The organism is Citrobacter sp. KTE30, from assembly GCF_000398825.1.
Lineage (GTDB): Bacteria > Pseudomonadota > Gammaproteobacteria > Enterobacterales > Enterobacteriaceae > Citrobacter > Citrobacter freundii.
The window spans coordinates 765,374-823,044 of sequence record NZ_KB976055.1 but is presented as its reverse complement, the minus strand read 5'-3'; the positions used below and the strand labels follow the sequence as shown (position 1 = coordinate 823,044).

The 57,671-nt window shown below is 50.0% G+C and carries 47 protein-coding genes (1 of these 47 cut by a window edge); 26 read left to right on the top strand and 21 right to left on the bottom strand.

The genetic code is table 11. The features are described from left to right. A protein-coding gene (locus tag WC1_RS18930; protein ID WP_003021289.1) for a FecCD family ABC transporter permease crosses the window boundary here: on the bottom strand, positions 1 to 616 show its 5' portion. Its footprint begins 398 nt before the window's first position; the window shows 616 of its 1,014 coding nt (coding positions 1-616); the start codon lies at positions 614 to 616; its stop codon lies off the left edge, out of view. Beyond that, positions 613 to 1,440: an ABC transporter ATP-binding protein gene (locus WC1_RS18935; protein ID WP_003021286.1), complete on the bottom strand. Its 828-nt coding sequence runs from the start codon at positions 1,438 to 1,440 to the stop codon at positions 613 to 615. Before WC1_RS18935 ends, WC1_RS18930 begins: the two co-directional genes overlap by 4 nt. A gap of 446 nt (positions 1,441 to 1,886) precedes the next feature. Here WC1_RS18935 and WC1_RS18940 point away from each other — a divergent pair, with 446 nt between their 5' ends. Together WC1_RS18940 and WC1_RS18945 are read left to right on the top strand one after the other, a co-directional pair. Beyond that, positions 1,887 to 4,049: a TonB-dependent siderophore receptor gene (locus tag WC1_RS18940; protein WP_032947911.1), complete on the top strand. Its 2,163-nt coding sequence runs from the start codon at positions 1,887 to 1,889 to the stop codon at positions 4,047 to 4,049. A gap of 177 nt (positions 4,050 to 4,226) precedes the next feature. Further along, complete coding sequence (locus WC1_RS18945; protein WP_003021281.1) at positions 4,227 to 4,736, top strand: hypothetical protein; 510 nt, start codon at positions 4,227 to 4,229, stop codon at positions 4,734 to 4,736. 99 nt (positions 4,737 to 4,835) lie between these two features. On the opposite strand, the gene foxA is transcribed toward WC1_RS18945, so the two are convergent. The 3 genes from foxA to WC1_RS18960 all read right to left on the bottom strand — a co-directional run bounded on the left by foxA (position 4,836) and on the right by WC1_RS18960 (position 9,079). Further along, positions 4,836 to 6,944: a ferrioxamine B receptor FoxA gene (gene foxA, locus WC1_RS18950; protein ID WP_155849114.1), complete on the bottom strand. Its 2,109-nt coding sequence runs from the start codon at positions 6,942 to 6,944 to the stop codon at positions 4,836 to 4,838. A 121-nt stretch (positions 6,945 to 7,065) separates the two neighbouring features. Beyond that, complete coding sequence (locus tag WC1_RS18955) at positions 7,066 to 8,049, bottom strand: helix-turn-helix transcriptional regulator (protein WP_003838681.1); 984 nt, start codon at positions 8,047 to 8,049, stop codon at positions 7,066 to 7,068. A gap of 124 nt (positions 8,050 to 8,173) precedes the next feature. Next, a complete protein-coding gene (locus WC1_RS18960; protein WP_016149659.1) occupies positions 8,174 to 9,079 on the bottom strand; it encodes a LysR substrate-binding domain-containing protein in 906 nt (301 codons plus the stop codon). 109 nt (positions 9,080 to 9,188) lie between these two features. Here WC1_RS18960 and WC1_RS18965 point away from each other — a divergent pair, with 109 nt between their 5' ends. Further along, a complete protein-coding gene (locus tag WC1_RS18965) occupies positions 9,189 to 9,818 on the top strand; it encodes a LysE family translocator (RefSeq protein ID WP_016149658.1) in 630 nt (209 codons plus the stop codon). 101 nt (positions 9,819 to 9,919) lie between these two features. Here WC1_RS18965 and WC1_RS18970 read toward each other — a convergent pair whose 3' ends face one another. From WC1_RS18970 to pepT, 4 genes are all read right to left on the bottom strand, one after another. After that, a complete protein-coding gene (locus WC1_RS18970; protein WP_003838687.1) occupies positions 9,920 to 10,156 on the bottom strand; it encodes a hypothetical protein in 237 nt (78 codons plus the stop codon). A gap of 96 nt (positions 10,157 to 10,252) precedes the next feature. Next, positions 10,253 to 10,882, bottom strand: a complete 630-nt coding sequence (locus WC1_RS18975) for a DUF2913 family protein (protein WP_016149657.1) — start codon at positions 10,880 to 10,882, stop codon at positions 10,253 to 10,255. A gap of 322 nt (positions 10,883 to 11,204) precedes the next feature. After that, on the bottom strand, positions 11,205 to 12,566 hold the full coding sequence (dcuC, locus tag WC1_RS18980) for a C4-dicarboxylate transporter DcuC (protein WP_003830889.1): 1,362 nt from the start codon (positions 12,564 to 12,566) through the stop codon (positions 11,205 to 11,207). Continuing rightward, positions 12,563 to 13,819 carry a peptidase T gene (gene pepT / locus WC1_RS18985; RefSeq protein WP_016149656.1) on the bottom strand — a complete coding sequence of 419 codons (1,257 nt, stop codon included), beginning with the start codon at positions 13,817 to 13,819 and terminating at the stop codon, positions 12,563 to 12,565. The genes dcuC and pepT overlap by 4 nt, the downstream gene beginning before the upstream one ends. 1,318 nt (positions 13,820 to 15,137) lie before the next feature. On the opposite strand from pepT, the gene WC1_RS18990 reads away from it, so the two are divergent. Both WC1_RS18990 and WC1_RS18995 read left to right on the top strand, forming a co-directional pair. Further along, on the top strand, positions 15,138 to 15,395 hold the full coding sequence (locus WC1_RS18990) for a YjhX family toxin (RefSeq protein ID WP_003021255.1): 258 nt from the start codon (positions 15,138 to 15,140) through the stop codon (positions 15,393 to 15,395). Positions 15,396 to 15,405: 10 nt separating this feature from the next. Then, positions 15,406 to 16,152, top strand: coding sequence for an SAM-dependent methyltransferase (locus WC1_RS18995; protein WP_016149655.1), 747 nt, complete (start codon positions 15,406 to 15,408; stop codon positions 16,150 to 16,152). A gap of 56 nt (positions 16,153 to 16,208) precedes the next feature. Here the strand turns inward: WC1_RS18995 and WC1_RS19000 are convergent, their stop codons facing one another. Beyond that, entirely contained in the window at positions 16,209 to 16,772 is a 564-nt protein-coding gene (locus tag WC1_RS19000) for a DJ-1/PfpI family protein (protein ID WP_003838695.1), read from the bottom strand. 403 nt (positions 16,773 to 17,175) lie between these two features. Here WC1_RS19000 and WC1_RS19005 point away from each other — a divergent pair, with 403 nt between their 5' ends. The 4 genes from WC1_RS19005 (at position 17,176) to WC1_RS19020 (ending at position 26,910) form a co-directional block, all read left to right on the top strand. Beyond that, positions 17,176 to 17,754 (top strand): agmatine deiminase family protein, encoded by a 579-nt coding sequence (locus tag WC1_RS19005; protein ID WP_016149654.1) that lies wholly within the window; start codon positions 17,176 to 17,178, stop codon positions 17,752 to 17,754. Positions 17,755 to 18,257: 503 nt separating this feature from the next. Then, the gene (locus WC1_RS19010) at positions 18,258 to 20,480 is read left to right on the top strand and encodes an EAL domain-containing protein (RefSeq protein ID WP_016149653.1); all 2,223 of its coding nucleotides are present in this window, start codon (positions 18,258 to 18,260) and stop codon (positions 20,478 to 20,480) included. A gap of 538 nt (positions 20,481 to 21,018) precedes the next feature. After that, positions 21,019 to 22,575: a hypothetical protein gene (locus WC1_RS19015; protein ID WP_016149652.1), complete on the top strand. Its 1,557-nt coding sequence runs from the start codon at positions 21,019 to 21,021 to the stop codon at positions 22,573 to 22,575. Positions 22,576 to 22,581: 6 nt separating this feature from the next. Beyond that, positions 22,582 to 26,910, top strand: a complete 4,329-nt coding sequence (locus WC1_RS19020) for an AAA family ATPase (protein ID WP_016149651.1) — start codon at positions 22,582 to 22,584, stop codon at positions 26,908 to 26,910. 159 nt (positions 26,911 to 27,069) lie between these two features. Here WC1_RS19020 and WC1_RS19025 read toward each other — a convergent pair whose 3' ends face one another. Both WC1_RS19025 and WC1_RS19030 read right to left on the bottom strand, forming a co-directional pair. Next, positions 27,070 to 28,458, bottom strand: coding sequence for an APC family permease (locus WC1_RS19025; RefSeq protein WP_003838705.1), 1,389 nt, complete (start codon positions 28,456 to 28,458; stop codon positions 27,070 to 27,072). A gap of 343 nt (positions 28,459 to 28,801) precedes the next feature. Further along, positions 28,802 to 30,220 carry a glutamine synthetase family protein gene (locus WC1_RS19030; protein ID WP_003847712.1) on the bottom strand — a complete coding sequence of 473 codons (1,419 nt, stop codon included), beginning with the start codon at positions 30,218 to 30,220 and terminating at the stop codon, positions 28,802 to 28,804. 212 nt (positions 30,221 to 30,432) lie between these two features. On the opposite strand from WC1_RS19030, the gene puuD reads away from it, so the two are divergent. The 13 genes from puuD (at position 30,433) to cbdX (ending at position 43,294) form a co-directional block, all read left to right on the top strand. Beyond that, positions 30,433 to 31,197, top strand: coding sequence for a gamma-glutamyl-gamma-aminobutyrate hydrolase (gene puuD, locus WC1_RS19035; protein WP_016149650.1), 765 nt, complete (start codon positions 30,433 to 30,435; stop codon positions 31,195 to 31,197). Positions 31,198 to 31,222: 25 nt separating this feature from the next. Further along, entirely contained in the window at positions 31,223 to 31,780 is a 558-nt protein-coding gene (puuR, locus tag WC1_RS19040) for an HTH-type transcriptional regulator PuuR (RefSeq protein WP_003830877.1), read from the top strand. A gap of 138 nt (positions 31,781 to 31,918) precedes the next feature. Next, positions 31,919 to 33,406, top strand: coding sequence for an aldehyde dehydrogenase PuuC (gene puuC / locus WC1_RS19045; protein ID WP_003838712.1), 1,488 nt, complete (start codon positions 31,919 to 31,921; stop codon positions 33,404 to 33,406). Between the two features lie 2 nt (positions 33,407 to 33,408). After that, positions 33,409 to 34,689, top strand: coding sequence for an NAD(P)/FAD-dependent oxidoreductase (locus WC1_RS19050; protein WP_003838714.1), 1,281 nt, complete (start codon positions 33,409 to 33,411; stop codon positions 34,687 to 34,689). 208 nt (positions 34,690 to 34,897) lie between these two features. Then, positions 34,898 to 36,025, top strand: coding sequence for a hydrogenase 1 small subunit (gene hyaA, locus WC1_RS19055; protein ID WP_016149649.1), 1,128 nt, complete (start codon positions 34,898 to 34,900; stop codon positions 36,023 to 36,025). After that, positions 36,022 to 37,815, top strand: coding sequence for a Ni/Fe-hydrogenase large subunit (gene hyaB, locus WC1_RS19060; RefSeq protein ID WP_016149648.1), 1,794 nt, complete (start codon positions 36,022 to 36,024; stop codon positions 37,813 to 37,815). Before hyaA ends, hyaB begins: the two co-directional genes overlap by 4 nt. An 18-nt stretch (positions 37,816 to 37,833) precedes the next feature. Then, on the top strand, positions 37,834 to 38,568 hold the full coding sequence (hyaC, locus tag WC1_RS19065; RefSeq protein ID WP_003838720.1) for a Ni/Fe-hydrogenase b-type cytochrome subunit: 735 nt from the start codon (positions 37,834 to 37,836) through the stop codon (positions 38,566 to 38,568). Further along, a complete protein-coding gene (hyaD, locus tag WC1_RS19070; protein ID WP_003838722.1) occupies positions 38,565 to 39,146 on the top strand; it encodes a hydrogenase 1 maturation protease in 582 nt (193 codons plus the stop codon). The genes hyaC and hyaD overlap by 4 nt, the downstream gene beginning before the upstream one ends. A gap of 5 nt (positions 39,147 to 39,151) precedes the next feature. Beyond that, on the top strand, positions 39,152 to 39,556 hold the full coding sequence (hyaE, locus tag WC1_RS19075) for a hydrogenase-1 operon protein HyaE (RefSeq protein WP_016149647.1): 405 nt from the start codon (positions 39,152 to 39,154) through the stop codon (positions 39,554 to 39,556). Beyond that, positions 39,553 to 40,410 carry a hydrogenase expression/formation protein gene (locus tag WC1_RS19080; RefSeq protein ID WP_016149646.1) on the top strand — a complete coding sequence of 286 codons (858 nt, stop codon included), beginning with the start codon at positions 39,553 to 39,555 and terminating at the stop codon, positions 40,408 to 40,410. The genes hyaE and WC1_RS19080 overlap by 4 nt, the downstream gene beginning before the upstream one ends. 88 nt (positions 40,411 to 40,498) lie before the next feature. Beyond that, positions 40,499 to 42,043 carry a cytochrome bd-II oxidase subunit 1 gene (gene appC, locus WC1_RS19085; RefSeq protein ID WP_016149645.1) on the top strand — a complete coding sequence of 515 codons (1,545 nt, stop codon included), beginning with the start codon at positions 40,499 to 40,501 and terminating at the stop codon, positions 42,041 to 42,043. Positions 42,044 to 42,054: 11 nt separating this feature from the next. Next, positions 42,055 to 43,191 carry a cytochrome d ubiquinol oxidase subunit II gene (appB, locus tag WC1_RS19090; RefSeq protein WP_016149644.1) on the top strand — a complete coding sequence of 379 codons (1,137 nt, stop codon included), beginning with the start codon at positions 42,055 to 42,057 and terminating at the stop codon, positions 43,189 to 43,191. Between the two features lie 13 nt (positions 43,192 to 43,204). Beyond that, positions 43,205 to 43,294 carry a cytochrome bd-II oxidase subunit CbdX gene (gene cbdX / locus WC1_RS23290; RefSeq protein ID WP_003838732.1) on the top strand — a complete coding sequence of 30 codons (90 nt, stop codon included), beginning with the start codon at positions 43,205 to 43,207 and terminating at the stop codon, positions 43,292 to 43,294. A gap of 52 nt (positions 43,295 to 43,346) precedes the next feature. Here the strand turns inward: cbdX and WC1_RS19095 are convergent, their stop codons facing one another. Then, the gene (locus WC1_RS19095; RefSeq protein WP_016149643.1) at positions 43,347 to 44,060 is read right to left on the bottom strand and encodes a GNAT family N-acetyltransferase; all 714 of its coding nucleotides are present in this window, start codon (positions 44,058 to 44,060) and stop codon (positions 43,347 to 43,349) included. A gap of 192 nt (positions 44,061 to 44,252) precedes the next feature. Continuing rightward, complete coding sequence (locus tag WC1_RS19100; protein WP_016149642.1) at positions 44,253 to 45,722, bottom strand: MocR-like pyridoxine biosynthesis transcription factor PdxR; 1,470 nt, start codon at positions 45,720 to 45,722, stop codon at positions 44,253 to 44,255. 123 nt (positions 45,723 to 45,845) lie between these two features. On the opposite strand from WC1_RS19100, the gene WC1_RS19105 reads away from it, so the two are divergent. The 4 genes from WC1_RS19105 (at position 45,846) to WC1_RS19120 (ending at position 50,266) form a co-directional block, all read left to right on the top strand. After that, entirely contained in the window at positions 45,846 to 46,295 is a 450-nt protein-coding gene (locus WC1_RS19105) for a GNAT family N-acetyltransferase (RefSeq protein WP_003838738.1), read from the top strand. Between the two features lie 167 nt (positions 46,296 to 46,462). Further along, on the top strand, positions 46,463 to 47,467 hold the full coding sequence (locus tag WC1_RS19110; protein ID WP_016149641.1) for a LacI family DNA-binding transcriptional regulator: 1,005 nt from the start codon (positions 46,463 to 46,465) through the stop codon (positions 47,465 to 47,467). 153 nt (positions 47,468 to 47,620) lie between these two features. After that, on the top strand, positions 47,621 to 49,072 hold the full coding sequence (gene nhaC / locus WC1_RS19115; protein ID WP_016149640.1) for a Na+/H+ antiporter NhaC: 1,452 nt from the start codon (positions 47,621 to 47,623) through the stop codon (positions 49,070 to 49,072). A 12-nt stretch (positions 49,073 to 49,084) separates the two neighbouring features. After that, entirely contained in the window at positions 49,085 to 50,266 is a 1,182-nt protein-coding gene (locus WC1_RS19120) for a MalY/PatB family protein (RefSeq protein WP_016149639.1), read from the top strand. A gap of 165 nt (positions 50,267 to 50,431) precedes the next feature. Here WC1_RS19120 and WC1_RS19125 read toward each other — a convergent pair whose 3' ends face one another. From WC1_RS19125 to WC1_RS19155, 7 genes are all read right to left on the bottom strand, one after another. Next, entirely contained in the window at positions 50,432 to 51,910 is a 1,479-nt protein-coding gene (locus tag WC1_RS19125; protein WP_016149638.1) for a hypothetical protein, read from the bottom strand. Positions 51,911 to 52,505: 595 nt separating this feature from the next. Further along, positions 52,506 to 53,240 (bottom strand): hypothetical protein, encoded by a 735-nt coding sequence (locus WC1_RS19130; protein ID WP_016149637.1) that lies wholly within the window; start codon positions 53,238 to 53,240, stop codon positions 52,506 to 52,508. A gap of 287 nt (positions 53,241 to 53,527) precedes the next feature. Then, positions 53,528 to 55,861 carry a primase-helicase zinc-binding domain-containing protein gene (locus WC1_RS19135; RefSeq protein WP_016149636.1) on the bottom strand — a complete coding sequence of 778 codons (2,334 nt, stop codon included), beginning with the start codon at positions 55,859 to 55,861 and terminating at the stop codon, positions 53,528 to 53,530. A 14-nt stretch (positions 55,862 to 55,875) separates the two neighbouring features. Further along, positions 55,876 to 56,196 (bottom strand): DUF5375 domain-containing protein, encoded by a 321-nt coding sequence (locus tag WC1_RS19140; protein ID WP_001472077.1) that lies wholly within the window; start codon positions 56,194 to 56,196, stop codon positions 55,876 to 55,878. Further along, positions 56,193 to 56,420 carry a hypothetical protein gene (locus WC1_RS19145; RefSeq protein WP_001216599.1) on the bottom strand — a complete coding sequence of 76 codons (228 nt, stop codon included), beginning with the start codon at positions 56,418 to 56,420 and terminating at the stop codon, positions 56,193 to 56,195. Before WC1_RS19145 ends, WC1_RS19140 begins: the two co-directional genes overlap by 4 nt. Continuing rightward, positions 56,417 to 56,968 (bottom strand): host cell division inhibitor Icd-like protein, encoded by a 552-nt coding sequence (locus WC1_RS23285; protein ID WP_071599111.1) that lies wholly within the window; start codon positions 56,966 to 56,968, stop codon positions 56,417 to 56,419. Before WC1_RS23285 ends, WC1_RS19145 begins: the two co-directional genes overlap by 4 nt. Further along, the gene (locus WC1_RS19155; protein WP_000556587.1) at positions 56,965 to 57,231 is read right to left on the bottom strand and encodes a helix-turn-helix transcriptional regulator; all 267 of its coding nucleotides are present in this window, start codon (positions 57,229 to 57,231) and stop codon (positions 56,965 to 56,967) included. The genes WC1_RS23285 and WC1_RS19155 overlap by 4 nt, the downstream gene beginning before the upstream one ends. Between the last annotated feature and the right edge of the window lie 440 nt (positions 57,232 to 57,671).

Here is a 57,671-nt window from a genome sequence, read left to right as displayed (position 1 = left end):
GAACGGCACTTTTGACACTTTCCCAACGCAGACCCGCGAGATCACCCACCAGCCAGGTGCGCATTGCCAACAGGGTTTGTTCATCCAGAATCAGGATGGCCGCAGTAAGCGATGACACCATGGCCGACAGCGCCACGCCGCACAGCGTGACCTTCAGCGGCGTTAAGCCACCGCGCCCGGCAGATGCAAGCGCCATCACCAACGAAAAGAGTGCCGCAGCACCGCCTGCCGCCAGCAATGGCTGGCTTACCCCCGTCACGCCAAGCGCGGTGCACAACACAACGACAAACGCCGCACCGGCATTCAGCCCCAGAATATGCGGTTCTCCCAGCGGATTACGAATCAACGCCTGCAACAGAACCCCCGCAACACCTAACGCCGCGCCGACCAGCATCGCCGCCGTCATGCGCAGCAGACGTAAGGAGACAATAATCCGGTGGTCGAAATTTTTCGCGTCAAAGTGGAACAGCGCCTGCACGACGGTCTGCGGGCTGATAGTGCGTGCGCCCACACCCAGATGCACCACTGCCAGAACACACAACAGCAGCGTTAACACGGGGAACGCCAGCATAATCCGGCCACGGCGACGAGCCAGTGTGCTTGCCATGACCGTCATTGCTCTTGCCCGCCCGGCGCGCGGAACGGCATAAAGAACGGTTTGCCGGTGAGAGGATTCACCGACATCTGCACGTCGACGTCAAACACGTGCTTAATCAACTCGGGCGTGCAGTTTTCGCCATCATGCACGACGCCCTGCAACGTCCCCTGTTTGAGGAACACCAGCATGTCCCCGTAATTCACGGCAAAATTCAGGTCATGCAGGACCACAACCACAGTACGGCCATGATGGCGAGTCAGTGAATGCAACAGTTCGAGGATCTCCACCTGATAGCGCAGATCGAGAAACGTAGTCGGCTCATCCAACAAGATGACCGGCGTTTGCTGTGCCAGCGCCATCGCAATCCAGCAGCGCTGACGTTGCCCACCGGAAAGGCTCTCTACCGGCAAATGCGCAAAATCAGCAGTTCCGGTTAACTGGAGTGCCTGCTCCACGGCGCGTTCGTCATCGTCCGTCCATTGCGAAAGCATGTTCTGCCAGGGAAAACGCCCACGCGATACCAGTTCGAAAACGGTAAGTCCTTCGGGCACCAATGGGGATTGCGGCAGGATGCCGAGCTGGCGTGAAACCGCTTTGGTAGGCTGTTGATAAATGGCTTTGCCATCCAGCAATACGCTGCCGCCGTGCGGTTTCAACATACGGGCGATAGTGCTTAACAACGTTGATTTACCCGAGCCGTTCGCCCCCACCAGTACCGTCATTTTGCCTTGCGGAATAGTGAGACAGATATCGTGGACAATGGTGTTATGGCGATAACCCGCAGAAAGCTGTTGTAGTTCAATGCCCGTTCTGTGGGCGGTATTTTCCACATGCTGTGGCATGTTCACTCCTGCGCCGCCGCATGGCAAAGCCTGCATGCGTAACTCTTTAAATAAAAATAAAACTCATTCTCTTTGTGATCTTGCTGGCTTGCACTGTAGTAGTCAAGCAATTACACCCTGTAGTTACATCACCTGTCGCCAACAACTAAAGCACAAATAAAAAACGCTAAAAAATCAATAAAAACCATTCTTTTTCAATACATTGAAAATTAAATACCCTTAAAAAAACGACGGTTAAATTGCGTCAAATCGCTTGTAGTTTCTTTTTCATTTTTACGTTTACTACTACAAACACCCATGATTGAATGATTCTCAATTACACGTCTGACGCCAGTAACGCTGGCTTACAGATGGATAAATGCAGGGCTGGCAAGCCGGGCAATGAATTGAATCAACTTGTTTCCCTGCCCATTTTTGGCAGGGTCTTTTGCGGAATAAATAAAATAATGGCTGAGTTAACGACTTACTTTTCGGGGATGAAAGGGCGGGCATTGTGCTCTGCTCTCTTTCTGGGCATGACAACAACACCTGCGGTATTTGCAGCGGAGAAAGAGACGACTCCGCCTAAAGGGGAAGATACCATCACCGTTCGGGCAGATGCATCGTCTGCCGATCAGGCCGTAACATCGGGTTATCAACCGCTGAGTTCGTCCACCGCGACGCTGACATCCATGCCATTGTTGGATATCCCACAAGTGGTGAACACTGTCAGCGATAAAGTTCTGGAAGATCAGCATGTCACGACGCTGGACGAAGCGCTGTATAACGTTAGTAACGTCGTGCAAACCAACACATTAGGTGGCACACAGGATGCGTTTGTCCGCCGTGGCTTCGGCGCAAACCGTGACGGTTCGGTGATGACCAATGGTCTGAAAACCGTGTTGCCGCGCAGCTTTAACGCCGCCACCTCACGCGTGGAAGTGCTGAAAGGCCCGGCCTCAACCCTGTATGGGATTCTCGATCCCGGCGGCCTGATTAATGTCGTCACCAAACGTCCGGAAACACAGTTTGGCGGGTCGATTTCAGCAACCTCCAGCAGCTTTGGCGGCGGCACAGGGCAGTTTGACGTGACCGGGCCGATTGAAGGCACGCAGTTAGCCTATCGCCTGATTGGCGAATATCAGCATGAGGATTACTGGCGTAACTTCGGCACCAATCAGAGCAGCTTCATCTCCCCGTCCCTTACCTGGTTTGGCGACAAGGCCACCGTCAACGTGCTCTATTCACATCGCGACTATAAAGCCCCGTTCGATCGCGGCACCATTTTCGATCTCAACACCAAACACGCGGTGAATGTGGATCGCAAAACCCGTTTTGATGAGCCGTTTAATATCACCGATGGCGAATCGGATCTGGCGCAGCTGAATGCCGAATACCGTTTCAACAGCGAATGGACAGCGAAATTCGACTACAGCTTTAGTCAGGATAAATACAGCGATAATCAGGCTCGCGTGATGGCTTATGATTCTGCAAGCGGAAATCTTACCCGCCGTGTTGATGCCACTCAAGGCTCCACTCAGCGCATGCACGCCACACGTGCCGATTTACAGGGCAACGTCGATATCGCTGGCTTTTATAACGAGATTCTCACCGGCGTCTCTTATGAGAACTACGATCTGCTACGCACCGACATGATCCGCTGCAAGAACGTAAAAGGGTTCAATATTTATAATCCTGTCTACGGTACGTTGGATAAATGTACTAACGTTTCTGCCGCTGATAGCGATCAGACTATTCAACAAGAGAGCTATTCTGCGTATGTGCAGGACGCGCTGTACCTGACCGATAAATGGATCGCCGTCGCCGGGATGCGTTATCAGTACTACACCGAATACGCTGGCAAAGGCCGTCCGTTCAACGTCAACACCGACAGTACCGACCAACAGTGGGTGCCCAAATTCGGTATGGTGTACAAACTGACGCCGTCGGTATCGCTGTTCGGTAACGTGTCGCGATCCTTCATGCCGCAATATTCTATCGCCAGTTATATTGGCGAATTGCCACCTGAAACCTCAACGGCTTATGAAGTGGGGGCAAAATTCGATATCTTTGACGGTATCACCGCCAATATTGCCCTGTTTGATATTGATAAACGCAATGTGCTGTACAACGAAATGATCAATGGCGAAACTGTGGCGAAAACTGCGGGTCGCGTGCGTTCACAAGGTGTGGAAGTGGATGTCGCCGGTTCGTTAACCACCAACACCAATATCATCGCCAGTTACGGTTATACCGCCGCGAAAGTGACGGAAGATCCTGATTACAAAGGTAAGTCGCTGCCTAATGTACCGAAGCATACCGGCTCATTATTCCTCACCTACGATATTCAGAATGCCTTTATGGGCAATATCCTGACGATTGGCGGTGGGGGTCATGGGGTGAGCCGCCGTTCCGCAACCAATGGCGCAGACTATTATCTGCCGGGCTATTTTGTCGCCGATGCCTTTGCCGCTTATAAAATGAAGCTGCAGTATCCGGTCACATTGCAGCTCAATGTGAAAAACCTGTTTGATAAGACCTATTACACTTCATCCATTGCCACCAATAATCTGGGTAATCAGATTGGCGACCCACGAGAAGTGCAGTTCACGGTGAAAATGGAATTCTGATCCTCTTCATCCATTAACCCTGCCAATTCTGGCAGGGTTTCCCGTCTGTCCTGCCATTTTAAGACAATTGAACTTGTGCCATCGTGCTCTCGTTTATACAACCTTAAATATCATCCGTAATAATTTTTCTATTTTGTTATGGGCGACTGGGATCAAAATAATGAACGGGATAACATCATGACTAAAATAAAACTGGCACTGCTATTACCTTTGTTTCTGGCAGGTTGTACGATGAGTGACGGGGAATTAAGAAACGCTTACGCTCAGCATTATCAGCAACCTACCGCCTATGTAGATGCTTATAAACAGAAAATAGCCAGTATGGATATTCATGCGCTGGCCCAATATGCCGCCGCAGAAGATAAGAAAAAAATGCGTGGGCAGCCAAGACTGAAAATCGACGAATTTATTACCATTGAGAACGTGCAGGCGAAAGGAAATCGGGTGGTCTACGATTACTCACTGTCCGAAAACTGGCTGGCGCTTTCCGCAGATAAACAGCGCGAGAAGCAGACCAATATGAATAAAGACCTGATCTACCGTACCTGCTCGCTGGAAACGGTACGTCTGGCGCAGGCAAAAGGGCTGGAAGAAGAGCATAACTATTACAGTCAGTACCCAGACAAAGTCGCCTTTACTCTGAGAACCAGTGCGCAGATTTGTATGCAAAACGGTTTTACACAATAACCGCAATCCACTATGCCTGATGCGCTACGCTCATCAGGCATACAATTTGCACGCTGTACCAGGCCAGATAAGGCGCCAGCGCTGCATCCGGCTAAAACATCAGAATTTCCAGGACACACTGCCGACAATGCTGCGCTCGGCGCCGAAGTAGCAGTATGAGAGCGAGTTACAGGCCGCAACGTAGCGCTTGTCGGTCAGGTTGTTAACGTTCAACTGCGCACTCAACCCTTTAATACCGATATTCGTTAAGTCGTAACCAATCACCATATCCACCAGAGTGTAGGACGGCAGGGTGTGAGTATTCAGGCGATCGCTGGTAATACCGTTAACGTAGCGCACGCCTGAACCCAACGTCAGACCGTCCAGCGGACCACTTTTTACATCGTAGCTCAGCCAGGCACTGGCCTGGTTACGCGGGGCGTACACTGCGCGCTTGCCCTGCTCTTCCGGGCTGCTTTTCTTATAGCGAATGTCGGTATAGGTATACGCCGCCTGCAAACGGAAGCTATCCGTCAGTTGGCTAATTGCCTCCAGCTCCACCCCTTCAGATTCAATTTCCCCAATCGAGCGGTATGGATCGGTCGGCTCTTCTTTAGTGGCTATATTCGTCTGATTGATACGGAACACCGACGCGCTGAACTGACTGTTAAGACCTTCCGGCTCATATTTCAGCCCGGCTTCCCACTGCTTGCCTTTCATCGGATCCAGCAGATTGCCGTTCTCATCGGCAAAACTAGTGGGCGTAAAGGCAGTGGAGTAACTCACGTACGGCGCAAAGCCGTTATCGAACAAATAGAGCAACGCGGCGCGGGTGCTGAAGTTGTTTTTATCCAGATCGCTGCGAGTATCCTTGATCTTATCAATGTTAGAAACGCTGACCTGATCGTAGCGACCACCGAGCGTAATACGCCAGCGATCCCATGACATCTGATCCTGCAAATAGTAACCCGTCTGGCGCAGCTTGTGTTTCTCACGCGCATACATGTCGATGTAATCAGGCTTCGCGCCGTACACCGGATTAAAGGCGTCAATCGGCGGGAAAGCCCCGTAGTAGCCGGTGGTATTGTTGCTGCGATCCTGATAGTCGATCCCCACCAGCAGACGGTGGTTTACCTGCCAGGTATCAAAGCTGCCGTCGAGCTGGTTATCCAGCGTAATCGCCGACATTTTTTCATCGGAGCCGGAGTAGCCGCGATTAAGCTCGGTTTCATTCAACCAGCCCGCCGCATACACCTGGTTCAGCTCAACGTCGGTATGCAGATAGCGCAGCTTTTGCCGCACCGACCAACCGCTATCAAACATATGCTCAATGTTGTAGCCCACCATGTTCTCACGGCGATCGTATTTGTCATAATCATCCTCGCCTTCGTAAAAGGTATTGGAGATCTTTTGCCCGTAATGCGGAACCACGGTGCCGTCATACGGCAGACCGGAGTGGCTTCCGCCTTCCGGGTCACGGTGCAGATAGGCCATCAGATCCAGACGCATCTGGTCGGTGATACGCCAGGTCAGGCTGGGCATCAGCGCGTAACGTTCTTCCTTCAATGGACCAAACTGCGAGTCCGCGTAACGCGTCATCCCGCTCAATCGCGCCGCCACTCGATCGTTATCATCCAGCGCCCCGGTGACGTCAAACGCCGCGCCGCGCTGGTTATTGTTGCCGGCAAACAGCTTCACTTCACCGCCCGCATCAAACGACGGCTTACGTGAGGTCAGCGCCACAATACCGCCCGGGGAGGAACGGCCATACAGTACGGAAGCCGGGCCACGTACGACTTCGATATCTTCGAGGAACCACGGATCAACCACCAGCGAGCTGTGTGAGTTGGTGTCGCCCATCATCTTCAGACCATCGAGATAGACGTTATCCAGGCTACCGTCAGAAAAGCCACGCAGCACGATGTAGTCAAAGCGGTTGGAGGCGCCAATCTGATTGCTGTACACCCCCGGCGTATAGCTGACAGCCTGGCGCACGCTGGTTGCGCCTTGCTCTTCAAACTGTTCACGGGTAACGATCGATACCGACTGCGGCGTTTCAATATCCGGCGTGGCAAGCTTCGTGGCCCCGCTCTGCATCTGCGAGGTGACAACCACCGTATCGTTTTTTGTTGTTTCCTGCGCCAGCAGAGGAAAAGCCACGCAGCCGGTCACCCATCCCACCAGCAGCGCCAAGCGAGTCTTCGCGAACATGAATATCTCCAAAGGCATGTCTAATTGTAAGTGAGAATTATTACCTTTTTGCTGACGGAGATAGCTATGCCGGATGCCAGGTTGCCTATGCGCAGTGCCAAATTGTCAGGAAATCACGTGCGTAAAACGCAAATATGGATTAGCAAGGTTTGAGTAAATCGCCGGGCGAAAAGCCGTAACGGCGACGAAAAGCGGTAGAAAAGTTGGTGGCGTGCTGATAACCCGACATCCAGGCCGCCTGCTGTACGCTATATCCTTCCAGTAGATAGCCGCGCGCATGTTCCAGACGGCAATCGCGCAGGTAGTCGAATACCGAACAGCCATAGGCTGCACGGAACTTACTGCGCAGGCTGCTGGGGCTCATCGCCGCGCGTTGGGCCAGTTCATTAAGGGTGTAGTCATTTTCGGGACTCTCCTCCAGCAGTCGGCGAACGACCTCCAGCCGCTGCTGCTCACCGCTCGTCGCAAGACGTTTACCGCTCTCGACTTGACACATGCTGAGACCATGACCGAACAGTTGTAATATCAGCCCTTCCAGCATCAGCTGACGAGAAACATGGCTAATCGTACTCTGCTGCGCGTACTGCAGTCCGCTGAGTAAAAACCCCGGTACCTGCCAGATAAGCGTCGGCGTCTGGCATCTTTCCCACTCGCGCATCAACGATTCAAGCAACCCCGTGCGATACGCGCCGTCGGGATATAAACCGAGCGATAATGTACGGAGTTTACAATCAGCATGATGACGGGCACGCATCGTCTGGTGCTCACTCAGGCGTGAGCTAAACGCCATGCCGGAGCGCACCACATGCTCCTGTCCGTTAAGCGTCAGGATCACGCAGCCTTCCAGTACCACCAGCATATACAGAGGACTGTCGTGGCGAGAGGTGGTTTCGTAGGGTTGCAATACCTGTACGTCGGAGTGCGTCACGCACATCCCGCAGGGGAGAGTCATCTCCTCAATTTCACCTTGCAGAACAGGGCTGCCAGACGGCAAATCCGGTCTCTGTGCCAACAGGGGAAAGCGGTAATCGATCCCGTAGCGCTCACCAAAATCCATAAACTCGCTGACGGAGAAAGTGCGAGCGACACGTCCGGAGGCATTCAGGGCGGTGGTGTTGTTCATGCTGTCTTCTGCACAGGAAATGGGATTAACGGTTTATAACTGAAGCAACATTACCATTACCTGCACAATACGACAATAATAATGAGAACCATTATCAATATAGGTAATCAGCAAAATAAACAGCTTAATCCAGCCAGTTTAGATCTACCGAGGAAGCAGACGGCGCAGCCTCTTTTAACCAGCGATACAGCAGCTCAATATTTCTGAGCCGTGTTGAAGCCTTTGGCCAGACAAGGTAATACCCCTCGCCAGTCGCCACAGCATCTTTAAACGGTAACGCCAACATCCCTGCCTGAATGGCCGCCAGGCATAACAGCAGGTCGGCAACAGACACGCCATGACCACTCATCGCGGCAAGACTACCCTGCTCCAGGGTGTCGAACACTTTGCCTCGCGCAAGATTCAACGCCGGAAACTTCCCAGTGCGTTGCAGCCACCGACGCCAGTCGCGGCGATCCGCTGAGGGATGAATCAGTTCACAGGCAGAAAGATCGCGCTGCGCCTGCACCAGCAGTGCGGGTGAACACACCGGGATAAGCCACTCCTGAAACAGCAACCGGCTGTCGGTATCGTCACCAAAATGGCCATTCCCTAACAGGATCGCACAGTCATACGGTTCACGACTGAATGATACGGAATCGGTATCCATCCAGACGCTGGAAATTTCGATCACCGGAGTCGGATGCGCTTCACGGAAAAGACGCAGCACATCCAGAAGCCAGCGCATTGTCAACGTAGACGGCGCTTTCAGCCGCAGCTCATGACTGCTGCTGCGAAAGGCATGACACGCGTGTTCCAGACTCTGAAACCCAGCCGTCAACTGCTGCGCTAACCCTTGGCCAGAAGGTGTTATCTCGATACGCGGGCCGCTGCGGATAAATAACTCACAGCCAAACCATGCCTCCAGCGTGCGAATATGACGGCTTACCGCGCCCGGCGTCACGTTAAGTTGAATAGCGGCTTTGCTGAACGTTCCCAGACGGGCTGCGGCTTCAAAAGCCCTCAGGGCATACAACGGAGGTAGCGTCATCGTGAGTTTCTATGTTGAGTTTTACTCACAGTAGAGCGCAGTTTTATTCGTTTTTCAATGCGCTACGTAAACGGAATACTGGTGGAAAATATCATCAGGATAATCAGGTATGAATTTCACTTTACTGGCTGCCTATAGCCTCAGCGTAGTAACCCTGCTGTTAACACCGGGTCCTGTCGTGGCGCTGATTACCACCACCGCGGCGCAGCACGGCTATCGCCGGGCTTTTCTCACGCTGATTGGCACTAACGGCGCTTCTTTAGTACTGATTGCTCTGGCTGCACTGATGCTAGCTGGCGTGGTTTCAATCTCTGCGATATGGCTTGGCGTACTGGGTCTTGTGGGATCGTTGTATATCGGAGTGATGGCGATTAACGGCCTGCAGACCAGGGCCTCAAAACCCGGACTGGGTGCGCGAAAGCGCGATAACAGCGGGCTTATCCACGGATTTCTGACCGGGGTCGCCAACCCAAAGGACATTTTGTTTTTCGTAGCTTTTTTCCCCCAGTTCATTGCCATTACGCAAGATTTCACCACCAGCATTCTGACGCTAACGCTGGTGTGGGTTATTTTTGATGTTACGGTGTTGTCTTTTTACATCGTGGTTTTCAAACGCTGGATACCAGCGCGCTTTGCCAGATGCAGCGGTTTTATCTCCTCTCTTTTTCTGCTCGCGGTGGCGGTGTTTGGCATTATTTATAATGTACACGCACTACAAATGCTCTCACCCGTGATGTGATCCTCAACAAATTGTTCAGCCAGACATCTCATCTTGCACCGGGAAGGATAAAATAAGAACAAATCGACATTAATATTATTAATGGATTAATAAGCCCGGATTCAGAAAATATAGACGATAACATTTTCATGGCGTTCAACTGGCACCCTCACCCATGATAACGCATCAACGGCGATAGGTGCCATGTCATTTTCTAAACGAAGTAGAGGTGTATTGTCATCTGGCACAACTGTGCTTTCACCGATCTCAAGAACGCCCCGAAAAGAAATGGACATATTGTCTGACGTATCCGACAACCTTATCCATTCGGTTGTAATCACTAACTTTCGAGTAAACATTCGCTATCCTTTGCGCGTGGTATATATCCGATACTTTCACAAGTAGATCACTACTCTTTGAACAAACAGAAATTTTTCCTCTATATCAATTAAGCATTACTTAACAGAAAGAAAATTGAAATAATGAAACTCATTCGAAATGTGTTTCACAAATTCAACCGGCAGGTTATGTTTGATGAACGTTAACTTTGCAAACTCAACATCGCCGTACACTCGAATACAGAAAGGTTTGACAATCTCGCCCTGCACGCCAAAGCACTCCTGAAGCCGGGCATCATCCATAAAGATAAAGTCACCTTTTCTGACCTTAATACTTTCATGAAGTCCTTGCCACTTCTCTGGAGTGAGCAGAAAGCTCTCCCATCCATTATTGCTCAATACTTCAATCGTATGAGTAAATTTAAAATAGTCGTTTTGCATTGTCACGTCACCACTCGACGTGGCGTACAAATATTCTATTTTAAATTTAAGTTGTGCATTGATGCTTTTTTTCTTCCCCTCATCAATTAGCCACTGAAGCTCACTGACAATGCTCTTCGAAAATATTTTTCTTTTTTTGGCAATAGCCAGCCAATGCATAATGAATAGATGCTCTGACATTTTGGAGTAGATCTTATGATCCTTTATTGCGATACCAATTGCAACTAACGCACTCCAGGTAAATGTTTCCAGATCATCCTGATAATGATGTCGTAACGTACTAACTCTTCCAGAATCCCTTACCACTTAAACCTGCCCAAATAAATCGTCATTGTTATTCCACGTTATTCTTGTATTACTCTATTAAAAAATTACTACAACTAAAATCGCCAAAATATGATCCAGGTTAACTTATCCCTATGTAATAAACGTGCAAATACAATACATCATACTTATTAATCATTAATCCAGAATAGCTCAACAATGTCCAATAAGAATAATGCGATAAAGATAAAAGTTAATAATAATCACCAGTAATCAATATCATCTGCGGTGATGAGAGCTGTAATCAGAAAAAGCAAACTACCGGACATTTAGCAGGCCGGAAGTTTGCTTGTTACAAACGAAGTTAATAGAAAATACCGATGATCAGGGTATGAGTTACAAAGCCCACAATCAGCGGTACGGCGGTACGTTTAACCACATCAAATGGCGTTATTTTCGCCCCACTGGAAACGGCAATCACCACGCCGGAAACCGGTGAAATTGCCCGCCCCATATGTGATGCCTGCTGCATCGGCAGGATCATGGCAACAGCGTTAGCGCCCATACTTGCCGCGATTTGCGGGATCAGCTCAACGAAAGCAAGGAATGGCGCATTACCCGATCCCATAATAATTGCTGCCGCCAGCGTCACCAGCGCAAACACCACCGCCATAGCAAATGGGGGTAATCCCACGTGCTCCGCCATCAGGATTAATTGATCAATGGCACCAATAACTTTAATCCCGTGGGCAAAAACACCTGCCGCAACCAGCAGCCCAACTACCCCGGTAAAGGCAGTGCCCATGCCTTTAAGGAAATGGCTGAATCCTTCGCATACTGACTTTAAATCACGCACCCGCAGCCATTCAATCAACATACAGACAGCCATCGAAATGAGCACAATGGTGATAATATTCAGGTTAATACCACTGACAAACATTTCCGATGATCCCACCGCCATCAGTATCGGAAGCATCGGGAGCAGCGCATAAAAAGCCGGGGCTTTTCCTGAGTCAGTCACCTCAGCGCTACCGATTTCTCGTGGAAGCGTCCCCGCTTTACGGTCGCAATGCCGCTGCCAGAAGAAATGGCAGACGCCGACGACCAGCACGGTTGCCAGCGCTGCGGGTCCCTGGTGGTAAACAACGTATTCCACCACATCCATATTGACCGCTTTAGATCCCCTGATAGCATCGATGGCCGTCGGGGTATATGCCACACCAAGCGAGGTGGCAATAACCCCAGCGGCTGAGGCCGCAGAAAGCCCTAACCCCAGCATAATGGGGAACATCGTCCCCATCAGCAACACGGCTAGCCCGGTGGCGGATGGAATGGCCAACTGCAGGAGGCTGGCGAGCAGATAGGAGAAAAATAGAAGCACATAGGGCGAACGCAGCGCGCGCAAAGGTTTCGTCACAACCCGCACAACCGCTTCATTTGCCCCGATATGATCCATGTAATGCGCAAATCCCATGAGCGCCATGATCATCAGGCCGAGATCGGCGGCACGCGTACTAAAGAGATCGCGCATCACCTCGAAAGGATCGAGAAATGAAATCCCCGTACTGGCAACACCCTTCGGTAATACAGAACCCCATCCGGTTAACGCCGTACAAATCATCAACACCAGGCCAGCAATGAACAACACGGGTTCAGCGCGATAACCTTTCAGGATCAGACGCGCGACCACCACGATCACCAGTAGGGCAATTAACACCTGAATCATGACTGAGCTCTCCCCTGCGCGAACTCAGCAAAGGTTTCCTCAATGACCGCTACCACGACATCGCTGGCGGCCCGCAGTGAACGCACCGGCAGGTATTCATAAATCGAATGAAAGTTATGGGCACCGGTAAAAATATTCGGGCAAGGTAGTCCTTTCTGCGATAACACTGCGCCATCATATCCACCACGCATGGCGACAGGTTGCGGGGTAATGCCACACTTCTGATACGCGCGTAACGCAATATCAATCGGATAGTGAGCATCGCCCTGCAAGCTATTGAACACATTGGCATAGCGATCGGTTAAATGGCAGACCACGCTGTTTTCTCCCCACAGCGCGCAGGTGCTGACGGCCAGCTGGCGGATATATGCCATACGCGCCTTATACCCCTCTTCGGTAAAATCCCGGATATCCAGCTTAAGTACCGTACGGGCACTGTTACCCTGAAGTTGTTTTACCCAGTAATACCCTTCGCGTCCTTCCGTATACTCAGGCGCCTCTCCTCCGGGCAGCATCGCAATAAACTTATGCGCCATCAGCAGAGAGTTCTTCAGCTTACCTTTGGCCGACATAGGGTGTGCGGACTGGCCGGTAAAGATGATTTCCGCATCACCCGCGTTCCAGTTCTCATAGACAAATTCTCCAATGCCGCAGCAGTCCAGGGTATAGCCAAAATCAGCCCCAAACGCCGCAACATCAAATGCTTTTGCACCTCGTAATCCCTGCTCTTCATCAGGAACAAAACCGACCTTCACCGGCCCATGCTTAATCTCCGGATGTGCGACAAGGTACTCCAGGGCATTCATAATCGCGGCGATGGCGGCTTTATCATCTGCCCCCAACAGACTGGTACCATCCGTCACCAGCAGGTCATCACCGATATAATTTTTCAGTTCTGGAAATTCACTTTCGCGCAGATGAATTTTTAGCTCCTGGTTCAGACACAAATCCCCACCGCTGTAGTGAAGACGTTGTGCTTTTGTGTCCGCAGTCTGTTCCGCACTGGTATCGAGATGACCAAAAAAGGAAACGACAGGGATCGCGTCGTCCGTATTTGCAGGTAATGTCGCTGTCACAATAGCGGTATCCCTGACCTCAATGTTTTCCATTCCTAATGCTTCAAGTTCTACTGCCAGCAGTTTTGCCAGTTCCATTTGACCAGGTGAAGAAGGCATTATCCCATTAGCACCATTTTCCCTTGAGGTCGTGGTATTGATTTTCGTGTAGTTAATAAAGCGTTCAACAATATCCATTCCAGGAGATCCTTTAATGTATCATTTACGAGGTACTGCAAGAGAAGACCTGCATACAGCGTGGGTTGAATAATCTGAGAACAAAATAAAATCAGCACTCATCCCAGAATGCTGACTTTATGGGCATTACGACAACGATTTATAAAAAGGAAGATAAAAAGCCAGTAATTATGCCAGTGATTAAAAGCTCCGTTCTGATTGATAAAATCATATTCCCTGTCTGTTTTTACTGCATTTTCCATGGTGTTAAGCTAACAGAAGTCATAAACGGTATTCGTATATCTAAGAGATAATAAAAATCATTTAGATTCTTGCACCCAATACCGACACAAGATATACCATCGCTATATTTTTTAATGAACGAATGCTGTAACAGCAAAATGCAACCGTTTGCACCTCTCTACAAATAGCCACTTAACGCACTAAAATCCGTGAACAAAATCACAATTATTTCAAAAGCGAGAATTAACATAACGCTGAAAAACAGGCAGTTATAAGAAAAACTATATAATACCATTATAAATAAATACAAAATTACACTATTCACTATAAAATAGATTCATAGCGATACTATTTCAATAGTACCGTATGGTTCACAGAAAAAAATCTGTCGTCATCACTAATGTAAAGCAACAAGAACAATAATATTAAATTATCTATTTATGACGACTATCAAAATAATATACAGAAAAAAAAACCTCTCCCCTGAGAAGAGATACAGGGCAGAGGTAATACGGGTGTTAAGGACATTTTTATAGTTTTGATGATAACAGAAGAGCTTCTTGCAGGATTGAGTATACACACTTCATGACGTTAAGAAAATTCCTAAATAGAATTAAACACAAACACCATTAAAAATTCTTTTTATAATAAAGACCTGTTTATCAAATAAAACAAAATTAAGATAAGAAAAGATTAAATATCACTAATCTATAGTGTGACGCAAGTGAGACCAACTACACATCATTACGACCAATACCGCTACTGACGATGTCTGAAAATTCAATAAATTTAATATATTCATACACCGCTCAGCTAGCTGAGAGTTAAAAAATTATAAAATAAGCTAAACGCAATTTTTCGTCATAGATCACATTTTCCCGACAGGACGATTCCCCTACTCGTCCAGGCTGGTATGATTCAGCAGGTAAATATCTATCAACTCAACCCGAGGCTTTGATGCTGGAGAATGTAATCATCAGATAATCAGCTTACCGACCTTTTCAGGCCGGACTGGTTATCAATGCGCCGAAATCGAATGCGGACACCGCTGTGTGTTTGCACGTTTTGCACATGATGATTAAACAGGTTTTCCAGTATGAATTTATCCCGTCAGGAACAACGTACCTTACACGTACTCGCCAAAGGTGGCCGTATTGCTCACGTCCGTGATGCATCAGGCCGTGTCACTTCCGTCGAATGCTATAGCCGCGAAGGGTTACTGCTCTGCGACTGCACGCTCGATGTATTCAAAAAGCTCAGAACGAAAAAACTGATCAAATCCGTCAATGGTCAGCCCTACCGCATCAATACCACTGGGCTGAACAACGTTCGCGCCCAACTGGATAATCGCTAAGGAGAGAGAGATGGATATCCCGAAGATTTTTACAATCAGCGAAAGCGCACATCGCATTCATAATCCGTTCACCGCGCAGAAATATGCAACGTTAGGTCAGGTTTTACGGATGGCCCCAGGAACCCGCATCCTGGATCTCGGCAGCGGCTCTGGCGAGATGTTGTGCACCTGGGCACGCGATCATGGAATTTCCGGCGTTGGTATCGATATGAGCCAGTTATTCAGCGAGCAAGCCACCCTGCGGGCAAGTGAATTGGGCGTCGCTGAGCACGTGCGTTTTATTCATGCCGGTGCAACAGGTTATATCGCCGAAGAAAAATTCGATATTGCCGCCTGCATTGGTGCAACCTGGATTGCCGGCGGCGTGGCCGGAACGGTCAAACAGCTGGAACAAAGTCTCAAATCAGGCGGGATGCTGCTCATCGGCGAACCGTACTGGCGTCAGATACCCGCAACGGAGGAGATCGCTAAGTCTTGCGGCGCGACTTCAGTGACTGATTTCCTCTCTCTGCCAGAACGCGTTTCGTCTTTCGACCAGCTCGGTTATGACGTGGTTGAAATGGTACTGGCGGACCAGGAGGGTTGGGACAGATACGAGGCGGCAAAATGGTTGACGATGCGCCGGTGGCTGAAGGCAAATCCGGACGATGAGTTTGCCGTCGAAGTCAGAGAGCAACTGAGAAGTTCACCAGCACGCCACGTTACCTTCACCCGGGAATATATCGGGTGGGGCGTGTTCGCACTCATGCGGAGGTAATATCTCCTGTCGGTATAGCCAGGCTGGTTATACCGACTTTTTCATCTCATCGTCGCTTACTTCATTAATACTTCAACAAATTTAGCTAACCATTGCGGATGCGCGGGCCATGCTGGTGCCGTCACCAGATTGCCATCAACGTGGGCCTGATCAATGCCAATATCGGCATAATGTCCACCGCTCAGACGGACCTCAGGCGCACAGGCCGGATAAGCGCTACAGGTCCGGTTTTCTAACACTCCCGCCGCCGCTAATAGTTGGGGCCCATGACAAACCGCAGCGATAGGCTTATCGGCAGTGTTGAAATCTTGCACCAGCTTAATGACATCTGGATTCAGTCGAAGATATTCCGGAGCACGCCCGCCGGGGATCAACAGTGCGTCGTAATCGGCGGCCCGCGCCTCGGCAAAATTCGCATTCAACGTAAAGCGATGTCCCGGCTTTTCACTGTATGTCTGCGCCCCATCAAAATCGTGAATGGCGGTTTGAACGTAGTCACCCTGACTTTTATCCGGACAGACGGCATCCACACGATGCCCAAGCATTTGCAAAGCCTGAAAAGGCACCATCGTTTCATAATCTTCGACATAATCTCCGACCAGCATCAGTATCTTCTTCATTCACATCCCCCACTCACGGTTATTAATGATGAGAAATAACGGCCATCTTTACTATAGTCCACACGGTTCATGGCATTAATAAATACAACAGAACAATCGGCCTGATCACAATCCGCGGCAAGGCCCGTCAGACGGGGCTTCAGAGCCTACGACGTGACACATGTTCATGCTGATAAATATAAATTATATATAAATATATAGTTGATAATTTTTAATAGTAGTCAGCCTCACTCATAATATAAAAAGAAGAGATTGCAACGAATATCTCCTGTGCTATATTCCGCATGAAACTTATCCGCAATCAATTTATTTATTATTCAATATTTAAAATACGCAGAACATTAATTATCTATTATTATTTTATTCATCCAATATCAGATAAATATACGCAAAGGTTAATCCTATGATGACAAGACGTTCGTTCGTCTGGCAAGGTCTGGTGACTTCAACGAGTATGCTACTCGCCGGTATGACAGGCATCAGTTTTAGCCAATTTGCCCGCGCAACAGAGGACCGCCGCTGGCAAATGCCGGATGAAGGCGCACCGCATGCGGCAACCTGGATGGCGTTTGGTGCCAGTGCCGAGATCTGGGAGCCTCATCTGCTACCGGTGGTGCAGGAAAACCTGGCGCTAGTTGCTAAAACCATCGCCGCATTTGAACCCGTAAATATGTTGGTACGCGAAGAAGACAGCGAGCTCGCCGCGCGTCTGTGCGGACCGTCGGTCAATCTTCTGGTTCACCCGATAGACGATTTGTGGATCCGCGACACCGGGCCGGTGTTTGTGATAAGCGCCAGCGGTGCGCTCGGCGGTGTGGGATTTAATTTCAACGGCTGGGGCAATAAGCAAGAGCACGAACGTAATACCCATGCTATTTTGCAGGAGCAGTTTATCGATCGTGAAATTATACAACTGAATATTGATGGCATTGCAGCTGGCGGCGGCGGCATTCACTGCGCGACACAGCAGCAATCTCGTTAATGATTAACAATTGAGTGTATTGTGGGAAGGTGGGGAAACTCACTTTCCTGCCAATATCATAATAATTCCTTTAGAAGGATGCCTGCATAGGTTAATTTTTAATAAACAAAGTGCTCAATTAACATTTATGAAATAAACACCTTTAAAAAATAACATTTTAATAGATTTTATCGATCTTTCGTGGTATTTATGATCTGCCAAACCTATCGATAAAATCTATCAAAAGATTTATATTGATCGTTTTTATCGATCGTCTATTCTGTCTTAAATAATGGCTACTGACGGAATTTTTATTATCAGTACAGTCACAAAAATTGTTCTTCCCTGCGTTGTGAAACACACGGAAATTATCGAGGTTACCTTTAAAAAATTTACATAACATATTTTAGAATGGTTTTCAATTAGCGAAAACATCCAAAAATACACATTTCAAACCTCCAGTCTAACCTTTTTTAAGTAGATGACTTAAATCGAGAACGGTGATAACTCACTGAAAATTGCGAATGATGATATTGCTAAGAAAAACTGAAAATATAAATTTCATTAATACATTTAGAGGCTATTTTTGTGTAGGCATCGCGTTTTTTGCATTACAGCTGGTCGCTGGTCATCTCAGTAAGCAAGAGGATGTTGCGGGTATAACACTGCATTTTTACGATCTCACTTTACCTCTTATTTCTGCACTGCTGGTTTTATACCGGCAAAAGGCGCTGCCAATTTTGGGTGCCTTTTTCTTGTATGCCCTTTATTCTTACTCTTTATCTTCGGTGTTCACGCTAACGGCTCAACTGCTGGCTGCTCTCATTAGCCAGACACTCTACTTTTTCTCGACAGGTAAACGAGGCGCGGTTAGCTTTGGTCGTAGCCAGCTTACAACCCTGCGTATTGTCTGGCTCGTGTGTTGCAACGCCTTACTATTCATCTCGATTGATTACTGGCTCCAGTCGAACACTGCCTCAGCACCGATCACAAACCTTTTTACACTACAAACACTAATTAACTTACAGTGGTTGATGAACTCTTGCTTGACTGGCATCCCTTTTTGTTATCTGTTGCTTAGAAGCGTTCAAAACCCTGCATGGTGCATTTTATACATCAGACAAGTGAAGACGCTGATAAAATCCGGCCCTCCTATTCTGTATCAAGTATTATGGCTGGTGCTGTTACTCTGCATTATGTCCGCTTTGATCGTCATCAGAGAAGATATTCTTATATTTACAGACTATTCATTACTGTGGTTACTTCCAGTAATGCTGTGGGGAGTGATCTGCATTGGCCATGCTTTTATATCCCCTGTATGGGTAACAATGCTCATCCTGTTGGGATATTATATAAACAGTTATATTTCGCCGGATAACTATAATAATTATTTACATAGTCTCGTGATTTCCTCCACGATAGTGTTTGTCTTTTCTCTTACGATTGTTGTTACCGGTGTACTTGTGGTCCGTAACCGAAAATATCTCCGCCGCCTCAAACAACTTTTTAGATCAGAGCCTAATACCGGACTGCCTAACTTTCAGGCCCTGCAAATGGACATCCGTAAACACGCAACAGAGTGCTTGTGTTACATCCGTTGTACAGAGTTGAATACGCTGGAGCAAACCCATGGAATAGAATTCCGTTTTGAATTTGTAAAAGCGCTAAGCTCATATGTACGTAAATTGATTAAGGATACAGGTAACATTTATTACGCACCTGGTCATGGAATAATTCTTCGCCTTAATACTGCCCCTGACATTCCTACTCTTTACAAAGACCTAAACTCTTTTCGTTTTATCTGGAAGGATTACCAATTGGGACTATCTTGTGGTGTGGCATATACCACCGAGAAAAACCTGATTAAAAATTTATCACAAGCAATTAAACATCTTAATACCCAAAGCTACATCTCGTTAATGCAGGGGCAACCGTTGTTACTCAGCCCGCAGGTGCCAGGCGATAAAATTGTCAGTCAGGCAGTCATTCGTCATATGTTGCAAAAAGCAATTGACAGAAAATCGTTTGAGCTTATGGCTCAACCCATCGTATCAACGATGCTGGTTGTTCAGCCTATCGTTTCAACTACGGGACTGACACGTTATCACGAGATACTTATTCGGATAAAAATGGTTGATGGTAAGTTAATCTTTCCAGATACCATCCTACCCGTTGCTCGTGAGGCAGGATTACTTCCTGCACTGGATATCACTGTTATAGAGCAAACATTTCGTTTTATACAGTCACGGCAGAAATCTGACCCGAGCAGTCATTTCTCCATTAATCTGACACCTGACTCGCTTAATAAAATTGATTTTCTTGATAATGTTTTCACATTGTTTAGAAAATATTCCATCACACCTAAACGTATAATTTTTGAAATCATTGAATCAGATATCATTGACAATGCTAATGTCACTGATGTTCTGAGAGCATTACGTAAAGCCGGTTCTAAAATTGCTATTGATGATTTTGGCACAGGGGCGTCAAGCTATTCACGACTCAGAACATTAGACGCAGATATTCTGAAAATTGATGGCTCCTTCATCCGTAATATACTGACCGATGAATTTAGTCGATGCGCCGTCAGATCCTTCTGCGAAGTAGCAAAACTCAAAAATATGGAAGTGGTAGCTGAGTTTGTTGAAAATGAGGAAATTGAAAAGATTCTAATTACCATGGGTATTGGTTGGTTACAGGGATACCATATAGGGAAACCCGTTCCTATTGAGTTGGCTGAATTATAATAATAATTATATTCCTACATTGTTCCACTTACCGGCTCCCGTGCCGGTTTTTTATTCCCTTAACTAAAACTGCATATTAATTAAGCAAAACACTATACAACTTAACGTCATAACATCGTGTTGTTGCTACCTATCAGTCTACAGATATTGCCATACAGCCATGAGTTGTAGAGCCTCCCCCCTCCTAAAAATAAGGGTTTTTTTAGAGGATCTTTGAAATTTATATGGAGATTAATGCTCCTCCATATGGAGGTTTTGTATTGTGCAAAAAAAAACGGCGAGAAGGACTTTCCTGCATGATAGGCTGGTTTAGCCTTAAAAACGTGGTATTTCCCCGAAATTAATCCCTAATGAGAAACTGACCAAGAAGCTTTAAATCGGGTGGCAACCTGAAGATTTTGGCTACCTCAGTCATAGAGTTCATAATCAATATTAGTGATCGCTGCGCTAGTCTGCATTTAGCATTACGGCTAATATCATTTGCGTCAATTATCATAGTCATTTGATGATATATCACACAGCAGATTTAACGGTAAAAATGATGACACAACAAAATAATAATCTCGCTCAGAATATTAACGATGATGAATTTTCCTCCATCACACAGGTAGAATTGCAAGTTGTAGAGGAGATTAATGCTCCCGAGCAGACCGCATCCATTATTAGCTCTTTCGTAACCTCCTGCCAGGCTCGCGGCGATCAGCCATTGGGGCAATGGTTGGATGATGAATTTCGTAAATATCCACAGATCTGGAAAAACGAAGAAGAGTTACTAAACACTCGTCGGCAGATAATACGGTCTACGGAAGCCTTTAATCAGTCTCGCGACTCATTACAGCAGCATATGGATAAAGGTCGTAGCCGTGCCTCCTGGTTGGCTGGCGAGATAGAAAAAAATGCAGCAGTTTCCGGTTCGGTACACGTAGGCCAATACGCCAGCCTTATCGATAGCGCCTTGGTAGACGCTAACGAAAATGCGCGCAAAACAATCACCACGCTGGCCGGGAATATCAACCAAAACCCCAATCTAGATGGTCTTGTTGCGGAACAGCATCACGTCGATACATTTAATATCGATGCAACCACCAAAGGCAGTCCGTATCGTGCACGGGTTGTTGGTTCACAGGAGCTAAACTCCGTTGATATTGAGATTGTTGACGGCAACGGCAATGTGGTCTGCAAATATCAGTCGAAATATGGTGCTGACTCAAACGCCACAAATACACAGCTCAATCGGGGCGACTATAACGATCAACAAGCGCTAGTTCCCGAGGGGCAAGGCGCAGATGTGGTCAACAGCACAGAGGTTATTGAAGCTGACGGAGTGTCTTCTCAGCCACTTTCTAAAGAGAAAGCAAAAGAATTACAGAAAAAAGCTCAACAAGATGCCGAAGCGCGTCAGTACGACTGGAATGACACTAATCGTATTGATATTGCCAAGCAAATTGGTAAACAGGCTGTGCTCGGTGCCTGTATTGCGGTGGGTATGCAGGGAACCAGAATCCTTGCAAGGCGTGCCTGGAATCGCCTGAACGGTCGTGAAAATCCATCCACTAGTGAAGACCTCAACGATTTTTTCGAAAGCTCGCTGCGTACCGGTACGCAAACAGCTATACAGGTTACTGTTTCCGGAGCGGTCGTAGTCGCTGTCAAGAACGGCTTTCTTGGCGCAGCCTTACGCAGTACACCTGCGGGCCTAATTACCAATATCGTCTGCGTGGGCATACAGAATGCAAAGGTACTTTATAAACTGGGCAAAGGTGAACTGACTGGAGAGGAAGCGCTCGATGCCATCGGTAACACCACTATAACCACGACAATGGCTATTGCTGGTGCAACGGAGGGGGCCACGTTGGGCGCAGCGATTGGTACCGTATTTGGTCCAGTCGGTACAGCCGTTGGAGGGTTTGTTGGCGGTGTCGCAGGTGGTATAGCGGGTGGGCAAATTGGTGAAATCGTCTATAACGCGGGCAAGGTTGTTGCCAAAACAGCTGCCAAAGTCATTGCCAGTGTTACTGAAAATGCGAGTCATGTCATTAAGTCCTTTAGCCGGGGTATCAGTAACTTTGCCTCAAACCTTTTCTCATTCTGGTAAATACTGATGAATCTGCTCGAACTTAAGACCAAGATAAAATCCCATATCCTCGCTGGATATCCAGGGCTTTACATCCACTCCGGCGAAGAAAGCCGAGTTGATACGCTATTGCAGGAAATAAGTACAGAACTGACACTGTCTCCCAAAGAGTGGAACCTTGGATATGGCTGGGTTGATTTCCATAACAAGCAGCCTCGGAACACGCAGAGTCAGGCCACCGAACTAGCAGAAAGTTTACCTTCGCTGCTCGATGACGATTTGGACGGAAAACTCCTCATCATTAAAGATGCCCGCAGTGCACTGGAAAACCAGCCACTCGCCGTTGCACGGTTAAAGCAATTGCTCAACCGCATTCAGCGCCACCACCGGAGCAAAACGGCTGTAGTACTTGTTTCAGAAACTTTGCACATCCCAGTACAAATCGAGTCGCAAATCACCTTGCTCCCCCTGTCACTGCCCCAGGGTGAGGAAATTAACCAGCAGCTCAGCAGTTTTTGCCAGATGCTTGATCTGTTTGTCCCGGAAAATATGCATCAGCGTCTGCATACTGCGTGTTGCGGACTGAACCAGGAAGAGATCCGATCAGTATTAGCACTAGTTCGTCAACAGCATGAACAAATTAATGACGAGGCGTTGGCTCTTATCCAGCATGGGAAAGAGCAGATTATCGCAAAAAGTGGCGTGCTTGAGATGCTGCACGTAATCGAAAATGCAACTGACATCGGCGGTCTTGAGAACCTTAAAACCTGGCTCACTCGCCGCGCCCAGATTTTCCGCCGCCTGAGTGAAGCTCGCGATTCACGCGTACAGGCGCCTAAAGGTGTACTTATCGCCGGTATGCCCGGTTGTGGGAAGTCTCTTGCAGCCAAAGCAGCGTCCGGTTTATTCCAGTTGCCACTCCTACGTCTTGATATCGGCTCATTATTGGGTAAGTACGTCGGAGAAAGTGAACATAATATGCGTCGGGCGCTAACAATGGCAGAATCAATTAGCCCCTGTATTTTGTGGATCGACGAACTGGAAAAAGCCTTTGTCGGCATGAACAGTGGCAGTGGTTCGGAGGTTTCCTCACGACTTTTCGGCTATTTTTTGACCTGGATGCAAGAAAAAACCGGTGCGGTATTTGTCATTGCCACTGCTAACAATATTACCGTGCTCCCTCCAGAGTTGCTGCGTAAAGGACGGTTCGATGAGGTGTTTTACGTCGGATTCCCCAACGGCGTAGAGCGAGCAGCTATTCTGGACATCCATCTGAAAGGTGAGTCGCTTGAACTGACCCAGAATGAACGCAATAAGCTGGTAACACAGTGCCGTGATTATGCAGGTGCAGATATTCAGAATGCTATCAACGAAGCTCGAGAAATAGCATTCCTTGAAAACCGCCAGTTGGAGCTGAAAGATCTGGAAGCTGCTATCCAGCTTACAGTTCCGTTACGTGAGACCCTGCGTGAACAGGTTGCCCAATACGAAGAGTTGTTTGAGAAACTCAAGCTCAAACCAGCTTCCACCAGCGATGGTCTTAGCGTAGCGCAGATGATTCAGATGGCGGATAGTGCAAACTCGTTGCGCCGCGCAGAGGTCGCTAATAGCGAAGATTGTCCGGATGATTTACTGGAAAAACTGGCGGCAGATGCAGACCTGAACGTACGCAAAGCAGTATATCGTAACCCGAACTGTCCTGAGCAGGTACTCACCCAACGTATTAACATTGTTAATGACCAGCCTGAGTTTGACATCGATCTTTTACATCTGGCCTGTATACATGCAAATGCACCGCATGATCTGATGGCAACACAATTCGAACGGCTTCAGCTCACTATTCAACATCGACTCCAGCTCGCCAGCAACAGCACAGATAGTACATTGCTTCAACATTTAATGCGTGATCCAGAATTAGACGTTTGCGAGATGCTGATTACCAATAAAAATCTCAGTAAATTAATGCAATTACAACTTGCGAAGGATTCCAGGGTCTCTATTCGCCGACGTTTGGCGCGCAATAGCAATCTTCACCCTGAGGCGCAGGAAATACTGGCAAGGGACCACGATTTTACCGTGCGTGAAGATCTAGCAGATCTTGATGGGCTTAGCGAAAAGGTACAACAGATCCTGACGCTGGACAGCGATCAGGACGTGCGTGAAACACTGGCTAAACGCCGCCGTGAAGGATTACTCGCGGAAGCTGTACAACTAGAGTTAGCAAAAGATGAATGTACGGAAGTTAGGGAGTCATTAGCGTCTAACCCCAACCTGACTGCAACCGCACAGATACGGCTGACTCAGGATACGCGTGTCTCGGTTCGTCGCAAGCTTGCCGAACACCCTAATCTGTCCAATCCCGCATTAAACTCTTTGCTCCAGGACACAGATGAAGTTCTTAGAGAACTCGCCGGTAGCAAACACTTTGATAGCGCCCTGTTGCAAAACAATTTGAGCCAGCATCCGTCAGAAAAAATACGTATTGCCCTTGCCAGCAATTACGCTCTTCACCCTGAGGTTCAGGAACAACTGACCAAGGACAGCTGCACAGAAGTACGTGAGACATTAGCTGGCAATGCTAACATTGCGGACGACACGATCTGTACCTTAATGGATGATAGCGATGATGATGTTCGTGCACGCCTGGTACACTGGCGCAATTCGCTGCCAGAGAAAGCTATACATCATCTCGCGATGGATCAAAACCATCAGGTTCGAAAATCGTTGGCTTACACTGAAAATCTACCGAGTGAAGTACAGCAGCGACTAGCCAATGATATCTACGATGTTCAAAAAGAGCTGGCAAGTAACGCCACTATAAGTGCATTAACTCAACAGCAATTACTGGATAACGGTAACCAGGAAGTGCATTACGCGTTAGCAGGTAATCGCAACCTGACGGGTCCAATCATGGCGCAGCTCGCTGAAATGCATGATAGCGAAATCCGTGTTCAACTGGCCAGGAACAATGCCCTTACCGCTCCAATCATTGGTAAATTAATAAAGGATGAAGAGGAAGTACAACTGGCGCTTGCACTAAATCAGCATCTCAATGAAGAGTACTATACGCAGCTTTACGACTCGGGCTCAGCTGCGATACGCGAGAATCTAGCGGGCAATCCACAAATCGGCGAACCGTTAATGGAACGCATCTATAAAACAGAATTGGCGGTAAACAATCTGGCCACGGCGATGGAAAGCGTACAGTCGATTTTAGCCAGCATGAGGGCAAACTCAGGTTTACCATCAACGAAGAGTGTGACAAAAATCGCGCTAGCGCTGGCTGGTAATTCCGCGCTATCGGAAGCCCTACAGAATAAAATCCTGAATCTGGAGAACTGCAGCGTAGAGATACTCGAAGCGTTAGCCAGTAACCCGGCGTTGAGTAGGGATGGGCAAGAAGAGTTGGTTACGCACAAAGAGGCCAATGTGCGTCAGAAACTGGCGGCCAACCAAAATACGAATACTAAGATTCTCCACGAGCTGCTCCTTGATGATGAAGACAAGGTTCGCATCGCCCTGTTACGTGATTGGTGGACAGATCGCGAGATCGAATGGCAACTGGCGAACGATAAATCGGTCAAAGTACGCTGCGCAGTTGCGGCCTCACAAAGCCCAGGAAAAGCAGTTCAGGTGAAATTGGCAAACGATAGAGACCAAAGAGTACGTGCCCACCTGATACCAGAGGAGGAAAACTATCTCTTTACACTGAATCCTCTAACACAAACCCTTCTTGCCAGAGATAGCGATCTGTCAATTCGCCAGAAAATGGCCTCTTATCCTAAACTGCATCCGTCGGCACAACTCATACTGGTAGAAGATGATGCCATCTGTGTTAGGGAAGCACTGGCTAGAGGTTCGGAAGGACTCTTCAATTCGCCACTGAGTGAAGAAGTGCAGCATCGGTTGATAAAAGATAACGATCTCAGAATAAGGCTCGCATTGGCGAAAAATAAAAGGTTAACGCCAGAGGTCCAGATATTGTTAGCAAAGGATATAGATAACAGCGTTAAAAGAAAGTTGATTGAAGAATCAGATCGCATGAATCCGCTCTCTCTTCTGGTGCAAGAGCAACTGGCAAATGATCCTGATGTCACGATTCGAAGCGATTTGGCTCGGTGCCTGTTTAGTGGGCTCCTTGCTCCACGAAGCAGCCAGAAAATCCGACTGAGACTTGCTAACGATCCAAATGAAGCGGTTCGCGATATTATCATTAAGATGGGGTTATTTGAATTAACCTATTCAAGTGAACAATATAACGATGCCGTTCTGGACGGTTTGTTGGTAAGGGCAACCCACGAGCAAATGGAATTGATCAATCGCATCAGGGAAAAAAATCGACTTGCGGTTCAGTAAACAACACCGCTAAGCAGGTATGCCACGACTTTCCACAGTGGCATACCGTTTTCATTTGACTAGCCGAAAGCTACGGCCGACTTTCACATCCGATGGTGTAAATCTGGCCACTGCTAAATATTAATCGTCATTACCAGATCTCTGCCGATTCCGTTTCCATCACTCCCATGCGCGCTCAGATTTCGCGGCGTCAAACTGCGGCGGCGGTTTACGAAAGCGTCCGGTCAGGTACGCGAGATACACCAGCCCAACGCCGGCCCATACCAGTCCCAGCGTCAGCGATGTCACTTCCAGATTCACCCATAGTACGGCTACCGTGGCGGCACCGACCATTGGCAATACCAGATAGTGCAACTTTTCCTGCCAGGTATGCTTACGTCCTTCACGACGCCAGAAGTGGTTAAACACGGACAGATTAACGAAGGTAAAGGCCACCAACGCGCCAAAGTTAATCAGCGCCGTAGCGGTCACCAGATCAAAAAACAGGGCCGACAGCGCCACAATCCCGACCATGATGACGTTCAACGCGGGAGTACGCCATTTGGGATGGACATAACCAAAGTACTTCTCCGGGAAGACGTTATCGCGGCCCATCACATACAGCAGGCGAGAAACGCTGGCATGCGACGCCAGACCTGACGCCAGCGTATTCACAAAGGTGGTGCACAGAAAAATAGACTGGAACAACTTGCCGCCGACGTACAGCGCAATCTCCGGCAGCGCCGCATCCGGGTCTTTGAATCGGCTAATGTCCGGGAAGAACAGTTGCATAAAGAACGAAGCGGCAATGAAGATCAGTCCACCGTACAGCGCGGTAAGAAAAATGGCTTTTGGAATGGTGCGCGCAGCATCTGGCGTCTCTTCAGAGAGAGTCGTTACCGCGTCAAACCCGAGAAACGAGAAGCAGACAATGGTCGCCCCGGTGATAATCGGAATCAAATGCGCATTCTGACTAATAAACGGTTGCAACGACCAGACGGTCCCGACCCCTTCGCCTTTGTGCAGCCCCTGCACCACGAGGAAAATAAACACCACGATGATCGCCACCTGCACCAGGACAAACAGGGCATTGAAGTTCGCCACCAGGTTAACGCTTTTCAAATTGGCCGCGGTAAGGATCGCCACGAACAGCACCACCCAAATCCATGGCGCAACCCCCGGGAATAACGCGGAAAGGTAAATTTTCGCCAATAGTACGTTAATCATCGGCAGGAAAAGGTAGTCAAGCAGTGACGACCAGCCGACCATAAACCCCACATGCGGATTAATCGCTTTTTGCGCATAGGTATAGGCCGAACCGGCCTGCGGAAACTGGCGCACCAGCTTTCCGTAACTGATGGCGGTAAACAGTACGCCCGCCAGGGCCAGCAGGTAGGAGGCTGGAACATGGCCATTGCTGATACCCGAAACAATGCCAAAGGTGTCAAACACCGTCATCGGCGTGAGATAGGCCAGCCCCATCACCACTACCTGCCACAGCTTGAGAGATTTACGCAGCTGTGCTTTGCCCGGCTGGGCTGCAAGATCCACAGAAGAATTAGTCGACATAGCTTTCCTCCCCGCGACGAGCCCAGATCTGCGTTCGAAATGTGGGAACAGCAGACCTGGGTCGTATCGGGGTAGAAAGCCATAAGAAAGGCGTCAATGTTGCACGGCACAGATGCGGTCCGTACTTACTGCGGGAGCCATGGATGCTCACGCGGGGCTGGTTTTTAAACATTGGCATCATCACATTTCCTCGTCACAAACTCTGTCGGTTATCTGAAGACCCGTTGTCGCCCGCGCTCCATTACGCGACATCCGGGAAATGGCAGGTATTCCTGCAATTTTGACGGGCTGGCTCCGCTCAGCCCGCATGATGCGACTTCTTTTTAAATGACCTGTACGACTGTCAGGCGTTTTTCAACATCCACTCAATTTCAGTGTCGGTGATAAGACGTTCAAACTGGATTAATTCATCGTTTTTACAGGCGTGATACACGTGGCTAAAACGCTCACCCAATAATTCACGCAGACTGTCGTTTTGCATAAACTCCCACAGCGCATCGCTCTGGCGGATAGGAAACGGCAAACCTTCCTGCTCCAGTCCGTTGCCTTCCACCTCTTCCTGCAACGGTAGCTCGTTATCCAGACCGTGAAGGATCCCCGCCAGGATGGTCGACATCACCAGATATGGGTTGGCATCCGCCCCCGCCACGCGATATTCAACCCGATGGTTATCACGATCGCCGCAGGGAATACGCAGCGCCACCGTACGGTTGTTATGCCCCCAGGAAGCCTGAGTCGGCACATACATACCCGGCTGGAAGCGGCGATAAGAGTTCACATTCGGCGCCAGCAGCGCCATTGACGCGGGCATCAGATCAATCATCCCGGCAAGCGCACGCTTAAGTAACATGGAATCATCGCCATTCGCATCGGCCAGCACGTTCTCGCCTTTATTATTCATAATGCTGATGTGGATATGCATCCCGCTCCCTGCGTGTTCCTCATAAGGCTTTGCCATAAACGTGGCATGCATCTTATGTTTCTCCGCCACCAGCCGTACCAGACGTTTCAACGCCAGCGCGTCGTCGCAGGCGTCGAGCACGTTATCGGTATGGTAGAGGTTGATTTCAAACTGCCCAGGGGAGGCTTCAGCCACTGCGCCGTCAGCCGGGATCAGCTGTAAACGGGCCAGTTCATCGATATCGTTTAACACATCAGCAAAATGGTTCAGGTTATCAACCGAGTAAACCTGACTTTGGGTATTGCGATCGTCCGTACCCGGCGCGCACGGCGGCTGCAGATAACCTTCGGGATCGCGCTTACGATCGAGTAAATAGAACTCCAGCTCTACCGCTACGACGGGGAACAGACCGCGCTGGCGAAGTTTCTGCCAGAGTCGGTTCAGTACGTTCCGCGGCTCAACGTCAAAGGGAGCGCCATCTTCATCCAGCATCGTCAGCATCATCTGTGCAATAAATTCAGGATCGGCGGCCGAAGGGGTTAACGTGCCTGCCACCGGTACACAAGTCCGATCCGGTTCGCCAAGCTCCTGGCCTAATCCCGCCTCTTCAACCACATTGCCAAGAATATCCATCGCGAAAACGGATGCCGGGAAATAGCAGCCTTTCTCTAACTTATGCAATCCAGCAACCGGAAGGCGCTTACCGCGAAAACAGCCATTAAGGTCGGTTAACAGCACATCCACATACTGCGTATTAGGATAGCGTTCCAGATACTGTTTAACTTCGCGCGCAAACGCGCTACTTCGTCTCTCTTCAGAATGCTGAACAAAATTCTCAACTTCTACGATATTGGTTTCCATGATTCACCGCCGTTGGCCTGGTAAGCTGCTCTGTGATTTGACTGTTAAATATAATGTCCACCATTCGACTCTGGATGCAAACAAATTGTTTGTCAAATGTTAAATTAAGTTTGCTATAAGGTTATTCCGCTGCTAGATTGAGAAAATAATGAACGGAATTGCACAACAAGGAACCGTTTGGCAATAATTTATTCCAAAACGTGAGGTCGATCATGGGCAATATATTTAACAAGCCAGTTATTGGTGTAGTGATGTGTAGGAACAGGCTTAAGGGTCATGAGACCCAGACTCTGCAAGAAAAGTACCTGAATGCGGTATTAAATGCCGGTGGATTACCGATAGCGCTGCCCCATGCGCTCGCGGAACCCGAATTGCTGAACGCGCTGTTACCGAAACTGGATGGTATCTTCCTGCCAGGAAGCCCAAGCAATGTGCAGCCGCACCTCTATGGTGAAAATGGCGATGAGTCTGACGCCGATCCCGGGCGTGATCTTCTGAGCATGGCGCTAATTACCGCCGGGCTCGAAAGGCGCATTCCCATTTTCGCCATCTGCCGGGGCTTACAGGAATTAGTTGTCGCCACTGGCGGGACTCTGTATCGTCGCCTGTGCGATCACTCACAGTTCCTGGAACATCGTGAAGATGCGGAACTCCCGGTGGAGCAGCAATATGCGCCATCTCATGAAGTCCAGGTTCAACAGGGAGGATTGCTATCTCAGTTAATACCAGGTTGCAGCACGTTTTGGGTTAACTCCTTGCATGGTCAGGGAGCAAAAACCCTTGGCCCGCAGCTGCGCGTGGAAGCACGCTCGCAGGATGGATTAGTGGAAGCGGCCAGCGTCCATGACCATCCTTTCGCGCTCGGCGTGCAGTGGCACCCGGAATGGAACAGTAGCGAATACGCCCTGTCGCGTTTGTTACTTGAAGGTTTTATCACCGCTTGTCAGAACCACCTCGCTGAAAAACAGCGACTCTGACCACTACAGTTAAGGAAATGCAATTATGAGCGATGACGGCCTGGCGCCGGGTAAACGTTTGTCAGAGATCCGCCAGCAATTGGGTCTTTCGCAGCGTCGTGCCGCCGAACTGTCTGGGTTAACGCATAGCGCCATCAGCACCATAGAGCAGGATAAAGTCAGTCCTGCCATCAGTACGCTGCAAAAGCTATTGAAAGTATATGGGCTGTCGCTCTCCGAGTTCTTCGCGGAACCGGAAAAGCCTGACGAACCGCAGGTGGTTATCAATCAGGATGATTTGATTGAGATCGGGAGTCAGGGAGTATCCATGAAGCTGGTACACAACGGAAATCCGAATCGTACGCTGGCAATGATGTTTGAAACCTATCAGCCAGGCACGACAACCGGGGAGAGAATTAAACATCAGGGTGAAGAGATTGGCACAATACTGGAAGGTGAAGTGATACTGACCATCAACGGTCAAACGTATCCTCTTGTTGCAGGGCAAAGCTATGCCATTAACACCGGCATACCACACAGCTTCAGCAACACCTCGGCGGGGATCTGCCGCATCATCAGTGCCCACACTCCCACCACGTTCTAATCAGTAACGGCCTGAGTTTCTCAGGCCTTCTTAAATAACGCGCATTAACAGGGTACATCCCTGGGGTATCGTGCAGCCTGATTTTGCCTGAAAAAGATCAGCAACGAACTTTATCTTATTGATATAAAAGGAGTAGCTATGAACTTTCAGAATCTTAAATATTGGCGTGAGAAAGCCAGCCATTATTCACCGGAAACCCGTTTATTTATTAACGGCGAATATTGTGCCGCCGCCGATAACGAAACCTTTATTACCCAGGATCCGGCAGGACAACGCCCGCTCGCCAAAGTCGCCCGCGGCAAAAAAGCGGATGTTGACCGCGCGGTCACCGCAGCCCGCACCGTGTTTGAACGCGGGGACTGGTCGCAGGCATCACCCGCAGAGCGCAAAGCGGTGCTGCACAAACTCGCCGATTTAATGGAGCAGCATCACGAGGAGCTGGCGCTACTGGAAACGCTCGACACCGGTAAACCGATTCGCCATAGCCTGCGTGATGATATTCCCGGCGCGGCACGCGCCATCCGTTGGTACGCCGAGGCGATAGATAAAGTCTATGGTGAAGTTGCCACTACCTCGGTGAACGATTTAGCGCTGATTGTCCGCGAACCGGTGGGCGTGATTGCGGCCATCGTGCCGTGGAATTTTCCCCTGCTGCTGGCCTGCTGGAAACTCGGCCCGGCTCTGGCTGCGGGTAACAGCGTGATCCTCAAGCCTTCCGAAAAATCACCGCTGACCGCGATTCGCCTGGCCGCACTGGCTAAAAAAGCAGGTTTGCCCGATGGCGTGCTCAGCGTTGTGAGCGGGTACGGTCACGAGGCGGGCCAGGCACTGTCGCTGCATCCGGATGTTGATGTGATCACCTTTACCGGCTCGACCCGCACCGGCAAGCAACTGCTCAAAGATGCTGGCGACAGCAACATGAAACGCGTCTGGCTGGAGGCCGGCGGTAAAAGTGCCAACATCGTATTTGCCGACTGCCCGGATCTGCCGAAAGCCGCCGCTAATGCAGCGGCAGGTATTTTCTATAATCAGGGCCAGGTTTGTATCGCCGGTACACGTCTGCTGCTGGAAGAAAGTATTGCCGACGAGTTTATCGCGCTTTTAAAAGAGCAGGCGAAAAACTGGCAGCCGGGCAACCCGCTGGATCCGGAAACCACGATGGGCACGCTTATCGACAACACGCATGCCGACACCGTTCACAGTTTTATTCGCGACGGTGAAGCGCAAGGCACGCTGGCGCTGGATGGCCGCAGCCACGTACACCCGGCGGCCATCGGCCCGACTATTTTTGTCGACACCGCGCCGCAAGCCCACGTCAGCCGCGATGAGATTTTCGGCCCGGTACTGGTCATCACCCGTTTTAGCAGTGAAGCCGAAGCTCTGGCGCTGGCCAACGACAGCGACTACGGTCTGGGCGCCGCGGTCTGGACCCGCGATTTGTCGCGCGCGCACCGCATGAGTCGCCGCCTGAAGGCCGGTTCGGTCTTCGTGAATAACTACAACGACGGTGATATGACCGTGCCATTCGGCGGCTATAAGCAAAGTGGTAACGGACGCGATAAATCCCTGCATGCGCTGGAAAAATTTAGCGAATTAAAAACCATCTGGATCTCCCTGGAGTCTTAATCATGACTGAACATACCAGCAGTTATTACGCCGCAAGCGCCAATCAATACGAACCGTTCCCGACCCTTAGCGAATCGGTAAGCTGTGATGTTTGCGTCGTGGGCGGTGGTTATACCGGACTCTCCTCCGCCCTGCATTTATCAGAGATGGGTTACGACGTGGTGCTACTGGAATCCGCACGAATTGGCTTCGGAGCCAGCGGGCGCAACGGTGGCCAGTTGGTGAACTCCTACAGTCGCGATATCGACGTCATTGAACGCACCTACGGCCCGGACGCCGCTAAAATGCTTGGCAGTATGATGTTTGAAGGCGGCAATATCATTCGCGAACGTATCAAACGTTATCAGATCGACTGCGACTATCGTCCTGGCGGGCTGTTTGTGGCCCTGAACCACAAACAGATGGAAACGCTGGAGGAGCAGAAATCGAACTGGGAACGCTACGGCAATACGCAGCTTGAACTGTTGGATAGCAGCGAAATTCGCCGCGAAGTCAGCAGCGATCGTTATGTCGGCGCGCTACTCGACCACAGCGGTGGTCATATTCATCCGCTAAACCTGGCGATTGGCGAGGCTAACGCCATTCGTCTGAACGGCGGGCGCGTCTTCGAACAATCGCCTGTGACGCGTATTCAGCACACCACCCCGGCGGTGGTCAGCACCGAAAAAGGTCAGGTTACGGCACGTTTTGTGATTGTCGCGGGCAACGCCTACCTCGGCGACAAACTGGAACCTGCGCTGGCAAAAAGCAGCATGCCGTGCGGCACGCAGGTGTTAACCACCGAACCGCTGTCGGCGGAGATGGCGCGCTCGCTGATCCCGAAAAACTACTGCGTGGAAGATTGTAACTACCTGCTGGATTACTACCGTCTGACCGGCGATAACCGCCTGCTGTACGGCGGCGGTGTAGTCTACGGCGCTCGCGATCCGGACGATATTGAGCGTCTGGTAATGCCGAAACTGCTGAAGACCTTCCCGCAATTGCAGGGGGTAAAAATTGATTACCGCTGGACCGGTAATTTCCTGTTAACGCTGTCGCGCATGCCGCAGTTCGGCCGTCTTGATACCAACATTTACTATATGCAGGGCTACAGCGGCCACGGCGTGACTTGTACCCACCTGGCAGGACGGCTGATTTCGGAACTGCTGCGCGGGGATGCCGAGCGTTTTGACGCGTTCGCCAAACTGCCGCATTACCCGTTCCCGGGAGGCCGCAGCCTGCGCATTCCGTTTACCGCCATGGGCGCGGCCTATTACAGCTTACGCGATCGCCTTGGGGTTTAAGTTCTTCCGCGATAAACCCGACGCACAGGGCGGTCCCCCCTGTGCGTTTTTTATTGCCGAAAAGCGAAAAACAGATAACAGGCACGAAAATATCGCAATAGGACATAACCACACACTTTGCATTGTTTCTCCCCGCTAATCGGATAGGCTTTTTTAGATTATCGCTGGCGGCGTGCGCCAGAACTCAACGGGGGAAGAAACGCGTGTTATGAATACGAATAACGAGGAGACCTTTTATCAGGCGATGCGCCGCAAGGGCGTGAGCAGACGCAGTTTTCTTAAATATTGTAGCCTCGCGGCAACATCGCTAGGGTTGGGGGCTGGAATGACGCCCAGAATCGCCTGGGCGCTGGAAAACAAACCCCGGATCCCGGTCGTCTGGATCCACGGTCTGGAATGCACCTGCTGTACCGAATCATTTATCCGCTCCTCTCACCCACTCGCCAAAGACGTCATCCTCTCTCTGATTTCCCTTGATTACGACGACACTCTGATGGCCGCCGCCGGAACACAGGCCGAAGAGGTCTTTGAAGACATTCTAAGCCGCTACCACGGCCGATACATTCTGGCCGTCGAAGGTAATCCTCCGCTGGGAGAACAAGGGATGTTCTGCATTAGCGGCGGGCGACCGTTTATTGAAAAGCTTAAAAGAGCCGCCGCCGGTGCCAGCGCGATTATCGCCTGGGGCACCTGCGCATCCTGGGGCTGCGTGCAGGCTGCCCGGCCTAACCCAACTCAGGCAACACCGATCGATAAAGTGATTACCGATAAGCCGATCGTGAAAGTGCCCGGTTGCCCGCCGATTCCAGACGTCATGAGCGCCATCATTACCTACATGGTGACTTTTGACAGGCTGCCGGAACTCGATCGTCTGGGGCGTCCGCTGATGTTTTATGGTCAGCGTATTCATGACAAATGCTACCGCCGCGCCCACTTTGACGCCGGGGAGTTCGTTGAAAGTTGGGACGATGACGCTGCCCGCAAAGGCTATTGCCTGTACAAAATGGGCTGCAAGGGGCCAACCACCTATAACGCCTGTTCCACCACCCGCTGGAATGGTGGCGTTTCCTTCCCCATCCAGTCCGGCCACGGTTGTCTGGGATGTTCGGAGAACGGCTTCTGGGATCGCGGTTCGTTCTACAGCCGCGTGGTCGATATTCCACAGATGGGAACGCATTCTACCGCTGACACCGTGGGCCTCACCGCGCTCGGCGTAGTGGCGGCTGGTGTAGGCGTCCACGCAGTCGCCAGCGCCGTCAATCAACATAACCGCCACAAACAGCAGTTAACAGAAGCCGAACAACCGCAGCCGGACAAAGAGGATAACCAGGCATGAGCAACTCGTATCAAACCCAGGGATATACGTTAAACAATGCGGGTCGCCGCCTGGTTGTGGACCCCATAACCCGCATTGAAGGCCATATGCGTTGTGAAGTGAACATTGATGAACAGAACATCATCACCAACGCGGTTTCCTGCGGCACTATGTTCCGCGGACTGGAGATCATTCTACAAGGTCGCGACCCGCGCGATGCCTGGGCCTTTGTCGAACGGATTTGCGGAGTATGCACCGGCGTACATGCCCTGGCATCGGTGTATGCCATTGAAGATGCCATTGGCATCAAGGTGCCCGACAACGCCAACATCATTCGCAATATTATGCTGGCCACGCTGTGGTGCCACGACCATCTGGTGCACTTTTACCAGTTAGCCGGAATGGATTGGATTGACGTGTTGAATGCCCTGAAAGCAGATCCGCGCGCCACATCGCAGCTGGCGCAGAGCCTTTCTGCCTGGCCGAAGTCCTCCCCTGGCTACTTTTTTGACGTCCAAAATCGCCTGAAGAAATTTGTCGACGGCGGTCAACTGGGGATTTTCCGCAACGGTTATTGGGGTCATCCGCAGTACAAACTGTCGCCTGAGGCTAACCTGATGGGCTTTGCCCATTATCTGGAAGCACTCGATTTTCAGCGCGAGATCATCAAAATCCATACGGTGTTTGGCGGTAAGAACCCGCATCCTAACTGGATTGTCGGCGGTATGCCGTGCGCGATTAATATCGATCAGCGCGGCGCGGTTGGCGCAGTCGATATGGAACGCCTGAACCTGGTGCAGTCGATCATCACCCGCACCACTGATTTCATCAACAACGTCATGGTGCCTGACGCGCTGGCTATCGGCCAGTTCAATAAGTCCTGGAGCCAGATTGGCACCGGGCTTTCTGATAAGTGCGTCCTGAGCTACGGCGCGTTCCCGGATATCGCCAATGACTTCAGCGCGAAGAGCCTGTTGATGCCAGGCGGTGCGGTGATTAACGGTGATTTTAAAAACGTGCTGCCAGTGGATCTGGCCGATCCGCAACAAATTCAGGAGTTTGTCGATCATGCCTGGTACCGTTATCCGGACGATCAATTAGGTCGTCACCCGTTCGAAGGGATTACTGAACCCTGGTATAACCCGGGCAATGTCAAAGGCAGCGATATTGATATCAAACAGCTCAACGAACAGGAACGCTATTCGTGGATTAAAGCCCCGCGCTGGCGCGGACACGCCATGGAAGTTGGACCACTGGCGCGCACGCTGATTGCCTATCACAAAGGGGATGCCGCCACGATTGAATCCGTCGATCGCATGATGTCTGCCCTCAAGCTGCCGCTTTCGGGTATGCAGTCGACGCTGGGGCGTATTCTGTGCCGCGCGCACGAAGCCCAGTGGGCCGTGAGCAAACTGCAATATTTCTTCGACAAGCTAATGACCAACCTGAAAAACGGCAATCTGGCGACCGCAAACACCGAAAAATGGGAGCCTGAAAGCTGGCCGCAGCAGTGCCGCGGGATCGGCTTTACCGAAGCACCGCGCGGCGCGTTAGGTCACTGGGCATCGATTCGCGACGGGAAAATCGATCTCTATCAGTGTGTGGTGCCGACCACCTGGAATGCCAGCCCGCGCGATCCGAAGGGACAAATTGGCGCTTACGAGGCGGCGCTGATGGGCACCCAAATGGCGATACCGGATCAACCACTGGAGATCCTGCGCACCTTGCACAGCTTCGACCCCTGCCTGGCATGTTCAACCCACGTACTCGGCGACGACGGCAGCGAACTTATCGCCGTCCAGGTTCGCTAAGCGTTAAGGAACGGAACGATGACTGGAAAAACATCCCCACGCGTCGGGGAGGCGCGTGATACCGCTATCAGCCACTATGTGTTTGAAGCGCCTGTGCGCTTGTGGCACTGGCTGACGGTCGGCTGCATGTTGGTGTTGATGGTGACCGGATACTTCATTGGTCGACCGCTGCCGTCGGTCAGCGGTGAGGCCACTTATCTGTTCTATATGGGCGACATCCGGCTGATACATTTCTCCGCCGCCATGGTATTCACGGTGATCCTGCTGATGCGCATTTACTGGGCCTTTGTCGGTAACCGCTATTCACGCGAGTTGTTTATCGTGCCGGTCTGGCGGCGCAGCTGGTGGCGAGGCGCGTTTTCGGTGGTGCGCTGGTATCTGTTTCTGGAAAAAAAACCGGGAGATGATATCGGTCATAACCCCATCGCGCAGGCGGCGATGTGCGGTTATTTCCTGCTCTCCGTTTTTATGATCCTCACCGGTTTTGCCTTATACAGCGAACATAGCCAGTACGCCATTTTTACCCCTTTCCGCTATGTGACAGAGTTTTTCTACTGGACCGGTGGGAACTCTCTCGATATTCACAGCTGGCATCGGTTGGGGATGTGGTTCATCGCCGCCTTCATCGTAGGCCATGTGTATATGGCGATTCGTGAGGACATCATGTCTGACGATACCGTCATCTCCACCATGGTCAATGGCTACCGTAGCCACAAATTTCCCAAAGGTCAGCACGACAAGGAGGCGTCATGAGCGAACCACACGTCATCGTGATGGGTCTAGGCAACCTGCTGTGGGCAGATGAAGGCTTTGGCATTCGCGTCGCCGAACGCCTGTACGCCCATTATCACTGGCCGGAATACGTTGAGATCGTCGACGGCGGCACGCAGGGGCTGAATCTGCTGGGCTACGTTGAGCAGGCCAGTCATCTGCTGTTGCTGGACGCCATCGACTACGGTCTCGCGCCGGGCACCCTGCAAACCTACGCCGGTGAAAAAGTCCCCAGTTACCTCAGCGCCAAAAAAATGAGTCTGCATCAGAACAGTTTCTCCGAAGTGCTGGCGCTGGCGGACATTCGCGGCCATCTGCCCCCGCACATCGCCCTTGTAGGACTTCAACCGGTACAGCTGGACGACTATGGCGGCAGCCTGACCGACATCGCGCGTGCTCAGCTTCCGGCGGCGGAGCAGGCTGCACTTACGCAACTGGCTGCGTGGGGGATTGTGCCACAGACCAACGATGAAACGCGTTGCCTGAACTATGAATGCCTGTCGATGGAAAACTATGAAGGCGTGCATATTCGCCAGTATCGCGTAACGCTGGAGAGATAAGCAACATGTTGAATGACAACCCTTTTCCTGCTCTATGGCAACGTATGCTGGCACGAGGCTGGCAGCCGCTAACCGCGCCCGAACTGGATGACTGGATAACCCACGTTCGCGACGGTGTGGTGTTACTCAGTAGCGATCCCCGCCGTACACCGGAAGTCAGCGATAATCCGGTGATGATTGCCGAGTTGCTCCGCGAGTTTCCCCAGTTTGACTGGCACATCGCCATGGCGGATCTCGAGCATAGCGAGGCGATTGGCGATCGTTTTGGCGTATTCCGCTTCCCGGCCACACTGGTGTTTATCCACGGCGAACTGAGCGGCATTCTCAGCGGCATCCACCCGTGGGCCGATCTGCTCAACCTGATGCGCCCCTTAGTTGAACCACGCACGCCGCCGGAGTCTGAACGATGAGCGACACTTTTTTTCATCTGCTGGGGCCGGGAACGCAGCCGGACGATGACAGCTTCAGCATGAATCCCTTACCCCTCACCTGCCAGGTCAACAGCGACCCCAGCATGGCATCACTGGAAAACTGTCCGCACAGTCCGGCGGTGATGGCATTGTTAGCCGATGTGCGCCACCAGCTCAGGAGGCGCACTCCCGCCAAACAAGACGTGCTGGGATGGGATTTATCCGCGCTCAACGCAGACGATCTCACGTTTTTGAATACGCTGCTCGGTGAAGGCGAAGTTTCAGTGCGCATCCAGCATGCTGACGGCAGAGCGTGCGAGATCCAGGAGTCGATTTTCTGCGGTATCTGGCGGGTGCGTTGTCAGAATGACAACGGGCAGTGGGAGGAGCATCTGGAAGCAGGCAGTGCGCCGCGGGCGCTGTGGCTGGCAGCAACGTTCAATACACTGCCGGACGACAGCCTGTTGCCCCCGCCAGTGGACGGGCTAATGAATGGCCTGACGCTGGCTCAGGAACTGCTGGCGTACGTGCGCGATCCGGCCTTGCAACCCCATAGCATTAACCTCACCCAACTGCCGATTAGCGATGCGGATCGCCTGTTTCTTGCTCGGTTATGTGGCGAAGGACACATCCAGATCCGCACTATCGGCTATGGTGAGAGCCAAATCGACGCCACGGCGCTGCGCCATGTCTGGCATGTGCGCTGTCTGGATACCCTGAAAGGGCTTCTGCTCGAAAGTTATGAGATCTGTCCATTACCGGAACTGGTGCAGGCTGCGCCGGAAGATCTTCGCGACTCGCTCCAGCGTCTGGATGAAGTCTGCGGCTGGCTGGCATCCGGTCCACCGGCCTGACCCTCTCTCCCGGCCCGCATGCTTTTATGCTGCGGGTCTGGCGTTTTCTTCCTTATCTATTCACTCTCTAATGCCTGATGGAGTTCGCATGTGGGACGTCATTGACTTATCGCGTTGGCAGTTTGCGCTGACCGCGCTGTACCATTTTCTGTTTGTTCCCCTGACGCTGGGGCTAATTTTTATGCTGGCCATCATGGAAACCATTTATGTGGTGACGGGCAAAACAGTCTACCGCGACATGACGCGTTTCTGGGGCAAGTTATTCGGGATTAACTTTGCGCTCGGCGTGGCAACCGGCCTGACCATGGAGTTTCAGTTCGGTACTAACTGGTCGCTCTATTCTAACTATGTGGGCGATATTTTTGGCGCGCCTCTGGCAATGGAAGCCCTGCTGGCCTTCTTCCTCGAATCCACGTTCGTTGGCCTGTTCTTCTTCGGCTGGCAACGCTTAACCAAATACCAACACCTGATGGTCACCTGGCTGGTCGCGTTTGGTTCCAATATCTCGGCCCTGTGGATCCTCAACGCCAACGGCTGGATGCAATATCCAACCGGCGCTCACTTTAATATTGATACCTTGCGTATGGAGATGAGCAGCTTTAGCGAGCTGGTCTTTAACCCCATCAGCCAGGTGAAATTTGTGCATACCGTGATGTCCGGTTATGTCACCGGCGCCATGTTTGTGATGTCCATCAGCGCCTGGTATTTGCTGCGCGGTCGCAATCGCGAGTTCGCCCGGCGTTCCTTCGCGGTGGGTTCCGTTTTTGGCACGCTGGCTATCCTCGGCACCCTGCAACTGGGTGATAGCTCAGCCTATGAGGTTGCCCAACGCCAGCCGGTAAAGCTGGCGGCAATGGAAGGCGAATGGCAAACCGAACCGGCACCCGCGCCCTTTCATGTCATCGCCTGGCCGCAGCAGGAGCAAGAACGTAACGCCTTTGCTGTGAAGATACCGGCTCTGCTGGGCATCCTGGCCACGCACTCTTTAGACACGCCGGTTCCGGGGCTGAAAAATCTGATGGAGGATGCTCTTCCCCGCCTGCAACGAGGTCGGAAAGCGTGGCTGCTGATGCAGGAAATCGCCAAAGGTAACCGCACGCCTCAGGTACTGAACGCTTTTCACGCTGTGGAGAAAGATCTGGGTTACGGCATCCTGCTGGCGAACTACGCACCTGATATGAACCATGTCACTCCGGAGCAATATCAGGCCGCGCAACGCGGTGCGATCCCGCAAGTAGCACCGGTATTCTGGAGTTTTCGCATCATGATTGCATGCGGTTCACTTCTGCTGCTGGTGATGGCGATTGCCCTGATACAGACCTTACGCTGGCGTATCGACCAGCATCGCTGGGTACTGCACATGACGCTGTGGAGCTTGCCGCTACCGTGGATTGCCATTGAAGCGGGCTGGTTTATGACGGAGTTTGGCCGCCAGCCGTGGGCGATTCAGGATATTTTGCCGACCTGGTACGCCCACTCCGCGTTAAGCGCAGGCCAACTGGCCTTCTCCATGGGGCTAATTCTCACGCTTTACACCTTGTTTTTAATTGCCGAAGTCTACCTGATGCAGAAATACGCGCGCCTTGGCCCGGATGCAATGCATAACCAACAACCAGCGCAACAACAGGGATAAAGGAGATAATCATGTTGGATTATGAAACGTTGCGGCTCATCTGGTGGCTGCTGATTGGCATCATCCTGGTGGCATTTATGGTCACCGACGGGTTTGATATGGGGGTTGGCTGCCTGTTGCCGCTGATCGCGCGTAACGATGATGAGCGTCGGGTACTAATCAATAGCGTCGGAGCGCACTGGGAAGGTAACCAGGTGTGGCTCATTCTGGCGGGCGGTGCATTATTCGCGGCCTGGCCACGGGTCTATGCCGCGGCATTTTCAGGGTTTTATGTGGCGATGATTCTGGTGCTGTGCGCCCTTTTCTTTCGCCCGTTGGCCTTTGATTATCGTGGAAAAATAGCCAATGCACGCTGGCGCGCCATGTGGGACACCGGGTTGGTGATTGGCAGTCTGGTCCCTCCAGTTATCTTCGGCGTCGCGTTCGGCAACCTTTTTTTGGGCGTGCCTTTTATCTTCACTCCACAGCTTCATGTGCAATACCTGGGCACCTTCTGGCAGTTACTCTCACCCTTTGCCCTGCTGTGCGGCGCATTAAGCCTGATGCTGGTTATTCTGCAAGGGGGCGTGTGGCTCCAGTTGAAGACCGACGGCATTCTTCACCAACGTGCGCTGTCTGCTACCCGCCGCAGCGCGATGCTGGTCGTGCTCTGCTTTCTGTTAGCCGGTTACTGGCTATGGACGGGTATCGATGGCTATGTGTTGCTAAGCCAGGATCCTAATGGTCCTTCCAACCCGTTATTAAAAGCAGTAACTACCTCGCCGGGCGCGTGGATGGCGCACTATTATCAGTCACCACTGCTGTTAATTATTCCGCTGCTTGGCATGATTTTCCCGATGCTCGCGATCTATGCCTGCGGACAACGTCGGGCCGTATGGGGATTTTTGTTTGCTTCACTGGGCCAGGCCTGCGTGATCTTCACCGCTGGAATCACCCTGTTTCCGTTTGTGATGCCTTCAAGCGCGTATCCGCTCTCCAGCCTGACGGTGTGGGACAGCACCTCCAGCCAGATGACACTCAGTATCATGCTGGTTATTGTGCTGATTTTTCTACCGATCGTTCTGCTTTATACCGTGTGGAGTTATTACAAAATGCTCGGGCGCATCAATGTAGAAACGATCCGCCGCCACAACCACGAACTTTATTAAGGAGGACTGTACGATGTGGTATCTGTTTTGGTTTGTCGGCATTCTGCTGATGTGCGGACTCTCCACGCTGGCGCTGGTCTGGCTTGAGTCGCGGCAGAGATAATTCTACACGGGCGCTACGCTTTCTGGCTCCCCGGTTTATTCGGGGAGCTTTTTTATCCCCTTTCCATCAGCTCGCCAAGACGCCTAATCTGCCGTCCCTGATTATCGAAATTACGCTCATCGAGCCACATATCGTAGGCCGGCCGAAGTGACGGGTACTCACCGTCAATGATTGAGTACCATGCGGTATCTCGATTACGCCCCCGCGTGACGACAGCCTGACGAAATATGCCTTCAAAACTGAAGCCAAAGCGCTCCGCCGCCCCACGGGAAGGAGCATTGAGAGCATCGCATTTCCATTCAAAACGGCGATAGCCCAGATCCTCAAAAACGTACTTTAAAAGCAATGAGATGACTTCTGTTGAGATTCGCGAACGTTTCATGCGTACGGAGTAGGAAACATGGCCAACCTCGATCACGCCATTTGAGGTATCAATCCGCATCAGTGCAAACGTACCAACAGGTTTCATACTGGTTAAATCGATCACAGCAAAATGCATCGGATCGGTCTGTTCTTCCATCTTTTTTACATAATCCAGGAAGGTATCGAAGGTCTCAAAAGGCCCGACCGCCAGATATGTCCAGTCACGACAATCGTTTGCTTCGCAGTACGCTTCATACAACTCTTTTGCATGGCATTCGGCGTTAATACGTTCAAGCTTACAATAGCGACCTGTAATTTGCTGAGCCTGTGGAAAGGGGGCGCCTTTCCAGTCAGACAAAGTCATACCAACGGGTTGATGAAATTGATTAAAGATGCCCGACATATCCATACCTCTTACAAAACAGGGCTAAACCAGCGCAGAGTATGATCAAACTGGGCAGTCCAAAAGAACCACAATGCGTGTTTTTAACAGATCCACACTATTTAATTGTACAAAAAACAGGCGCAACATTTTTACACGTAGCAAAAGAAACGTATTTACTGCATTAATGCTAAGAGCTGAATAAATTATAAGTTAAATAACCTGAGCCAGACGGCGAATCCCATCAACAATTGCCTCTACCGGATGATTTGCAAAACCAATCAAAATCCCCTGTCGTGAGACATCGCTCTGGTAATAACGACTTAGTGATAGTATTCCCATCCCTAGTAATCTGGCTTTCTCTTCAACTTCACTCCCAGTCATCCCATTTTGCAACCAACATACGATATGAACGCCTGAGTCTGAAGGTTGAATAATCATTTTATCAGCAAGATAGTATTGAATAGCATTGACCAAAGCAGTTCTTCTTTCATAGCATGCTTTGCGAATTCGACGCACATGACTGGCATAGTGCCCCTCCTCAATAAAATTTGCCATCACTGCTTGTTCAAGATAGCTGGTGCCGAGATCGGAATAATATTTGGTCACCATAATCTGTTCTTGTAAACCCGGCGGAACAACTAAAAAACCTAAACGGAATTCCGGGTACATCATTTTAGAAAATGTTCCGGCATAGATTACGCGTTGATTCTGATCTAATCCTTGCAGAGCTTGTAAAGAACGGTCGGCATAACGGAACTCACTATTATAATCATCTTCAAATATCCATGCCTGATTCGACTTCGCCCATGCCAGCAACTCAAAACGCCGGGATAAACTCAACGTTCCACTTAATGGATATTGATCCGACGGGACGACATAGGCCAGCCTGGCGTCAGGAAAATGATCAATACCATAGCGGACGTTCATTCCTTCGCTATCTACCGGTACCGGCCTCACCATAGCACCAACAGACATGAAGGTTCCGCGGGCGCCTTTGTAACCAGGGTCGTCCAGCCAAACATCATTTCCTGCCGACAGCAATGCTCGTGCAGTAATGTTCAATGCCTGCTGAATACCATTTACGATGATTATTTGATCTTCGTTACAGTTCACTCCACGCGTTGTTTTAATGTAGCGGCAAACCGCTTTTCTCAAAGGAAGGTACCCGCAAGGATGAGTGTGGGCTCCCAGTTGATGCCGGGATTGTCTCCAGACTCGTTGCAGTAGCTTTCCCCATAACCCATGCGGGAAGAGATCCGTACACCCGACACCAACCGCAAATAGACGGTTCATGCCGCGCCCTTCATACTCATTTGACCATAAATCGCGAGCAGGATTATTTCGGCTGTGAACCTGCTCATCAGGCGATACGACGTCCACCAACGCCATCTCTGGATAGCTATTGCTGATACTCCGATCCGGAATATGATGTGAGACATACGTTCCAGACCCTTTACGAGTCAGGATATACCCTTCATCTAATAGCCGGTCATAACCGGCGATCGCTGAGTTTCGTGAAATTGACATCATTTCGGACAACGCCCTGGTTGACGGCATTTTTGTTCCTGGCGGCAATCGCCCTTCGAGGATGTGATCGCGGAGGATGTGGTAAACCTGCTCCTTAACCGCACCTTTTCCTAAAACAAATCCTTGAAATAAAGGCGCATTGTTTTTCTTCATTGTATTAACCTTTATACTAAAGTGGATCCTATCAATATATCGAAAGTGTCTCTTTACGAGAGTTTATAAAATTCTTAGTATCATCATACTAACACATTACTCGTATAAAATATCAGGATATATATGATTAACATGAATGCCGTTACTATTGAAAGTGCAGAACAAAAAGACTACGCCAGCTGGCTTCCTTTATGGATAAACTATCAAACATTTTACCGCACTATAATTTCAGATGAAGTAACAAAATTAACGTGGGAGCGTTTCTTTACCCCGAGCGAACCTGTTTATTGTGCTGTTGCAAAATATGATGGGAAAATAGTGGGGCTGGTTCATTATCTCTTTCACCGCTCAACCTGGGCAGAATCAAACTATTGCTATCTCGAAGATTTATTTGTTAGCGAAGATGTACGCGGCCAACACATCGGTAAACAACTTATCGAATATGTCCAACAACAAGCCAAAAAACATCACGCGTCAAGATTATACTGGCATACGCATGAAACCAATCTCCGTGGGCAACGTCTGTATGACTGGGTGGCCAAAAAGAGCGGGATGATCGAATATCGTATGTAAGTATAATAATACTCAGGATAGTATTGAATAATTAAATACTAAAAATAAGCCTCTGAGTAGATATACTCAGAGGATGTATCGGTGACAAATCCTCCCAACCTGAATAAGATAAGGAAAAAAACCAGCGATAAGCAAATTCTTAAGTATTAAAAAGGTAAAGAGCCAGCATGGCAACGATAAAAGATGTTGCAGAGTCAGCGGGAGTGTCCACCGCAACAGTTTCACGTGTTATTAATCAAACCGCATGGGTTGAACCCGTGACGCGTGAGCGTGTTGAAAAAGCCATGCGCGAACTGAACTATCATCGCAATGCTGCCGCTATTGCATTAGCGAAACGCAGCGGTGACATGCTCGGGTTATTGACCGGCAATCTTGCCGATCCCTTTTTTGCCAGGCTTGCACGAGGCGTGGAAGAAGTATCACGCCAGCAGCAATTTCGGCTGATGGTATGCAGCGGTGGCCACGATGAAGGAATGGAAAAATCAGGACTCGATTTCCTGATAAACCAGGGCTGCGAAGCTATTGTGGTCCATGCCAGTAGACTGTCTGAAAAGGAACTGTTGCGATATGCCGCTCATTTTCCTGCCATGGTGGTCGTAAATCGCTATATTGCCGGGATGGCCAATCGCTGCGTGTGGCTGGAAAATAGTCAAGCAGCTAAAACAGCCACGCTACATCTCCTGGAGCAAGGACACCGTTGTATTGCCTGCGTGACAAGTGACTTACCGATTATCGATCGCCGTGAGCGGCTGGAAGGTTATCGCCAGGCGCTGGCTGAATATGGTATTACGCCAGATAAAAATTGGGTGATTAGCGTACCCTTTAATGAAGAAGGTGGCGAACGCGCTGCACATCAGCTGCTTAATTGCGGCATTCCTTTCACCGCAGCGGTGACGTTTAATGATGTGATGGCCGCCGGGATTATGCGCATCCTCCATCAGCAGGGAATTACACTTCCTCAACAGCTTTCGATCGTTGGATTTGATGATGTGGTGATGGCCCGCTATCTCTACCCAGCACTCACAACAATGCATTATCCCGTTGAGCGCATGGCTCGCTGCGCTTCGCAGCTGGCGATACAGCTTTTTAAGGGCGCAACTCAGCGTCCCAGCGTGAATAGTTTCACTGCAGAGCTGGTGATCCGCGATTCTGTTCTTCCCCCCTCTCTCTGAAATCAATGCGTAAATCGTCAAGCCCCTGAGTTGTGATCAACTTCAAATTTAGCGCCCTCATGTAATCGCTTACATGAGGGCCAATGAACGATCACAGTCAGACAAAAGAGTGTTCTCTACTCTTGAGCGACCTTACAGACTGGAGATTCATGAATGAATGCCTCTCAAAATCAGAAAAAAGCACTCTCATTTGGACTGGCAGTGATCCCTATTTTAGCCATGCTACTGCTGTTAATTATTGGCTACGGCATCATGGGGCTACGTATTGAACCTTTATTGCTTTGTTCTGCTGCAGTCGCCGCTGGCATGGCCTGGTGGCAAGGGTATTGCTGGGAAGACATCATTAATTCGGTGGTGGATAAACTCGCCAAAGCAATGCCGGTTATCATGATTCTTATCTGTGTTGGCGGCCTGATTGGTACATGGATGTTCAGCGGCACCATCCCTTACATGGTGTACTGGGGACTTAAACTCATCAGCCCCGAATACATTCTCATCGCCGCGTTCTTTTTGACCAGCGTCGTATCGGTGTGTACCGGAACCTCCTGGGGTTCCGCCGGAACGGTTGGCGTAGCGCTGATGGGGGTTGCCGCCGGACTGGATGTCTCATTGGCAGCAGCGGCAGGTGCCGTTGTTTCTGGCGCTTACTTCGGTGACAAGATATCGCCGCTGTCAGACTCCACCAACTTTGCGGCCATTGTCGCAGATACCACCCTTTTCGAGCATATCCAGCACTTATTGTGGACCACTATTCCCAGCTTTCTGCTTGCCGCTGTGGTTTATCTTATTGCGGGCCACAGCAATATGCTCGGCGAGGTCGCCACGCCGCAACGGGTTACCGATATTGTCAACGCTCTGGAGTCGCTATACCACTTCAATATCATTCTGATTTTGCCACCGGTTATTGTGTTGTGGGGCGCGGTTCGTAAAAAGCCGGTCATTCCTTTAATGCTGAGCGCATGCGTATTAGCCCTGATTCTGGGCGTTGTCATGCAAGGACTCAGCATCAAGCAGGGGCTGGATGCCTTTATAGATGGGTTCAACATTACTATGTTCCCGCAAGGGAGTGAGGGCATTATTGCTGATGTTCCGCGCCTGCTGAACCGTGGCGGAATGTTCTCAATGATGAGCACTATTCTTCTGGTATTTTGCGCATTTTCTTTTGCCGGTGCCTTAACGTTAACGGGCGCACTCAACATTATCATTAACCGCTTACTGACGGTCATTCACAGCGTCGGTCAGTTAATTGCGGCAACCATTGGTACCACCCTTCTTGTTACCGGAGCGACAAGCGACGGCAAGCTGGCTCTTCTGGTTCCAGCTGAATTATTTAAAGACGCATACCGCCGCATGGGACTGGATACCAAAAATCTGTCCCGCACAATTGAAGACGCTGGCACCGTCATTGAGCCGTTGTTGCCATGGACCGCCGCCGGAGTTTATATGGCCACAACATTAGGAGTGAGCACACTGGATTTATTGCCATGGGCGATTCAGTGCTATGCCGCAATCTTCTTCGCCTTGATTTACGGCTTCACGGGAATCGGTATTGCGAAGGCGCCATCAGTGACAGAAACAGAAAAAAATATTACGGCAACAGAATAGGGAGAGCATGTAATGGATTTTAATAAGATTATCGATCGCCACGATACCGCCTCGCTGAAATGGGACTTTATGGCGCGATATTTCGGCGAGGATACACATCAACTGTTGCCAATGTGGGTGTCTGATTTTGACTTTACTTGCCCGCCCGCTGTTCAGGAGGCTTTAACTCACCGCGTCGGGCACGGTATTTTTGGTTACAGCGAACGGCCACAAAGCTACTTTGATTCATTAATCTCATGGCTCTCAACCCGGCATCAGCTGGAAATCAAGCAAGAATGGATCTGCAGTATTGAAGGTGTTGTTCCGGGATTATCGCTACTCGTACAAATGCTGAGCCAACCCGGTGAAGGCGTAGTCGTTCAGGGGCCTTATTATGGCTCATTCGCTAAAATTATCTCTTTGAACGGCAGACAGTTGCTGGAAAATCCGTTGTATGAGGACCCGGCTACCGGTTATCAAATGGATTTTGCTCACCTGGAAATGTTATTCCGGACTGAACGTCCACCGTTGATGATTTTATGTAATCCGCATAATCCAACCGGCCGTTGTTGGTCTGTACAGGAGCTGGAACAGCTACTTACGCTGTGCGAAACCTATGATGTGACGTTGCTGTCTGATGAAATATGGGCAGATTTATTGCTTCCTGGAGAACAATTTACTTCAGTTCTGCATCTGGGAGAACGCTGGCATTCGCGTGTAATTTCAGCCACTTCAGCCAGTAAAACGTTTGGTTTGTCGACATTGCGTATTGCTAATTTTCTGATACCGGCACCGGCATTGCGTGAACACTTTTTACACCGTCTGGATGCACATGGGCTGGATGTATTCAATGCGCTATCCGTCGAAGCGAGTACGGCAGCATGGCAACATGGTGCACCATGGTTAGACGAGTTACTTGGCTATCTGGCTGAAAATCGACGCTGGTTTATTCAACAAATTGATGAACATCTCCCGTGGGCTCGGGTTGTTCCTTCCCAGGCAACTTATCTACTGTGGATAGATTGCAAAGCGCTTGGACTGGATGATGAGCAGCTCAAATGGGTAATGCTTGATGTTACCGGTATTGCGCCTTCAATGGGAAATAGCTTTGGTCCTGCTGGAAAAGGTTTTATCCGCCTGAACATGGGATGTCCACGCGCCTACCTCGAAAAAGCGGTAGAGGGGTTGAAGCGTATTGCATTTACATCTTGCTAAATCTGCTCAGTAAACGAATCGGCCCTGGCGCAGGGCCGCTCGATATTATCAGCCATTTTAATGAAAAACCAAGTGATATAGTACCAGTTAGCCACCAACAGACAGGGGCGTCTAAGCGCGTTTTTGCTATTACAAGCTAAAACGAGGATTCAGGCACGATTATTTTCATTCACTATCTTCTTGTTTCATTTTTATTAAAAAATGCAACACATTAGGATTATTATCCACAATATTTGTGAATTTTCTCAATAACCTTGAAGCATCTTTTTTTCGATTGTGATTAACATACCAGGTATGGCATACACCGTATAACAATGCGCTTTTTAACTCAATGAATTCATCATCCATGCCAGGATGTTGATAAAGAAAATTATCCGTATAATCTTCTATTTCTTTAATTTCATGAATTTGTTTAACTGGTATATCAAGCAGTGAATTACTGGTTTTGATCATTTCTAACATTGAATAAAAAATCGTAGGCGATTGGTTTTGAAGAAAAACCTGATTTTTAAAGTCATCAATGATCTTTTCTTTTTCCTTAGTATCTTCGATAAAAGATGTCAACTGCGCCAGGTGGCTCAATAAAGTCACATCATTTTCAGCGTCATTAGTTAGTTTCCATTTATCATAACTATTTTTGACATAAGCGCGTTGAAAACTCTCCTTATCTGGATAAGGATAATAAGGATGAAAGCTGAGTGCCTGCACTAAAAACCCAGCAGCGACGTCATCAGATAGTTCTGCACTATAAACATCTACGAAAGAAGCTGTCAGACCAGCCATCAAAAAGTTGAGCTCATCGTCTATAAAAGGATATCTCCCTTTTAAATCAATGACCTCACTCCTTATCTTAACGACCAGGTTAGCCATACCAATAGCGTCCATTTCATCTTTTCGGGCACTTAGTGTACGGGCATTTATATCAATGAAGAGGATCTTAGCTATTATCTCTCGCTTTTGAGCATCAGTTAACTGTGATTGCGAAATAATTTTATCAAAAATCTGATTAAACCATCTACTCTCTAAATTAATGCTATGCGCATTGGGTGATAACAACTTCCCGTTCAAACCATAGTGGATTTTCTCTATTTTATTATCACGTGTAAACCCTACCAACGTTACGACTGAGCGAGAATTCGCTTCAGCCAAATTAATTATTTGCTGTTTAGAACGATGAGTCAAAAACAATGTCGGAAATTGCCAGTTCTCAACCGCAAACGGGGGCACAAATTGGAATGAAGGATTCTCTTTAGATGTGGCCCTTTTCCACGTCTCCTCCATCTGGTGAGTGATGTCATAAGCATTTTCATCTGTATTACTACTGTTCCACCCCCCATCTTTTTCATTATAGAAGCCAGAAATGCTTATCTGTGCAAATTCAGGGTATGGTTGGTAGAAAATCGCACAACCCATTGCAAAAAACAACACAAGCAATGAGAAACAACTCGACTTGTTGGGATAACGTCTTTTTTTTCGATGATAAATTAATGTAGTTATTAGAATGACAACAGAACCACATATGAAAGGAATCTTCCATTCATTCAGAAAAAACAAAAAAGAGGAAAATTTAAAAAAAATCAGTGCTGGCAATCCCAAAAAGGTGAGAATATTTCCGGAAAAAGTAGCAACGTCCTGGAATTTCATGAGAGGCCTATCTTCTGGTAGATATTGAAGATAGATTAAAAAATACAGCGCAAGATGACAAGGATTTCTGCCAAGAAGTTTATGTTAGTCGATTGTTTTTTCTAGGTAAATGTTCTTATTCATGTAAAATCACCCCATCCCTAAGTAAAATTGTGGTTTTCATGTAATTCAGAGCTAAAACCTCCGCTCACAGAATGGCGAGGACCTGCGATTGCACGTCTTACAAAACTCCCACGTTGCATTGTTCAACTCATTGAAACAAATATATTGATCATCAGTTGCCTCAATTTTGTCACATCCGCAACGCGCAAAATGCACATTAGTGCTGAACAAAGCAAAACACTGCAATAGTAACTTGATGATTTTACGAGAAAAGGTGGTGCGATAATAGGAGTCGATAAACAAGATCAATAAATTGATTTTATTGAATAAATTAATATCGAAGAATAAATCTATACACACACCTATACACATTGGCGAATGCGTTCATTTTTCATACACCCTCTTCAGGCCAAAATCTGGACACGAGTTCTACTCACTTCCACAATGATCAACCCCATTTATCAACATAAGCTGTTACGCCAAATCGATGCTATCAAGGTCGAAGCGTTAAACCTAAATCCCATGGAAAAACATTGATGTATGAGGTGCTTGAAACTGCAGCCCAGTTGATTTTTACATCTTGTGAGCTGCTCAGAAGAGTTTCACGATCACTATCCCATTCGAAATCACTCGGTAACAACTGCCCAGGGACATGAGGCGACAATGCCCCAAAGGCAACATAACTCCATGCTCCTGGCGGTCCTTCTCTTCCCGAAACGACAAGTTCTTGATGCCTTAAGGATTCCCTATACTCCAAAGTTAAGTGTTCCTCTTCCATAAGATCTTTTAGGGTTAATTTTCCCAACGGTGGGCAGCAAAGGTGCCAAGAAGGAAATTCGAAAGTTGTATCATGGTCAATCAATGCCACTGCGATGGTTTCGATAGAATCATTTGAGTCGAATGTCAGAGAAACCAGTGAGTCTGAAAACCTATATCCCCACCATTTATCGCCTTTGCGGTTAGGAACACCTAATTGCTGTTCAACCCAGCGAGATGGAGTACCAAGCTCTATCCCTGTGAATATATTTTCAGGTGTTCTACGTCGTTCGATACGAACATTAGGTCTTGCTAACTTTGCCCTTAAAAAACGAACGCCATGCTTACTCATTGCAAGCCAAATGAGTGCTACACCACCAACAAAACTTCCGACGGCATTAATCATAATATCCTTAACAGGTATATGAGCTAATAGCATCTGCAATTGCACAATCCAAGCATCCTGCGCCATTGTTAACCTCATTGAATGCGGACGATTTAACCGCCCTTAATATTTTAAACATTACTTTCAACAGAATACCGTGAACACGGTACAGAATTATATGGCAGTGAGCAGGCAGTAGAGGATGATAAAAAAGTTTTTTTAGGTTTTACTGTTCACACTGTTCACCTCTGGTTTTTTATCAATAATTTCATGGTGATACAGGGTGAATATACGGTGAAGGGTGAACAGTGGATTGTTCACCTTGTGGCAATGGCCAGAAAGGAAAAGACCGGCTGTTGCCGGTCTGAGTGAGGTTATGTTGCTGCGGGGTCGTCGCACTTCGGCAACCAGTCTCCGTAGCTTTCCTCTTTCAGCGACAGATTGGTTTGTATCCCCTGCTTGGTGTGCCGCTTCTCATAATTCAGGCCGTACTCTTTCAGCATCATGGGCAGCCCCAGCCCGAACATTTTCAGGCTGAGCACGTTCCTGTAGCCGTTAGCCTCCATATAGGCCAGATACGCGTGATAGAGATATTTACGATAATTACGCGGGATGATGCTGGCATTCCCCATAAACATCCCGTTGGTCTGCGGGAGCATTTCCAGATAGCCGCAAAAATCAAACGTCGGGTCTGCATCGCGCTTAATGCTGAGCGCCTCGTCGGAGTTCTGCTGCGACTGGAGCAGTGCGCGGGCGGTCATCGGGTCGCTGAATTTCTGCATAAGCTGGCGCACAATGACGGCCAGCTCGCGCGCAATTTTATCCCTGAGCTGCGGGTCGCGTTCCTCCGGGGCAATCTGCTCCGGGAAATGAATAATCACCCGGCGACGGGAGACGCCGCCGCTGCGGTCGGTGAAGCGCATCGGGTTATTGTTCACGGCCAGAATTACAGCCGGAATATGCGTTGAGTACGGATTCTGGTATTTCGGGTCAACCGAGACCGCATCGCCGCCGGTGATGGCCTTGAGTCCTGCGCCGTCACCGCTCCATTTTTCCTGGTCTGGCAGACGGATAAGCGAGAAGCCAATCAGGGAGGCACGCTTGCGCGGGTCTTCCAGTGTGTCGATATCGGCTGACGTGGCGTTATCTTCCCCGGCGAGCAGAGTCGCGATTTCGGCCAGAATACTTTTGCCGCTCCCGCCGGGACCGGTGACTTCGAGAAAGAGCTGCCAGTCGTAACGGTTCGCCAGCACCATAAACAGCGCAGCCAGAATCACGTCGCGTTTTTGTGGATTTTTACCGGCCGCATGGTCGAGCCAGCGCCAGAAGTTCGGCGCGTGAGTCTCCAGCGTTTCCCCTTCCACCGGCGGGGTAAAATCCACATCACACAGCGTGCGCAGCCAGTGCGATTTATGGTGCGGGCTGAATACGCCGCTTTGGGTATCGAGTACCCCGTTGCGAAAGCCAATCAGACGACGTGCCGGTGTATCCTGCTGCGGAATAATCAGTTTCAGGGTCTCCACCACCGAGGCAATTTTCCCGGACGAGAACGGGGCGCGCAGACGCTGGAATAAGTCAGCCACATTTCGTGAAAAAGTGGCGGCAGGGATATTTTTCCAGATGCCGTTTTCATAGCGGGACAGGAGCTGGCCGTTCGCATCCACCGCCAGCGCTTCGCCGTAATGCTCATGCACCCGCAGAGCCTTGTCGCTGGCGCTCATGGCGGTAAATTCCGCCTCGCTCATGGTATCAAACGGACTTTGCGCCGGTGGCCGGATGGCGTCATAAATGGCTTTCCGCGTGGCTTCCTCGCCGTGCTGCATAAACGCATCATTCCAGTCACCGAACACTGGCGGCAGGGCAACAACACCCTCACAGGCTTCTGCGGCCGCGGCGGCTTTTTTCTGGCCATCGCCGTTAAGGTCGCGGTCGGCTGCGAGGACAATCTGACAGGCCGGGTATTTGTGACGGGTAAGGCTCGCCAGAGAAAGGAGGTTTACGGAGGACAGCGCCACCATGACGGTTTCCCCGGTCAGATGATGCACGGTGAGCGCAGTTGCATAACCCTCCGCAATCCACAGGCGTTTTCCGGTCTGTTTCTGTCCTTCGATGATATGACATGCCCCTTTGACCTGACCGCCTTTCAGGGTGCGTTTGAGACCGTCAGCATTGATAAGCTGAAGGTTAACCAGTGCGCCGGTATCGTCATACAGCGGGACAACCACATCACCGGTGCGGAACGTCACGCCGCCGGTTTTATGCATGACGGTGAGCGTCAGACATTCCTGAGCGGGGAAACCCTTGCGGGTGAGGTAGGCGTTGCCGGTGGCCGGTCGGATTTTCTCCATGAGCCTGACCGCCAGCGCGGCCGCTGCCTTGCGGTCGGCATCGGTTTCAGCCTCTGCGGCCGCAATCACTTCCGGGGCAACCGGCGGCAGGTTGCCGGTCACGGCGTTCACCTTTCCGGCAGCTACTGACGGGGTCACGCCAAACACTTTCTCTACCAGCTTAAGCCCGTCACCTGCGCCACACTGATTGCAGTACCACGTGCCGCGCCCCTCTTTATCGTCAAAGCGAAAACGGTCAGAGCCGCCGCACACCGGACAGGCCTGATGGCGGTTTTTAATCACCTTCACACCCAGCGCCGGGAGAATGCGCGGCCAGTGGCCGCACGCCTGTTTTACCGTTTCTGTTACGTTCATTTTCATCGTTGTTTTCCCCCTCAGTGCAGTACTGGTGCGGTGATATGACGGGCGCAAAGCTCATCCATCACGGCCAGCCCGAGAAAAGACAGCGACGGCGCGGCTTTGAGTGGTCCGGCTTCCATTAAATCTTCCAGCAGTGCACAGGCAATCTGGCGGCCTTTTTCCTCGCCATGCTGGCGCAGGTAGAAGCCCTCCAGCTCGGCGGCAATGGCGCTTTCCAGCGCGTCGAGGGTGAGGTGTGGATAGCGGTGCTGACGTTCGCACAGGGTCAGCCATGCACAGGCCACGGCGCGACGATAGAGCGCGGCGCGTAATACGGGCGGTAATGGCTTTTTCATACGTTACCCTCCCCGGTCAGCCACTGCTGATTGCAGCGTTCGACCACGCCGTCGAGCTGGGCGGTCATGAGGTAAATCACGGAGGTGAGCTGTAACTGCTGCGCCGGGTCACGACGAACGGTGGCGCAGTCCTGCACCTGCATCAGGTCGCCGACGAGCTGGCCGACATTGCGCATATGCTCCAGACATTCGAGGTCACGGGCGGTAATGGTGGTGTGTCTCATGCGCGCACCTCCGCAACCGGCAGGCGGCCAGCAAACGAGAGGACGTAATTGCGAACGAGAGAAAGGCGTGCAGCGTGTTCATCACCGGCAACGGTGCGGAGCATACAGATACGGGGTTTACGGTCTGCGCGACGAACGGCGGCAAACACAAAGACAAACTGCGGGTGTGACGGGGTGAGGATCGTAGCCATAAGGGCAACCTCCAATGTTTGCATGTGGCTGCTACCACTGGAAACGCCAATTTCACTGGTGGTAGCCCAGACGGGGTTGGCGTAACCGGCAACATTGGAAACCGGCGCTTCGTGAGAAGCCCCCGCCTGAGCCACCATTACACGAAGGATCCATAGACAGATAAATCTCTGGATCAAAAATGGATGCGCTGAGGCATAGACACAAAAAAAGACGCAAGGCGCGTCCGGTGTCGCCAATGTTGTAAACGGGACGCCAATCCCGGCTGCCGATTTTGCGACAGCGGGAAAACTATACCTGGAAACGGCGAAAAGAAGCAAGCCAGAAAAAGGGGCTGTTTGCTGAACGATCATCATCATGCGTCATAGCCCCGGTTACGTTCGGCAATGCGATCCGCCATCCATGCAGTGATTTCAGACTGCGCCCACGCCACATTTTTTCCGCCGAGGGAGATTTGTTTCGGGAAGGCTTCCCGGCTGATGAGGTCGTAAATGGTCGAGCGGGACAGGCCGCACAGATGCATCACTTCGGGCAGACGGATAAAGCGTTCGTGAACGGTATCAGAAACCGGCATCAGTGGCGCGGCAGGGGCAGAAGACGGGGAAGAAAAAGCGGTGTGCATCGGGCTACCTCACAAAGTCCATACAGTGCCGGTCGTGTCCGTCCGGCTTCGGGTAGCTCACTATTTTGTGAATATTTTTACGCAGGGCAACAAGTCATTTTGCAGTGAAATCCCACACAACAAACCGTTAACAGGTGAATGGCAAACAGAGGCATACACTGGCAATCCTGTGGCAATCCATTGGCAATCCTTCTATTGCTTTTTCTTATATTAATTTGCTTTTTAATTACCAAAAGGTCTAAGTGAATAACTGGCTGAAAAAACAGGAGGGTGAACAGTGGTGAACAGACGGTGAACAGTCAGACCCTCAACTGTTCACCACTTATCTTACTGTATTACTTATCTTTTTCTTAAAGGTGAACAGTAGTGAATAGTTAATCGTAAAAAAACAAACAGAGTGAGGGGGGATTCCTGCGACCTTTCTCTGGCCAGCCGGGTTT

Coding starts and splice junctions, on each gene's coding strand:
- WC1_RS18935 (WP_003021286.1), bottom strand. CDS start 1,440: ATGCCACAGCATGTGGAAAATACCGCCCACAGAACGGGCATTGAACTA.
- WC1_RS18940 (WP_032947911.1), top strand. CDS start 1,887: ATGGCTGAGTTAACGACTTACTTTTCGGGGATGAAAGGGCGGGCATTG.
- WC1_RS18945 (WP_003021281.1), top strand. CDS start 4,227: ATGACTAAAATAAAACTGGCACTGCTATTACCTTTGTTTCTGGCAGGT.
- foxA (WP_155849114.1), bottom strand. CDS start 6,944: ATGCCTTTGGAGATATTCATGTTCGCGAAGACTCGCTTGGCGCTGCTG.
- WC1_RS18955 (WP_003838681.1), bottom strand. CDS start 8,049: ATGAACAACACCACCGCCCTGAATGCCTCCGGACGTGTCGCTCGCACT.
- WC1_RS18960 (WP_016149659.1), bottom strand. CDS start 9,079: ATGACGCTACCTCCGTTGTATGCCCTGAGGGCTTTTGAAGCCGCAGCC.
- WC1_RS18965 (WP_016149658.1), top strand. CDS start 9,189: ATGAATTTCACTTTACTGGCTGCCTATAGCCTCAGCGTAGTAACCCTG.
- WC1_RS18970 (WP_003838687.1), bottom strand. CDS start 10,156: ATGTTTACTCGAAAGTTAGTGATTACAACCGAATGGATAAGGTTGTCG.
- dcuC (WP_003830889.1), bottom strand. CDS start 12,566: ATGATTCAGGTGTTAATTGCCCTACTGGTGATCGTGGTGGTCGCGCGT.
- pepT (WP_016149656.1), bottom strand. CDS start 13,819: ATGGATATTGTTGAACGCTTTATTAACTACACGAAAATCAATACCACG.
- WC1_RS18990 (WP_003021255.1), top strand. CDS start 15,138: ATGAATTTATCCCGTCAGGAACAACGTACCTTACACGTACTCGCCAAA.
- WC1_RS18995 (WP_016149655.1), top strand. CDS start 15,406: ATGGATATCCCGAAGATTTTTACAATCAGCGAAAGCGCACATCGCATT.
- WC1_RS19000 (WP_003838695.1), bottom strand. CDS start 16,772: ATGAAGAAGATACTGATGCTGGTCGGAGATTATGTCGAAGATTATGAA.
- WC1_RS19005 (WP_016149654.1), top strand. CDS start 17,176: ATGATGACAAGACGTTCGTTCGTCTGGCAAGGTCTGGTGACTTCAACG.
- WC1_RS19010 (WP_016149653.1), top strand. CDS start 18,258: ATGATGATATTGCTAAGAAAAACTGAAAATATAAATTTCATTAATACA.
- WC1_RS19015 (WP_016149652.1), top strand. CDS start 21,019: ATGATGACACAACAAAATAATAATCTCGCTCAGAATATTAACGATGAT.
- WC1_RS19020 (WP_016149651.1), top strand. CDS start 22,582: ATGAATCTGCTCGAACTTAAGACCAAGATAAAATCCCATATCCTCGCT.
- WC1_RS19025 (WP_003838705.1), bottom strand. CDS start 28,458: ATGTCGACTAATTCTTCTGTGGATCTTGCAGCCCAGCCGGGCAAAGCA.
- WC1_RS19030 (WP_003847712.1), bottom strand. CDS start 30,220: ATGGAAACCAATATCGTAGAAGTTGAGAATTTTGTTCAGCATTCTGAA.
- puuD (WP_016149650.1), top strand. CDS start 30,433: ATGGGCAATATATTTAACAAGCCAGTTATTGGTGTAGTGATGTGTAGG.
- puuR (WP_003830877.1), top strand. CDS start 31,223: ATGAGCGATGACGGCCTGGCGCCGGGTAAACGTTTGTCAGAGATCCGC.
- puuC (WP_003838712.1), top strand. CDS start 31,919: ATGAACTTTCAGAATCTTAAATATTGGCGTGAGAAAGCCAGCCATTAT.
- WC1_RS19050 (WP_003838714.1), top strand. CDS start 33,409: ATGACTGAACATACCAGCAGTTATTACGCCGCAAGCGCCAATCAATAC.
- hyaA (WP_016149649.1), top strand. CDS start 34,898: ATGAATACGAATAACGAGGAGACCTTTTATCAGGCGATGCGCCGCAAG.
- hyaB (WP_016149648.1), top strand. CDS start 36,022: ATGAGCAACTCGTATCAAACCCAGGGATATACGTTAAACAATGCGGGT.
- hyaC (WP_003838720.1), top strand. CDS start 37,834: ATGACTGGAAAAACATCCCCACGCGTCGGGGAGGCGCGTGATACCGCT.
- hyaD (WP_003838722.1), top strand. CDS start 38,565: ATGAGCGAACCACACGTCATCGTGATGGGTCTAGGCAACCTGCTGTGG.
- hyaE (WP_016149647.1), top strand. CDS start 39,152: ATGTTGAATGACAACCCTTTTCCTGCTCTATGGCAACGTATGCTGGCA.
- WC1_RS19080 (WP_016149646.1), top strand. CDS start 39,553: ATGAGCGACACTTTTTTTCATCTGCTGGGGCCGGGAACGCAGCCGGAC.
- appC (WP_016149645.1), top strand. CDS start 40,499: ATGTGGGACGTCATTGACTTATCGCGTTGGCAGTTTGCGCTGACCGCG.
- appB (WP_016149644.1), top strand. CDS start 42,055: ATGTTGGATTATGAAACGTTGCGGCTCATCTGGTGGCTGCTGATTGGC.
- cbdX (WP_003838732.1), top strand. CDS start 43,205: ATGTGGTATCTGTTTTGGTTTGTCGGCATTCTGCTGATGTGCGGACTC.
- WC1_RS19095 (WP_016149643.1), bottom strand. CDS start 44,060: ATGTCGGGCATCTTTAATCAATTTCATCAACCCGTTGGTATGACTTTG.
- WC1_RS19100 (WP_016149642.1), bottom strand. CDS start 45,722: ATGAAGAAAAACAATGCGCCTTTATTTCAAGGATTTGTTTTAGGAAAA.
- WC1_RS19105 (WP_003838738.1), top strand. CDS start 45,846: ATGATTAACATGAATGCCGTTACTATTGAAAGTGCAGAACAAAAAGAC.
- WC1_RS19110 (WP_016149641.1), top strand. CDS start 46,463: ATGGCAACGATAAAAGATGTTGCAGAGTCAGCGGGAGTGTCCACCGCA.
- nhaC (WP_016149640.1), top strand. CDS start 47,621: ATGAATGCCTCTCAAAATCAGAAAAAAGCACTCTCATTTGGACTGGCA.
- WC1_RS19120 (WP_016149639.1), top strand. CDS start 49,085: ATGGATTTTAATAAGATTATCGATCGCCACGATACCGCCTCGCTGAAA.
- WC1_RS19125 (WP_016149638.1), bottom strand. CDS start 51,910: ATGAAATTCCAGGACGTTGCTACTTTTTCCGGAAATATTCTCACCTTT.
- WC1_RS19130 (WP_016149637.1), bottom strand. CDS start 53,240: ATGGCGCAGGATGCTTGGATTGTGCAATTGCAGATGCTATTAGCTCAT.
- WC1_RS19135 (WP_016149636.1), bottom strand. CDS start 55,861: ATGAAAATGAACGTAACAGAAACGGTAAAACAGGCGTGCGGCCACTGG.
- WC1_RS19140 (WP_001472077.1), bottom strand. CDS start 56,196: ATGAAAAAGCCATTACCGCCCGTATTACGCGCCGCGCTCTATCGTCGC.
- WC1_RS19145 (WP_001216599.1), bottom strand. CDS start 56,420: ATGAGACACACCACCATTACCGCCCGTGACCTCGAATGTCTGGAGCAT.
- WC1_RS23285 (WP_071599111.1), bottom strand. CDS start 56,968: ATGATGATGATCGTTCAGCAAACAGCCCCTTTTTCTGGCTTGCTTCTT.
- WC1_RS19155 (WP_000556587.1), bottom strand. CDS start 57,231: ATGCACACCGCTTTTTCTTCCCCGTCTTCTGCCCCTGCCGCGCCACTG.